The organism is Amycolatopsis sp. (assembly GCF_035546795.1).
Lineage (GTDB): Bacteria > Actinomycetota > Actinomycetes > Mycobacteriales > Pseudonocardiaceae > Amycolatopsis_E.
On the sequence record NZ_DASZWC010000068.1, the window covers coordinates 283,141 to 340,811 of the forward strand.

General features: G+C 68.3%; 43 protein-coding genes and 1 tRNA gene (1 of these 44 running past the window's edge). 20 read left to right on the plus strand and 24 right to left on the minus strand.

Annotated elements, in window-relative coordinates:
- Positions 1-11,001, plus strand: partial view of an MFS transporter gene (locus VHD82_RS34520; RefSeq protein ID WP_325713373.1) — the end only. It extends 12,066 nt beyond the left edge of the window; the window shows 11,001 of its 23,067 coding nt (coding positions 12,067-23,067); its start codon lies off the left edge, out of view; it ends in the stop codon at positions 10,999-11,001.
- A gap of 224 nt (positions 11,002-11,225) precedes the next feature.
- Here the strand turns inward: VHD82_RS34520 and VHD82_RS34525 are convergent, their stop codons facing one another.
- The 3 genes from VHD82_RS34525 to VHD82_RS34535 form a co-directional block, all read right to left on the minus strand.
- Entirely contained in the window at positions 11,226-12,455 is a 1,230-nt protein-coding gene (locus tag VHD82_RS34525; RefSeq protein WP_325713375.1) for a fibronectin type III domain-containing protein, read from the minus strand.
- A complete protein-coding gene (locus tag VHD82_RS34530) occupies positions 12,403-12,870 on the minus strand; it encodes a hypothetical protein (RefSeq protein ID WP_325713377.1) in 468 nt (155 codons plus the stop codon). The genes VHD82_RS34525 and VHD82_RS34530 overlap by 53 nt, the downstream gene beginning before the upstream one ends.
- A gap of 493 nt (positions 12,871-13,363) precedes the next feature.
- A tRNA-Tyr gene (locus VHD82_RS34535) sits at positions 13,364-13,445 on the minus strand.
- A gap of 124 nt (positions 13,446-13,569) precedes the next feature.
- Here VHD82_RS34535 and VHD82_RS34540 point away from each other — a divergent pair.
- Both VHD82_RS34540 and VHD82_RS34545 read left to right on the plus strand, forming a co-directional pair.
- Positions 13,570-14,061 (plus strand): YajQ family cyclic di-GMP-binding protein, encoded by a 492-nt coding sequence (locus VHD82_RS34540; protein ID WP_325713379.1) that lies wholly within the window; start codon positions 13,570-13,572, stop codon positions 14,059-14,061.
- Between the two features lie 87 nt (positions 14,062-14,148).
- The gene (locus tag VHD82_RS34545) at positions 14,149-15,279 is read left to right on the plus strand and encodes a sialidase family protein (RefSeq protein ID WP_325713382.1); all 1,131 of its coding nucleotides are present in this window, start codon (positions 14,149-14,151) and stop codon (positions 15,277-15,279) included.
- On the opposite strand, the gene VHD82_RS34550 is transcribed toward VHD82_RS34545, so the two are convergent.
- From VHD82_RS34550 to VHD82_RS34560, 3 genes are read right to left on the minus strand one after another with little or no spacing between them, the layout of a single operon-like run.
- A complete protein-coding gene (locus tag VHD82_RS34550; protein WP_325713384.1) occupies positions 15,252-15,902 on the minus strand; it encodes a DsbA family oxidoreductase in 651 nt (216 codons plus the stop codon). The genes VHD82_RS34545 and VHD82_RS34550 overlap by 28 nt on opposite strands.
- Positions 15,903-15,920: 18 nt before the next feature.
- Positions 15,921-16,520 carry a TetR/AcrR family transcriptional regulator gene (locus VHD82_RS34555; protein WP_325713387.1) on the minus strand — a complete coding sequence of 200 codons (600 nt, stop codon included), beginning with the start codon at positions 16,518-16,520 and terminating at the stop codon, positions 15,921-15,923.
- Between the two features lie 4 nt (positions 16,521-16,524).
- Entirely contained in the window at positions 16,525-17,391 is an 867-nt protein-coding gene (locus tag VHD82_RS34560; RefSeq protein ID WP_325713389.1) for an alpha/beta hydrolase, read from the minus strand.
- An 87-nt stretch (positions 17,392-17,478) separates the two neighbouring features.
- On the opposite strand from VHD82_RS34560, the gene rfbA reads away from it, so the two are divergent.
- Complete coding sequence (gene rfbA, locus VHD82_RS34565) at positions 17,479-18,354, plus strand: glucose-1-phosphate thymidylyltransferase RfbA (RefSeq protein WP_325713391.1); 876 nt, start codon at positions 17,479-17,481, stop codon at positions 18,352-18,354.
- 126 nt (positions 18,355-18,480) lie between these two features.
- On the opposite strand, the gene htpX is transcribed toward rfbA, so the two are convergent.
- Positions 18,481-19,344, minus strand: a complete 864-nt coding sequence (gene htpX / locus VHD82_RS34575) for a zinc metalloprotease HtpX (protein ID WP_325713393.1) — start codon at positions 19,342-19,344, stop codon at positions 18,481-18,483.
- 175 nt (positions 19,345-19,519) lie between these two features.
- Here htpX and VHD82_RS34580 point away from each other — a divergent pair, with 175 nt between their 5' ends.
- The 12 genes from VHD82_RS34580 (at position 19,520) to VHD82_RS34635 (ending at position 36,822) form a co-directional block, all read left to right on the plus strand.
- Positions 19,520-20,449, plus strand: a complete 930-nt coding sequence (locus VHD82_RS34580; RefSeq protein WP_325713395.1) for a YncE family protein — start codon at positions 19,520-19,522, stop codon at positions 20,447-20,449.
- 64 nt (positions 20,450-20,513) lie between these two features.
- Positions 20,514-21,386, plus strand: coding sequence for an LLM class F420-dependent oxidoreductase (locus tag VHD82_RS34585; RefSeq protein ID WP_325713397.1), 873 nt, complete (start codon positions 20,514-20,516; stop codon positions 21,384-21,386).
- Between the two features lie 90 nt (positions 21,387-21,476).
- Positions 21,477-22,793, plus strand: a complete 1,317-nt coding sequence (locus VHD82_RS34590; protein WP_325713399.1) for a nucleotide sugar dehydrogenase — start codon at positions 21,477-21,479, stop codon at positions 22,791-22,793.
- Positions 22,783-23,964 (plus strand): glycosyltransferase family 4 protein, encoded by a 1,182-nt coding sequence (locus tag VHD82_RS34595; RefSeq protein ID WP_325713401.1) that lies wholly within the window; start codon positions 22,783-22,785, stop codon positions 23,962-23,964. The genes VHD82_RS34590 and VHD82_RS34595 overlap by 11 nt, the downstream gene beginning before the upstream one ends.
- A gap of 160 nt (positions 23,965-24,124) precedes the next feature.
- Positions 24,125-25,456, plus strand: coding sequence for an exopolysaccharide biosynthesis protein (locus tag VHD82_RS34600; RefSeq protein WP_325713403.1), 1,332 nt, complete (start codon positions 24,125-24,127; stop codon positions 25,454-25,456).
- Entirely contained in the window at positions 25,453-26,970 is a 1,518-nt protein-coding gene (locus VHD82_RS34605; protein ID WP_325713405.1) for a Wzz/FepE/Etk N-terminal domain-containing protein, read from the plus strand. The genes VHD82_RS34600 and VHD82_RS34605 overlap by 4 nt, the downstream gene beginning before the upstream one ends.
- A 4-nt stretch (positions 26,971-26,974) precedes the next feature.
- Positions 26,975-28,867 carry an asparagine synthase (glutamine-hydrolyzing) gene (gene asnB / locus VHD82_RS34610; RefSeq protein ID WP_325713407.1) on the plus strand — a complete coding sequence of 631 codons (1,893 nt, stop codon included), beginning with the start codon at positions 26,975-26,977 and terminating at the stop codon, positions 28,865-28,867.
- Complete coding sequence (locus tag VHD82_RS34615) at positions 28,864-31,032, plus strand: bi-domain-containing oxidoreductase (protein WP_325713409.1); 2,169 nt, start codon at positions 28,864-28,866, stop codon at positions 31,030-31,032. The genes asnB and VHD82_RS34615 overlap by 4 nt, the downstream gene beginning before the upstream one ends.
- Positions 31,032-32,939, plus strand: coding sequence for an alginate lyase family protein (locus VHD82_RS34620; RefSeq protein WP_325713485.1), 1,908 nt, complete (start codon positions 31,032-31,034; stop codon positions 32,937-32,939). The genes VHD82_RS34615 and VHD82_RS34620 overlap by 1 nt, the downstream gene beginning before the upstream one ends.
- A 48-nt stretch (positions 32,940-32,987) precedes the next feature.
- Positions 32,988-34,469 carry a right-handed parallel beta-helix repeat-containing protein gene (locus VHD82_RS34625; protein WP_414637621.1) on the plus strand — a complete coding sequence of 494 codons (1,482 nt, stop codon included), beginning with the start codon at positions 32,988-32,990 and terminating at the stop codon, positions 34,467-34,469.
- Positions 34,469-35,662: an O-antigen ligase family protein gene (locus tag VHD82_RS34630; protein ID WP_325713413.1), complete on the plus strand. Its 1,194-nt coding sequence runs from the start codon at positions 34,469-34,471 to the stop codon at positions 35,660-35,662. The genes VHD82_RS34625 and VHD82_RS34630 overlap by 1 nt, the downstream gene beginning before the upstream one ends.
- Entirely contained in the window at positions 35,659-36,822 is a 1,164-nt protein-coding gene (locus VHD82_RS34635) for a glycosyltransferase (RefSeq protein WP_325713415.1), read from the plus strand. Before VHD82_RS34630 ends, VHD82_RS34635 begins: the two co-directional genes overlap by 4 nt.
- A 241-nt stretch (positions 36,823-37,063) precedes the next feature.
- Here VHD82_RS34635 and VHD82_RS34640 read toward each other — a convergent pair whose 3' ends face one another.
- The 5 genes from VHD82_RS34640 to VHD82_RS34660 all read right to left on the minus strand — a co-directional run bounded on the left by VHD82_RS34640 (position 37,064) and on the right by VHD82_RS34660 (position 42,152).
- Positions 37,064-37,813 (minus strand): SDR family NAD(P)-dependent oxidoreductase, encoded by a 750-nt coding sequence (locus tag VHD82_RS34640; protein WP_325713417.1) that lies wholly within the window; start codon positions 37,811-37,813, stop codon positions 37,064-37,066.
- Positions 37,814-37,815: 2 nt separating this feature from the next.
- Positions 37,816-39,462, minus strand: coding sequence for an AMP-binding protein (locus VHD82_RS34645; RefSeq protein ID WP_325713419.1), 1,647 nt, complete (start codon positions 39,460-39,462; stop codon positions 37,816-37,818).
- Between the two features lie 151 nt (positions 39,463-39,613).
- Entirely contained in the window at positions 39,614-40,357 is a 744-nt protein-coding gene (locus tag VHD82_RS34650) for an SDR family NAD(P)-dependent oxidoreductase (RefSeq protein ID WP_325713421.1), read from the minus strand.
- Positions 40,358-40,359: 2 nt separating this feature from the next.
- Entirely contained in the window at positions 40,360-41,361 is a 1,002-nt protein-coding gene (locus VHD82_RS34655) for a beta-ketoacyl-ACP synthase III (protein ID WP_325713423.1), read from the minus strand.
- A 134-nt stretch (positions 41,362-41,495) separates the two neighbouring features.
- On the minus strand, positions 41,496-42,152 hold the full coding sequence (locus VHD82_RS34660; protein WP_325713425.1) for a NeuD/PglB/VioB family sugar acetyltransferase: 657 nt from the start codon (positions 42,150-42,152) through the stop codon (positions 41,496-41,498).
- Between the two features lie 98 nt (positions 42,153-42,250).
- Here VHD82_RS34660 and VHD82_RS34665 point away from each other — a divergent pair, with 98 nt between their 5' ends.
- Together VHD82_RS34665 and VHD82_RS34670 are read left to right on the plus strand one after the other, a co-directional pair.
- Positions 42,251-42,877: a phosphatase PAP2 family protein gene (locus VHD82_RS34665; RefSeq protein ID WP_325713427.1), complete on the plus strand. Its 627-nt coding sequence runs from the start codon at positions 42,251-42,253 to the stop codon at positions 42,875-42,877.
- A 362-nt stretch (positions 42,878-43,239) separates the two neighbouring features.
- Positions 43,240-43,416 (plus strand): hypothetical protein, encoded by a 177-nt coding sequence (locus VHD82_RS34670; RefSeq protein ID WP_325713429.1) that lies wholly within the window; start codon positions 43,240-43,242, stop codon positions 43,414-43,416.
- A 48-nt stretch (positions 43,417-43,464) separates the two neighbouring features.
- Here the strand turns inward: VHD82_RS34670 and VHD82_RS34675 are convergent, their stop codons facing one another.
- The 12 genes from VHD82_RS34675 to ddaH form a co-directional block, all read right to left on the minus strand.
- The gene (locus VHD82_RS34675; protein ID WP_414637618.1) at positions 43,465-44,919 is read right to left on the minus strand and encodes a right-handed parallel beta-helix repeat-containing protein; all 1,455 of its coding nucleotides are present in this window, start codon (positions 44,917-44,919) and stop codon (positions 43,465-43,467) included.
- A gap of 108 nt (positions 44,920-45,027) precedes the next feature.
- The gene (locus VHD82_RS34680) at positions 45,028-46,335 is read right to left on the minus strand and encodes a glutamate-1-semialdehyde 2,1-aminomutase (RefSeq protein ID WP_325713431.1); all 1,308 of its coding nucleotides are present in this window, start codon (positions 46,333-46,335) and stop codon (positions 45,028-45,030) included.
- A 4-nt stretch (positions 46,336-46,339) separates the two neighbouring features.
- Positions 46,340-46,888: a dTDP-4-dehydrorhamnose 3,5-epimerase gene (gene rfbC / locus VHD82_RS34685; protein WP_325713433.1), complete on the minus strand. Its 549-nt coding sequence runs from the start codon at positions 46,886-46,888 to the stop codon at positions 46,340-46,342.
- A 2-nt stretch (positions 46,889-46,890) separates the two neighbouring features.
- On the minus strand, positions 46,891-48,072 hold the full coding sequence (locus tag VHD82_RS34690; protein ID WP_325713435.1) for a polysaccharide pyruvyl transferase family protein: 1,182 nt from the start codon (positions 48,070-48,072) through the stop codon (positions 46,891-46,893).
- Entirely contained in the window at positions 48,069-49,013 is a 945-nt protein-coding gene (locus VHD82_RS34695; RefSeq protein WP_325713437.1) for a glycosyltransferase family 2 protein, read from the minus strand. Before VHD82_RS34695 ends, VHD82_RS34690 begins: the two co-directional genes overlap by 4 nt.
- Positions 49,010-50,299, minus strand: coding sequence for a hypothetical protein (locus tag VHD82_RS34700; protein ID WP_325713439.1), 1,290 nt, complete (start codon positions 50,297-50,299; stop codon positions 49,010-49,012). Before VHD82_RS34700 ends, VHD82_RS34695 begins: the two co-directional genes overlap by 4 nt.
- Positions 50,300-50,302: 3 nt before the next feature.
- Complete coding sequence (locus VHD82_RS34705) at positions 50,303-51,541, minus strand: DUF4910 domain-containing protein (protein ID WP_325713489.1); 1,239 nt, start codon at positions 51,539-51,541, stop codon at positions 50,303-50,305.
- Positions 51,542-51,543: 2 nt separating this feature from the next.
- Entirely contained in the window at positions 51,544-52,566 is a 1,023-nt protein-coding gene (locus VHD82_RS34710) for an SDR family oxidoreductase (protein ID WP_325713441.1), read from the minus strand.
- Positions 52,567-52,569: 3 nt separating this feature from the next.
- The gene (locus VHD82_RS34715) at positions 52,570-53,295 is read right to left on the minus strand and encodes a PIG-L deacetylase family protein (protein ID WP_325713443.1); all 726 of its coding nucleotides are present in this window, start codon (positions 53,293-53,295) and stop codon (positions 52,570-52,572) included.
- Positions 53,292-54,089 (minus strand): sugar phosphate nucleotidyltransferase, encoded by a 798-nt coding sequence (locus VHD82_RS34720; RefSeq protein WP_325713445.1) that lies wholly within the window; start codon positions 54,087-54,089, stop codon positions 53,292-53,294. Before VHD82_RS34720 ends, VHD82_RS34715 begins: the two co-directional genes overlap by 4 nt.
- The gene (locus VHD82_RS34725) at positions 54,086-55,321 is read right to left on the minus strand and encodes a class I SAM-dependent methyltransferase (protein WP_325713447.1); all 1,236 of its coding nucleotides are present in this window, start codon (positions 55,319-55,321) and stop codon (positions 54,086-54,088) included. The genes VHD82_RS34720 and VHD82_RS34725 overlap by 4 nt, the downstream gene beginning before the upstream one ends.
- A 182-nt stretch (positions 55,322-55,503) precedes the next feature.
- Positions 55,504-56,334 (minus strand): dimethylargininase, encoded by an 831-nt coding sequence (gene ddaH / locus VHD82_RS34730; protein ID WP_325713449.1) that lies wholly within the window; start codon positions 56,332-56,334, stop codon positions 55,504-55,506.
- A gap of 73 nt (positions 56,335-56,407) precedes the next feature.
- Here ddaH and VHD82_RS34735 point away from each other — a divergent pair, with 73 nt between their 5' ends.
- Positions 56,408-56,848 (plus strand): Lrp/AsnC family transcriptional regulator, encoded by a 441-nt coding sequence (locus VHD82_RS34735; RefSeq protein ID WP_325713451.1) that lies wholly within the window; start codon positions 56,408-56,410, stop codon positions 56,846-56,848.
- A gap of 8 nt (positions 56,849-56,856) precedes the next feature.
- Positions 56,857-57,621 (plus strand): enoyl-CoA hydratase, encoded by a 765-nt coding sequence (locus VHD82_RS34740; protein ID WP_325713453.1) that lies wholly within the window; start codon positions 56,857-56,859, stop codon positions 57,619-57,621.
- Positions 57,622-57,671: the final 50 nt, after the last annotated feature.

Below are 57,671 nucleotides of genomic sequence, written 5' to 3' on the forward strand. Positions count from 1 at the left end.
GCAGGCGCCGGCCTCGTGGGCGCCTTGACCGAGGGAGCCGGCCCCGACCACCTGCCCGTCACAGAAGCGGAAAACGCCGTCGGCGTCGCGGGCACGGACAGCGCACCGGACGTGGTCCGTTCTCGGGGGCCACCAGAGCTTTCCGGCGAACCCGCCACCGGCGGCGCCCACGTCGCGTCTTCGCGACACACCACAGTGGCGAAGCGGATCGCCCTCACGATCGCGACCGTGGCGGTCCTGGCCTTGCCGTTCATGGCGGCCGTCGCCAGCGCGGCCCCGGCTGCCGCGCTCGTGCCGGATCGTCCGGCCGGCACCTTGGTCGTCGACACCCAACACCCGACCACAACCGCACCACGGCACCACAACCCGACAACCCCGAGCACGCCCACATCCCCACACGCACACGCACACGACCGGGGGCCCTGGATCACCGGGCTCGCCGAATTCGGCGGAGTCGTCGTCGCCGTCGGTGGCGCGGTGCTGCTGTGGCACCGAAAGATCAGCCGGGCCGCCCGGACGATGCGAAAAGCCACGCGCGGTCCGGTGAAGGACGCGTACGAGCGACTAATAGAAGCTCGCGAGAAGTACGAGCTCGCGCAGGCGGAACTGAAGGACGACACCCTGTCGATCCGCGCGATGGTCGATCATCTCCGGAAGGAAAACCCCGGGGTCAAAGAAACCGAACTGCACGCCCGGATCGCCAAGCGCATGAGCGCCAAGCGCAGCAACGGTCGGCACATGAAGGTTTCCGTGGCCTATGTGCGTTCCGTGGTGGCTGATCGTGCGGGCACCCCGAACACCATGCCCCCGGCTCTGATGCCCTCGATCACGCACGACCAGGAAACCGACTCGGTGATCGACCGTGTGGCCCAGCGACGGTGGGACGTGCTGAGCCGGCTCATCGCGGCGGCGCACGAACTCGACCAGGCCGAGCACGCGTGGGAAACGGCCGCGGACAAGGCGGCGCGGGATGCGGCCACGGTCGCGAAGCTGGACCTGAACGACCAGGAAGTGGTCGACGAGATCGGCAAGATCGTGGCCAACGCGAAGGCGGCGATGGCACCGGCCGCCGATAGCGCCCCCGCGTCCTCGGGTCAGGTCGTGGATCCGCCCAAGGGACCGCTCGCGAAATGGCTCGCCAAGGTCATCCCCCAGCCCCGGGGACCGCCGGCTGCCCTCGTGGAGGCGGTCCGGGCGCCGCGGGAGATCCGCGACCGGGCGATGGCCGTGGTGCGCGAGCGACTGACCGCTCAGCGCACGGCTCGCACCGCGTGGGAGGGCGAACGGCCCGCGCTGGTGTCGGCAATCCATGCCGCACGCCCGTCGCTGCCGCTCACCGAGCTCGCAAGGGCGACCCGGTTGAGCGACGGCGAAGTCCAGGTGGCGCTGGCCGATCCGCACGCGCCGAGGGCGACCCCTGCCTGGCTGACCTCCACCGCCACCGACACCCAGCTTCTGCAAGGGCTCGCCAGGACGACACAGACGCTCCTGTCCACAATGGACAAGACCACGGAGGCCTTGCTGGCCACGCAGGCCGCCGCGGATGGCGCCAACACGGCGTACCTGCACGCCATCGAAGGCGACGTGAAGACAGCCTCCGCCGCGGGCCTGTCCAACGAGACCATCGCCCGGCTGACCGGCACGACCCGGAACGAGATCGCGGCGATCACGCGTGTCTACGAGGCGGAGCCGGGAGACCGGGAACCGTTCGTGGACGTGGTGATGGTCCCGGTGCTGACCCGGGTGTCCTTGCTGGTGGCCTGGTTGCGCGGGCGCAGCCTGAATCCGCAGTGGGAAGCCGAACTCGCCAAGATCGACCTGGACACCATCAGCACCCAGGACCTGCAAGCGAAACTGCGCGGGCTCAATGTTCCGGTCGAGTTGAGCTTCACGCTCGGGCGCCCGCGCCGGGACCTTGGCAAGACCTTCGATGTCCACCTGCACCACATCGGCTACAGCGACGACCGCTTCGCCATGATCGAAGTGCTCCTACGGTGGCTCGCCGGCGCCAACCACCTTGGCCAGGTCTGGCTGTCCCCCATTCCCCAGCGCGGCAAGGCACCCGCCGCGGCCGGTGGCATGTTCTACTACCTGGTCATCGGCCTTCTGCAGCAGGGAGTGTTGTTCGGCAAACGGCTCCTGTGGATGCGCGGCACCGGCACCGACGTGCGCCTGTTCCGGGCGGTGGCCAACCTGCCCCCGGACCTCCGCTGGCGGGTGCAGCCGGGCGTCTCCGGGCAGCGCATGGACATCCCCGGCGCGCTCGACTACCTCCGGACGATCCTGGTCTTCTATCCGGGAGCCGCCGCGCTGCTCGCCGAGACCACCATCGCCAAGGAAGCGGTGCAAATCCTGCTGGGCAGCCAAGGAGCCTATGCGATCAACCCCGAGTACGAACGCTACGTCGGCCTCCTGGTCGCGGCGGTCAACCAGATCAAAAATGCCCAGCGGGTCAACAGGCTCATCGCGAACGACCTGCAAAACCTCCCGCCGGGCCTCGCGCGGCTGCTGCTCCGGCCGAATCAGGTGGACAAGTGGACGATCGCCGAGACGTTGCAGGGCAACATCGACGAACTGCGCACGCTCCTGGCGAAGATCGGTGAGCGCCGCTTGGCCGCGTCACTGCCCCACCGGGCACCGACGGTCTACAACAAGAACCTGGAAGAGCTCTTCGAAGCCCTTGCCAAGACCGGGCAGGCGATCGTCCTCCACAACGACGCGGGCAAGGCGCGGCTCGACGCCAACGGCCGGTATGTCGAGGCCGAGCCGGACGGCCGCAACCTGTTGCCTGTACTGGCATTGCTGTCCGAACCACGCTTCGCCGACGTCAAGGTCGTCTACGCACATGCCATGGGGCTGGGCAAGTTCAGCACCGCCTCGAAGGAACACTTCGAATGGCTGGACTGGGTCCTGGCGAACTATCCCCAGATCAACGTCGACATCTCCTGGAACGAGATCGCCCGCCACATCCTGGCCACCGAGGCGATCAAGAAGGAGTTCCTGACGGTGGCGCGCAAGTACCCCGACCGCTTCATGTTCGGCAGCGACGCCGTCAAGCCGGCCGGCCTCGCCCATTACCTCCGCCACTACAACGACCTCGAGCCCCTGTTCAGGGAGCTGGGCGACGAGATCGTGGCGAAGGTGACCTATCGCAACGCCGCGAAACTGATGCAGCGGGCCAGGCAGGACACCGCCCAGTGGGCCTTCGACGAGATCAAGTCCGGGCTGTGGGACCAGGTGCTGGCCCGGGTGCCCGAACGCCAGGCCATCGTCGCGCAGTGGGTCGCGGCCCAGGAGCTGGCGGGTCGGCAGGTCACCGCCCCGGGCAGCGGACCGGACATCGCCGTCGACCACACCGGGAAGCAGGCGTGGGAACGCAACTCCCAGGTTCGTGAGCTGATCTCGTGGGTGAACCTGGTCAACGACAACGTGGTCGGCAACAAGGGCGACCCGTTGCGGCTCTACACCTACCGCGTCAAGGTCGCCCTGGGTGACACCTGGGCCGACTTCCGGCACTACCTGGCGGAACTGCGCGCACGCTGGCGAGACCGCGATGCGCTGCGGCCGGCCGCGAGACTCGAGCTCGGCAGCACGATCGCGTGGACAACGGCGGCGCTGATCGCCGCCGAGCAGACGGCCACGCTGCACGCGCGGAACGAGGTGCCGCAACACCTTCGCGAAGGCGTCTGGGACAGGGTCGACGAGAACGAACTGAGCCAGCTCGCCGCCGCGACCGGCATGCGCAGACTCGTCAGGCACCTGCACGCACGAGACATCCGGGGCTGGGCCGTGGTGCTCGCCGTGAACGGGGCGGCCATCGCTTACCCGATCGTCTTCCACCCGCAGGTGCCCGCGGTCGCGTTCGGGTTCGCGGCGTCGCTGTCGTTCGTCGTGCGCGGCGCACTCGGGCAGATCCGCAGCGCGCACGTCAGCCAGGCCCGGATCTTCCAGGAGACCATGCTCGAGCGCGGCAGGCTCGATGTCCGCCTCATCGCCTGGCAACGAGAGCTGCTGCTCAAACAGCTTCGCCGCGAATTCGGCAAACACGAGATCGGCAAGCTGAACCGGATCAGGGCAATCCTCGACGAGCTGGTCAATACCGCCGAGGTGCTTCAGTACATCCCGCTGTCCGCACAGGAAACGCCGTTCGACCGCGTGCAGCTCTTCGTCGCCGAGTACTCCAAGGCGTTCGACCGGATCAACTCGGTCGCGGGGGCCGCGGTCGCCGGGGCGGCCAAACTCGGCCCGCACTCCGGCCTGCTCGGCAAGGCCATGCACACCGCCGTCGCACTCACCTGGGAGATCAACCTCGTCGTGCACGCCCACACCACGCTCGGCGCGGCCGTCGGCAGCCTGGCCTGGTTCACCAACGGCGCCTATGTGCTCGGCGACATCGCCTTCCTCGTCGCGACCCTGCCCACGGCGATCAACGGCTGGTCCGGCTACGACAGCAGCGGCAACGCGATCTACCGGCGACTGCAGCACCTGCTCGGCTTCCCCGTACTCACCTTCGCCAACGCGCTGCTCGCCGTGCACCTCGTCCTGGCCGCGGTCGGTGCCCCGTCGGCGCACGGCATCGTCGGCATCGGCGCCGCCTTGATCCTGACCCGGGCCACCTACCTGTTGTCGAAACTGGGGCTGGCCATCGAACTCAGCCTCGGCAGGCAAGCCACCCGCCGCGGCGTCATGGCCAACGCCATGGTCGGCTCCTCCCTCGCCTCGCTCGGCCTGATGGGGCTTTCGCAGGCGACATGGGCGATCGCCGTCGCGGCGGCGATGCCCGCGCTCGCGCTCCTGTTCAACGACACCAACCGACGAATCCCGGTCGCCAAACAACGACTCGCCAAGACATTCGGCACGCTCGGCAATACCAACTTCCGCTGGTTCTCCGGCGGGCAACTGGTTTCCAACCTCGGCACGCAGATGGCGATGACCACCCAGGACCTGCTGATCCTTGGCATGTCCCACGGCAACCCCGCCGCACTGGGCACCGTCGTGTTCTTCCAGTACCTGCCCCAAGCCGTGATGAGCCTGTGGGCAGGCGGACTGGCGGACCGGCAGAACAAGCGCAGGCTGTTCATCATCAGCCAGATCGGCCTCGCGGCCGCGATGGCGGCGCAGTACGCGCTGGTGTCCACCGCCGCACTGGTGCCGTGGCATCTGTGGGCGCTCGCCGCGGCCACCGGCGCCTTCAGCTCGCTGATCAGCCCGGTACAGAGCACGTTCCTGCACCAGCTCGTCGGCAGGCAGCGGCTGGCCAACGCCACGTCGATCACCTCCGTCGGCGCGAACGTGGCGCGCATCGGCGGCCCTCTGCTCGGCGCGTACCTGTTCGGCGTGTGGGGGGCCGCGACCGTGTTCCTGATCAACGCGGCCAGCTATCTCGTCGGCGCCACCACACTGTTCGGGATCAACAAGCGCACCCTGTATCCCTTGGCGCAGCAGACAATCACAGCCCCCGCCACCACCGGCGCCTTCAGCAGATTCCGCGAAGGCCTCCGCTATGTCCGGTACCGGCCCGCCCTGATCACCACGCTCGGGACCATGTTCGCCGTGCTGGGCTTCGGTGCCACGTTCATCGTGTCGCTGCCGATCGTGGCCACAGCCGCGTTCCACCGTGGCGCCCCCAACTACGGGCTGCTCAACACACTGCTCGCCACCGGTGCCGTGCTGGGCTCGGCCCTCACCGCGCGGTTGTCGAAGTCCTTGAACGCCAAGCGATTGGCTGTCGCCGCGATCGCGCTGGGCGGGCTGAACGTGGCGCTCGCAGTGGCACCCGGCTACTGGGTGTTCGCCCTGCTGCTCATCCCGACCGGCATCGCGCTGATGAGCTTCGCCCCCGCCAGCAACAGCAAGGCCTCGCTGATGTCCGCCGACCGCGTCCGCGGCCGGGTGATGAGCCTGTTCGCGCTGCTGCTGCTGTCCAGCAACATGCTCAAAGGCGCCTTGGTCCCCTGGCTGACCAGTGCCTACGGGCCGCAGTCCCCGTTCCTCATCGGCGGCGTCATCACCGTGATCATCGGCGCGCTCACCGCACCTGCCCTGATCCGCGCGGATCGGGTGCCGCACATCGTGTCCGAGTGGGGCTCCGACACGATCACCCAGCTTCATCCGTTGGTGCGTAAGCAAGGAAAGGCGGTGTCGCCGAGCAGTGCGCCCGGATCAGTGACCACTCCGGCACTGAGTGGAGCCGGGTTGCTGGCCCTGCTGGGCGGCGCACACCTGAGTAGCCCGGCGGGGGCAGTCGTCGTCGCGATTGCCCTCGGCAGCACCGTGCTCGTCCTCCGACAGCGAATGATCAGCCGGGCCGCCCGAACGCTGCGCGCGGCCGCCGGCGGCCCGTTGACAAATGCGTACGAGAAACGGGAAAAGGCCCTGGCGAACCTCAAGGCCGCGCAGGCGGCATTGGACGACGTGGCAGCCTGGATCGGCGAGGCCGTCGATCATGTGCGAGCAACGGAAAATGTCTCCCAGGATCAAGCGGTCCAGTTGGTCACCCGGAGCCTCGCGCTACTCGGAGCTCCGTTGCCCGAGGAGGAGGTGCGTGCCCTGGCGGCGATCGTCGAGCACACCACGGACGAGGCGCCGCGCACCGACCACGAAAGTGCCAAAGCCGCGATCGCGCTGATTGCCTTGATCCGGAAAGCGGCGCTGCGTAACCTGCACAAGGCCGCAACCGAGCTACCCGCAGCCGACAACGCGTGGCACTCGGCCGTCGAAGACGCGATAGGCGCGGCGCTGCGGGAAGCAGGCCTGCACGACCACCCCGCAGCCGCCAACGCGCTGCCCCGGCCTCGCGGCCCGCCTCGCACCGCGGTGGAGGAGCGCTCGCACGCGGAAGTCTCGGCGTTGGCCGTGCTGAAGACACGGCGGCTGGAACTGGTGTCGGCCATCGGTACCCGCCTACCGGTCGCCGAAGTCGCCGACGCCGCCCGGCTTACCGTCGCAGAGGTCGAAGCGCACCTTGCGGCAGCGCCGAAAACGGAACCCACCTGGCTACCGACCGCCGACCCCGGCACCCTGCGCGATGCACTCGCCGCGGAAACCGCGCGACTCCTGTCCACTCTGGACAGTGCAACGATCCGGGAGCAGACGAACAACGGCCCACTCGAAGGTCTGCGGGTACTGCCCGGCACCGTCAGCGGGAAACCGCGGGGCAGGACCTTCGAAGCACTGAGCGTGCCCAACTTCCGCCGCTTCTTCCTCGGCCAGGTCATCTCCAACCTGGGCACCAACATGGCCATCTTCGCCCAGGACTGGCTGGTGCTGGACCTTGCCAACGGCAGGACCGGCGCACTGGGCATCGTCACCCTCGCCCAGTTCGCCCCGCAGGTCGCGATCACACTGGTGGCCGGCCCGCTCGCGGACCGGGCCGACAAACGTCGGTTGCTCATCCTCAGCCAGGCCGGCGTCGCCGTCGCCATGGTGGCGCAAGGGCTGCTCACCGCCACCGGACTCGTGGTGCCCTGGCACATCTACCTCATCGCCGCCGCCGCGGGGCTGTTCAACGCGCTCGGCGGCCCAGTCCAAAGCACGTTGATTCGTGAACTCGTCGGCAAGGAGCGCCTCGCCAACGCCACCTCACTCAACTCGTTGAACACCAACCTCGGCCGTGTCGCCGGGCCCATGCTCGGCGCCGTACTGCTCACCCTGCTCGGCGCCGCCGGGGTCTTCCTCTTCAACGCGGCCAGCTACGTCGTAGTGATCGGGGCGCTCCTCACGATCAACGAAACGGCCCTGTACCCGGTGGCGAAAAAGCTCAACACGGCCGCCCGCGGCCAGTGGGGTGAATTCCGGGAGGGCCTGCGCTACGTGCGGTACCGGCCGGCCCTGATCACCATGCTCGGGACGATGTTCGCCGTGCTGGCCTTCGGCGCCACCTTCCTGGTGACGATGCCCATCGTGGTGAAAAACGCCTTCCACCGCGGACCCGGCAGCTACGGCCTGCTCAACACCATGCTCTCCGCCGGGTCCGTCGTCGGCTCCACGCTCGCCGCCCGGCAAGCGCACAACCTGCGAGCCAGGCGGCTGGCCGTCGCCGCCATCTCGCTCGGCGTGCTCAACGTCGCGCTAGGGCTGGCGCCCGGCTACTGGTCCTTCGCCATGATGCTGGTCCCCGCCGGCATCGCGTTGATGAGCTTCGCCCCGGCCAGCAACAGCAAAGTGTCGCTCTCCGTCGCCGACGAATTCCGCGGGCGCGTGATGAGCCTGTTCCTGCTCCTGCTGCTCGCGGGGAACATGTTCGACGGACCGTGGGTCACCACCCTCGCCGACACCGTCGGCCCGCAATCCCCCCTCCTCATCGGCGGCATCATCACGGCGGCCGCCGCGACCCTCACCGCCCCCTACCTCATCCGCCACGAAAAAACGCCCCGCGACGTGTCTGAATGGACGGCGGACGCCATCGCCACCATGCACACCCTGCTGCGCAACGAAAAGAAGCGGCTCCCCCGAGGTCCCACCGGGTCTCGTTCGGGCGGCCTGACCGCGATGCCGACAACCACCGAGACGGCCGACAATGTCGCCAAGGCACTGCTCCGGGTCGCGAAGAAACTGAAGACCCCCGAATGGGGCAGGTTGCCACGAGAAGCACGCGACCACCGGGTCCGCGTCCTGCCCACCGAGGACCGCCAAGTCCAACGGGCCTTCCGCAAACACCACGTCGGCCACCTGCTCGGGTCGGACACCGACCCCTCGCCGCTCCTCGCGTTCGCCTTGGCGGAACTGGGCTACATCGTCATCCCCGACACCATGCTGACCGAGTTCCGCCGGCTGCACGCCCAAGGCCTACTTGACAAGGCGTTCTTCCAAGAGCTGATTCACCACGAAGACCACTACCACCTCAACACGAACAACCCCGGCCAACGCGTTCGGGAGCACGAAAACCACCGCAAGCGCGTCGTAACGCAGCTCGAAAATGCCCGCGACGCGGGCCACACCACCATGGAACGCAACAACTTCGCCGCCGACGTGGCCTCCAAACCCGAACCCGACGCAGCCGGATGGCTCCCCCGGTCCAACGGCCCGGCCGCACCGCTTTACGTCGGCTACCGCCGTCGCGGCTGGAAAGCCCAGTCACTGCCTGCCGCTGAGCCGGTGGAGCGCACTCCGGCAGACGAGATCATGACGATCCTTCTCGAGCACGGTGCGCCGATGCGGCGAGCCCGGCTCGTGGCGGCGGTCGGCGAGGAGCGGCTGGCGGAGGCATTGCGCGGCTCGGCACTGATCAGCGACGGGGACTACGTTGCCCTGAGCCCGGATCCGAGTGAGGAAGCCAACTTGCTGCTCTACGCGCTGACCTCATGGGCGACGTCCGTCGTCGCAAGCACGCTGTCCGACCGCGAAGCAGCCGCGTTGCTCGACCTGTTGCGGCGCCCGAAGGAACTGTCGGCGAGGCTGCGTCAGCTGAGCACCGACGACGGCGTGGACAGCGTGCTCGCCGGACATGCGTGGCGGGCGGCCGGGTTGCTCGGCCGCCAGGCAGGCCACGAGCCGATGGTGATCCAGTTCTACCTCGCCAATGCCCTCACCCGCGGCTCCAGCGACTACCTGCTGCACGCTCTCCAACGGCGGCCCACCGTCATGTCCCGCGCGATGTGGCTCGGGCTGGAAGCCATGCGGGCACCGACCATCCGGTTCTCCGACAGCACCGGCCTCCAGTTCATGCACCAGCAGTTCGCGGCGACCCTGCGCGAACTGATCGAGCGGGGCGGCCTCCGCCACCTCGACGCAGACGCCCTCACCGGCGAGTGGCTCTCCAACGCGCTGCCTGAAGGCGTGACCTCCAACTGGCTCACCCGCTGGAACGAACTCGCCGCAGGCGAGCGGTTCACGCTGGGCCTGCTCGCCGGCGGTCTCGCCGACAAGGACCTGGCCTGGTTCGCCGCGCTGCCGGAGCAGCGCCAGACCCAGCCAGAGCTGGCCAGGTTCCTGAAACTGCTCGACGGCCGCCTCGCGGACTACCGCGACGTGCTCACGCGGCTGTTCGTCACCCCGGACCCATACACCCAGGACAATTTCGTGGGCTCCTGGCTGAGGCTTGCCGATCTCCTGATCGATCTCGACCCGAACACGCTGAAACCCGCCGGTCGCCGGCACCTCCTCGACGTCCTCGATGCGCTGGCCGAACGGCTGCCGGAGACCAGCCCGGCGAACCGGCACCGGCTGCTGGACGCGAGGACCGCGACCATCCGGCAGGAGTGGCGCAACCTCGCGGAACGGGCGCCGCCCGGCATGGACCCCCAGATGTGGCACAACGCCTTCGTCCACTACCGGCAACGGCTCGCTTTCCCGGAGTTCGCCGACATGCTGGACGCCTACGCAGCCACATTCCGCGACACCGGGTCACACGCGCGGGCCAACGGGGCCGCCTGGCGTGTCTGGCACCAGATGTTCCCCCGCGGCTTCCGCGGCCCGAACGCACTGGCCGAAGCTCCCAGTGTCCACAATGGAGCCAGGACGATCGTCGGTGTCAGCCGGAACATCGTGGAAACACTGCATGTGGGCTTCGTTTTGTTGGGTCTTTACGAGGAAGGTTCGTGGGAGGGCTCGGTAAACCATGCGTTGTACCAGGAAGCCGCCCAGAGCTACGTGCTACACCCTCAGCTAGCGGTCGTCTACGCATGGGAGCGAGGTCCCGCCGGGAACCTCGCCCGGGTGGGACATGTCAATGTCCTCGTCACCGAACACGGCATCCTGCCGGTCTCCTCGATATACGGCTGGCGGGCCCGGCCCGAACTGCGAGCGATGTTCGGCGACTACCTCAGGCAGTGGGCCGAAAACACCGGCCGCCCCCTCCTGCTGCCCCGGCACCCGCCGGACACCATGAGCCGCGCGGTGTGGCCGGACCTTCCCGGCGAAGCCCATCCACTCACCGTTTCGCTCGCCATCCCCGCGGCGGGAGGTGTCGAGGAGATCGCCGCCGACCTGATCGGACACGTCCGCCTGCCACATACGCGCATGATCGACGTGCTGCGCTGGGTGCCACCGGGCGCACGGTGAGGCCGCGCCGCTGGTTGACCGCGAGTTGCAGGTCCAACGGCGCGACCGGTACGTCGTGACCGTGCCGGCGGACGTGTTCGAGTCGACCGGCGGCGGGAGGTCCGCCGCCGGGCGCTCTGCAACCGCATCTCCTGGAGATGGCGGGCGAAGTTGGCATACGTGCGCAGGACATCCCCGGTGGCCGGGTCGTCGTCACCGGATGCGGGGCCGGGGACGAGCATTCGTCATCTCGGTGTGGCTTGTACGGTCGCGGAGTAGTCGCTGGAGCCGTTGTTGTTACTGGCCTTCACCCGGAACTGGTAGGTGTGGTTGTTCCACAGCTGGTCGGCGTTCCAACAGGTCGCGTTCTGGATCGGGTAAGGCATGGTCACCCAATCCTGACCGATCGTGGTGTCCCGGTAGTAGGCGACATAGGCGTTCGCGTGCGGCGCCGGCTGCCAGCACAACAAGACCCGGCCACTAGCCGGGGTCGCACTCACACCCGTCGGCACCGCGGGCAGGACCGCGACCGGGGTGCCTTGCACAACGGCCGAGTAAGCGCTCTCCCCATTACTGTTGGCCGAGGTGATCCGGAACTGATACAGGTGACCGTTGGTCAGCAGACCGGCGTCCCAACACGTCCCCTTCGTGATCGGATACTGGTCCCTGACCCAGCCCTCACTGACCGTCGCATCCCGGTGGTACGTCACATACATGTCCGCGTTCGCTGCGGGCTTCCAGCACAAGCGGACCTGCCCGTCCCCCGGCGCAATACTCAACCCACCAGGAACGCCCGGCTTCGGCCCGCTCGGCGTGGCCTGCACAACCTCGGAAAACCCGCTCTCCCCGCCATTGTTACTGGACACGAGCCGGAACTGATAGACATGGGAATTCCACAGCTGCCCCGCCACCCAACACCGGTCCGGGAGCGGATACGGCATACGCTGCCACGCCTCAGCCTTGGTCACATCGCGGTAATAGGCAACGTACGCGGTAGCACCCACCACAGGCTGCCAACACAACGTGACCTTGCCATCTCCCGCCGTCGCGGTCAGGCCGGCCGGCGCAACCGGCTGACTGACCAACTGAACCGGCTGCTCCACCGGCGCGGCGTCCGGACTCGCGGGCGTTGATGCCGTGGGGGACAGCGCGGCGGAAGGCCCGGCAGCCGGCGAATCCCGATGAGCACTCGCCGGCCCCACAAGGCCGCAAACCGCCAACACCACAACCGTCAGCCCCGCCCGGACGAACCGCCTCCGCCGCTTCACGCTCCACCACGACGGAGACGCGGGCTGCCGGGGCAGTTCAGCACTTTCGCTCTTCACGGCAGCGTCGGCGCGCGCCCGCTGACGGAGGCGACGCGCTTCGATACTGTGCTCCTTGGAGCAGTACTTGGGCTGCGGGCCGCCGCCCTGGCGCAACTCAACGGGCCGATCGCAGCCAGGAAGGGCACAACGAGCGCTGGTCTCCACCATCTCGATCCTCGCCGTTCGGTCCGGACGATCTCCCAGACTGGACACCCTCACCTTCGCAGATGATCTCCGGCCCGGAAAGCTTCATTACGCCCGTGGCCGTCGTCGGAATGCCGCGACGAATATTACCGCGATCACGGTCGACGATCTCGTGGTGTTCCGCCGAGGACTCGCCGCCGGCGGCTTTGGTACGCCTCGAAAAGCGCCGGTCTGCGATGGTGGTCAGGATGTCGCTCGCCAGGCGGTGGAAACCGTCCAGTGGCACCACCGCGGTCGCGCACTTTGGCGGCCGCCAACAGGATCCGGGCGCCGTCACGTTGCCACCCATTTGCCACAGACACCCGCCACGCACCGCATACGACTGCCCACGACTGAAGGCAGTGCCGTCTGATTTCCCGCGCGGCGTCGAGACCGTCATTGAGCGCTCGTCACGCGGGTTTGTGTCAGGTGTTCGCACTACGGCGTCGGCCGCCGACATGCCCGGCAGACCGCGGCTGAGCACGGCTGGGCGCATCCGCGCAAAGGCTGGCCGTCCGCGGTACGCGATGCTGGCGAAGTCGGCGCGAAGGGCACGTTCACACCCCTGCCGACACTTCCTCCGGGCATCCGATCAAATGGTGCCCGGAGGAAGCTCGACACGGCGTTCCCGCTGCAGAATCCCCGGGTCATGGGAAGCGCTGGACGCGAGGTGGTTCGGCGGGCTCGACAGTCGCCGTTGGTCTCGTCGTATCTCGTGTTTTGTCTGAAGTCTCCCGGACTCTTCTTCGCCGTGGCCCGCGCGATTGGTGAAACTCTGGGGCGTATATGGGGCGGAGTGCCGGTCCAGCACAGTCCACGCCGGACTCAGCTGGACAAGACAAGAACACCCCCGCGCCCTGTCTGCGCAGGTCGCGGAGGTGTTTTGGCTGGTGTGGCGGGTAGAGGATTCGAACCTCTGAAGGCAGTGCCGTCTGATTTACAGTCAGATCCCTTTGGCCGCTCGGGCAACCCGCCGTGGCTGGGCGAACCAGCCGTGAAGAGAGTACCCAACGCCCCACCGGCGGGGGCAACCGGGTTAGCGCAACGCTATAGGGTGTGTGACCTGTTCGAGTAAACCGCGACCAAGAGGTGGGGACACGTGGCCGATCCGTCTTTCGACGTGGTGAGCAAGGTCGATCGCCAGGAAGTGGACAACGCGCTGAACCAGGCGGCGAAGGAGTTGTCGACGCGGTTCGACTTCCGGGGCGTCAACGCGAAGGTCGAGTGGGCCGGCGAAGAGGCCATCGCGATCGAAGCGGAGACCGAGGAGCGGGCGCTGGCGGCGGTCGAGGTGTTCAAGGAGAAGCTGATCAAGCGCAGCATCTCGTTGAAGGCGTTCGAGGCCGGTGAGCCCGCGGTGTCCGGCAAGATCTACAAGATCAACGGCAAGATCCTCCAGGGCATCGCCTCCGACAAGGCCAAGCAGATCGCGAAGTACATCCGCGACGAGGGGCCCAAGGGCGTCCAGGCGCAGATCCAGGGCGACCAGCTGCGCATTTCGGGCAAGAAGAAGGATCACCTGCAGGACGTGATCGCGCTGCTGAAGAACAAGGACTTCGACATCGCGTTGCAGTTCACGAACTATCGCTGACCATCGGACCCCCCACCGGCAGAACCGGTGAGATCGACTACACCGTGGTGTAATGCGAACACTCATCGTGAACGAAGGGTGTGGTCGATGCGCCGGGGTTTCGTGCTGCTGCTGGCAATGTTGCTGCCCACAGGGCTCATCACGCCCGCCGAGGCCGCGACGGGGCAGCGGCTCGCGGTCGGCTCCTACCCCCGCCTCGTCCGGCTCGAAAACGGCGCCTACAAGGGCCGGATCATCGCCGCCGTCAGCAGTTGGGACGCGGGCGGGCCGTTCGTGCCGATCTACGAGAGCCTCAACGAGGGCTCGACGTTCCGCAAGGTCGGCGAGATCCGCGACCCCGAGGACGCCCAGGGCGAATGCTGCGGCACGCTCTACGAACTCCCCCGACGCCTCGGCGACCTGCGCGCGGGCACGCTGCTCTGGGCGGCGAGCTACGGCCAGGGTGCCGGCGCCGACCGCCGGATGGCGATCAAGATCTGGGCCAGCCGCGACGCCGGCCGCCACTGGACGTTCCTGTCCGAGGCCGCCCGCTCCCACAACCACGACGGCATCTGGGAGCCAGAGCTGATCATGGACGCGGGCGGGACGCTCTGGCTGCACTTCGGCGACGAGACCGAGGCGCCCCGCTTCGCCCAGGTGCTCAACCGCGTCGGCTCGACCGACGGGGTCAACTGGGGCACCAAACAAGCCACACTGGAGATCCCCCCGGACCGCGTCCGCCCCGGCATGCCGATCGTCCGCAGGCTCCCGGACGGGCGCTACTACTTCGGCTACGAGATCTGCAACTACGGCGACCGGTACTGCGACCCGTACTTCAAGATCTCGCCCGACGGCGCGAACTACGGCGCGCCCGGCGACCCAGGGACCCGCGTGACCACGGCGAGTGGGGCGTACTTCCAGCACGCCCAGACGGTCAGTCTCTTCCCCGGCGGCCCGAACGGGACACGGCTGCTGATGGTCGGCCAGATTTACACCACGCGCCAAGGGACGCCACTGCCGAACAACGGGCAGGTGCTGCTGGCCAACGACAACCTCGGCACCGGCAACTGGTACGAGGTGCCCGCGCCGGTGCACGTGCCGAGCGCCTACAACAACTTCTGCCCCAACTACAGCTCCACCCTGCTCCCGGTGGACAACGGGAGGAACGTGCTGGAGATCGCCGCGGACTATGACAACGGTGTGTGCACGACCTACTTCGGCAAGGGCCCGGCGTCCTGAAAAGCCTGGCTCAGCGCCGCGGTGAAAGTCTCCACGGACTGCGCCCCGGAAACGCCGAAACGGTTGTCCAGCACGAAAAACGGCACCCCGTTCGCGCCGAGCGCACGGGCTTCCTCGATGTCCGCGCGCACGTCGGCGGCATAGGCATCAGAGCGCAGCACGTCGCGGGCCTCGGCGCCGTCGAGGCCCGCCTCCACAGCCAGGTCGACCAGCGACTCCTCGTCGAACACCGACCGCCGCTCGGTGAAGCAAGCGCGGAAGAACCGGTCAGTCACCTCGGCCTGTAGACCGCGCGCCTTGGCCAGGTGCAGCAGCCGGTGTGCGTCGAAGGTGTTGCCCAGGTCCGTGCCTTCGAGGTTGTATTCCAGACCGTCCTCGGCCGCGAGGCGCTCGAGGCGGCTCTCCATCGAGCGCACCTCGGCCTCGCCGGTGCCGAACTTCCGCGCCAGCTCCGCGACCTTCGGCACCGCCTTACCACGCGGCATCCGCGGGTCCAGTTCGAACGAGCGGTACACGACCTCCACCTCGCCGCGCCGCTCGAACCCGGCCAGTGCGAGCTCGAACCGCCGCTTGCCGAGATAGCACCACGGGCAGACCACATCCGACCAGACGTCAACGCGCATTAACGCAAGAACCCCGGCTCAGGCCGGGCTATTCCGCAGCAGGCTCGCGAACCAGCCGCCGAGCACCTGCTGCACCTCGGCCCCGACCCGCTCCGGGTCCTCGGCGTCGGCGATCATCCTGGCCGCCTCCATCACCGCGCTCAGCGACAACTGTGCCAGCGTGCGTACCGGCTGGGGTTCGATCACCCCGTCCTCCACGGCCTTCTCCAGCATCCCGACCAGCAGGCCGAGCCCGTATTCCGCCTCGATCTCGCGCCAGACGGCCCAGCCAAGCACCGCGGGCGCGTCGGTGAGGGAGATCTGCCGGACCTCGTCCCGCATGCACGCGGTCAGGAACACCTGGGTCGCGTTCAACATGCCGCTCATCAGGTCCGGCGACTCCCCGAACGCCTGCTGCACCTCGACGGTGAGCTCGCGTTCGATCTCCTCCACCACCGCGCGGAACAACCCCTGCTTGTCGGAGTAGTGGTGGTAGAGCGCACCTCTGGTGACGCCGGCCGCGCGGACGATCTCGTCCGCCGGAACCGCCTGGTACCCGCGCTCGGCGAAGAGCTCGCGGGCGGCCGTCATCAGTGCGGCCTTCGTGCTGCTGGAACGGTCCTGCTGGGTGCGTGGCACGCCCCTAATCTGCCATGACGCCCGCGAACTCGACGACGTGCCGGGCCACCACCTCCGGCCGGTCCTCGGTGATGAAGGTGTAGCAGTCCGGCACCTCGACGAGCTTCGCGTTCGGCAGCAGCTCCGCGAGCCGCCGGGCGAACCTGATCGGGAACAGCTTTTCCTCGCTCCCCCACAGCAACAGCACCGGCTTGTCGAAGTCACGCAGCTTCTCGGCGGCGGCCAGCGTGTGGCGCGGATGCACCTCGCGCAGCAGTTTGCGCAGGTCACGGCGGACTCCGGCGGACCTGCCGGGCGGCCACAGGTACGACTCGACGATCTCCGGGGGCACCGGGCGTTTCGTGACCCAGCCGAACAGGATCGGCAGCCGGTGCAGCGCCCGGATCCGCATGACCGCGGCCAGCAGCAGCATGGAGCCCGGGATGCGCGCCAGCTTCGGCAGCGGCCGGAAGATCGGCGGGAAGAAGTATTCGAAGCTGTCCGACGGCAGCAGCACGACGCCACCGACGCGCTCGGGACGGCGGGACAACATGATCTGCGTGACGGCGCCGCCCGTGTCGTTGCCGACGAGGAGCACGTTCTGCAGGTCGAGCGCGTCGAGGAAGTCGGCGAGCAGGTCCGCCTGGCCGACCGGGCTGAGATCGGCGTCCGGGCGCATCGGCAGCTCGTGCGAGCCCATCGGCAGGTCAGGGGTAATGCAGCGGAAGCCCGCGGCCGCGATCTCGCCGACGACGTTCCGCCAGAGGTCGGGGTTCGTGAGCACACCGTGGACGAAGACGATCGGACGCCCGGCGCCCTGCTCGAAGTAACGGAGTTGGCCCTGGGGCACTGCCACCTGTCGCGGCTGCCCCAGCAGTTCGCTTGTGGTCATGCCAAGAGGTTACATACAGACTGTATGTATGTAAATGCCGCCGCTAGGGTGTGCACGGATGGATGACGCGACGAGGGGAGCCCGGGGATGAAGGGCATCGTGCTGGCCGGCGGGAGCGGCACCCGGCTGCACCCGATCACGCAGGCGGTGTCCAAGCAGCTGCTGCCGGTCTACGACAAGCCGATGATCTACTACCCGATCTCGGTGCTGATGCTGGCCGGGATCCGCGAGATCCTCGTCATCACCACACCTTCGGACCTGCCGAACTTCCAGCGGCTGCTCGGCGGCGGCGAACAGTTCGGCCTGGCGATCAGCTACGCCGAGCAGCCCAGCCCCAACGGGCTCGCCGAGGCGTTCCTGATCGGCGCGGACTTCATCGGTGACGACGACGTGGCGCTCGTGCTCGGCGACAACATCTTCTACGGCCAGGGTTTCTCCGACCGGATGCAGCGGGAAGTGTCCTCTTTGGACGGATGTGTGCTGTTCGGTTACCCGGTGAAGGACGCGCAGCGTTACGGCGTCGGCGAGACCGACGCCGCGGGCAGGCTGGTGTCGATCGAGGAAAAGCCCGCCACGCCCAAGTCCAACAAGGCGATCACCGGGCTGTACTTCTACGACCGCGACGTGGTGGAGATCGCCCGCTCGCTGACGCCGTCCACGCGCGGCGAGCTGGAGATCACCGACGTCAACCTCACCTACCTGCGCCAGGGCCGGGCGAAGCTCGTCGACCTCGGCCGCGGCTTCGCCTGGCTGGACACCGGCACGCACGACTCACTGCTGGAGGCCGGGCAGTTCGTGCAGGTGCTGGAGCACCGGACCGGCGTGCGGATCGCCTGCCTGGAGGAGGTCGCGCTGCGGATGGGTTTCATCACCCCGGACGAATGCCTGGCGCTGGGGCAGAAGATCTCGAAATCCGGCTACGGGGACTACGTTGTCGCGGTGGCGAAGGCGGCCGGGGCCTAGAAACCCCGCCGCGCCATCTCCTCCAACCGCACCACCCGATCCACGATCGGCAGATGCGTCGAAAACACCCTCAAGAAGCTCTCGCCCGGGCGACATCGGACACAGCGCGATCATCACCCCAACCCCTCAAAAACCCCGCCGCGCCATCTCCTCCAACCGCGCGACCCGATCCGCGATCGGCGGATGCGTCGAAAACATCCTCGAGAAGCTCTCGCCCGGGCGAAATGGGTTCGCGATCATCAGGTGCGACTGGGAGACCAGCTGCGGCTCCGGCACCAGCGGGGCCCGCCGGGTGCCGTCCTCCAGTTTCCGCAGCGCCGAGGCCAGGGCCAGCGGGTCGCCGGTCAGCGCGGCGCCGGACGCGTCGGCCTGGTACTCACGCGAACGGCTGACCGCCATTCGGATCATGGCGGCCGCGATCGGGCCGACCAGGATCAGCAGCAGCGAGACCAGCGGGTTGCCCTCCTCGCGGTCACCGCCGCCGAACACGCCCGCGAACATCGCCAGGTTGGCCAGCACGCTGATCACGCTCGCGAGCGCCCCGGCGACGCACGAGATCAGGATGTCGCGGTTGTACACATGGGACAGTTCGTGCCCGAGCACCGCCCGCAGTTCGCGTTCGGTGAGCAGCTCCAGGATGCCGGTGGTGCAGCACACCGCCGCGTGCCGCGGGTTGCGGCCGGTGGCGAACGCGTTCGGCGCCGCCGTCGGGCTCACGTACAGCGACGGCATCGGCTGCCGCGCGGACGTGGCCAGCTCTCGCACGATCCGGTACATCGCGGGCTGCTCGGCCTCCGACACCGGCCGCGCCCGCATCGCGCGCAGGGCCAGCTTGTCGGCGTTGAAGTAGGCATAGGCGTTGACGCCCAGCGCGAGCGCGAGCCCGATGAACAGGGCCGTACGCCCGAAGATCGAGCTGATCCCGATGATGATGGCACTCAGCAGGCCGAGCAGCAGCGCGGTCTTCAGCCCGTTCTGATGCTTGTGCACAGCTCTCGCGCCTCCCTTTCCGTACCTACTGAACAAACGCGCAGTCAGGACGTGAAAGTTCCACCACCGATTGTGCGGCACCGCCCGTTTCGACGCGTCATCACGTCCGCATCGGAGTTAGGGTTTCACAAATTGGTTCGCGTTCGGGTGGGGAACCGGCGGAAGGGGGTGCGGAGTGCTCGCGCGTCGTTCACTGTTCGCCCTGGTGGCGGGGCTCGGGGCGCTCACGGTGGCGCCCGCGGCGGCCGCGCCGAAGGCACGCACGATGGCAACCGGGCGGGGCCCGGGCGCGGTGGCCGTGAATTCCGTCACCGGCGTCGGATACGTCGCGAACAGCGACGGTTCGGTCACGATCCTGGGCCGGAAAACGGTGCAGACGGGCGGCACACCCGACGATCTGGTGATCGACGAAAGCAGCGGCCGGGTGTATGTCGCGAGCCGGCGGTCCGGCACGGTCACGGTGCTCGACGCCGACGGCGCGCTGCAGAGCGTAGTGCCGGCCGGCCCCGGCGCGGCGGTGCTCGACGTGGACCCGGACGAGAACCGGTTGTACGCCGGCAGCGGCAGCACCGGCATGGTCGGCGTGCTCGACACGATCGGCAATGTGCTGGACGACCTGCTTTCCGGGCCTGGCCAGGGGTTCGGCGGGCTGCGGATCGATACCGCCGGGCAGCTCGCATACCTGGCCGACACCGGTGGCAACAGCGTCGAGGTGCTCGATCTGACCGAAGGCAAGTTCGTGGCGAGCATTCCGGTCGGCCAGGCGCCGACAGGTTTGGCGTTGCACGCGCAGAGCAACACCCTTTACGTGGCCAACTCGGGAATTCATCACCTGTCGGTAGTCGACTGCGCCACCAGGACCCAGCGGACGACGATCCTGTTGCGCAGCGAGGCTTCGGCTGTCGCCGTGCGCCAGTCCGACCACGCCGTGTACGCCAACGGCGGGCCGGACGGAATCGTGCGGATCGACGGTACGAGTGGGAAAATAGCCGGTGAACTTTCGCTCGGGATCAACCCCGGCGGGGTCGCGGTCGATCAGCGCGGCGGCACCGTTTACGTCGCCGATCCGGTGCACGATCAGGTTCACGTGATCGACGGATTCTGATGCTGGAGCCACTCCGGGTATAGGTTCGGAAAAAAACGCACACGAGCAGACGCAGAGGGTATCCATGCAACTCGGACTGCAGATCCCCGACTTCACCTGGCCCAACGGCCCGGCGAAGCTGGGCAAGGAACTCGCCGAGGTCGCGCACGCGGCCGACGAGGCGGGGTTCGAATACCTCGCGGTGATGGACCATTTCTTCCAGATTCCCAATGTGGGCCCGGTCGAGAACGACATGCTGGAGGCCTACACCACGCTCGGCTACCTCGCCGCGCACACCGAGCGCGCCAAGCTGCTGACCGTGATCACCGGCGTGATCTACCGCCAGCCGGGCGTGCTCGCCAAGGCGATCACCACGCTCGACGTGCTTTCCGGCGGCCGCGCGATACTCGGCATCGGCGCGGGCTGGAACGAGCAGGAGTCGCGCGGGCTCGGTTTTCCCTTCCCCAGCACCAAAGAACGGTTCGAAATGCTCGAGGAGGCGCTGCGCTACGTGCGGCAGATGTTCTCCGACGACGACGGCCCGTTCGAAGGTGACTACATCGTCGCCGAGCGGTTGATGAACGTGCCGCGCGCGCTGACGAAACCGCATCCGCCGATCATGGTCGGCGGTTCCGGCGAGAAGAAGACGCTGCGTTTCGTGGCGAAATACGGCGACGCCTGCAATATTTTCAACGGCCCGGAACTGGAGCACAAACTCGACGTGCTGCGCGGGCACTGCGAGGCCGAAGGCCGCGATTACAACGAGATAAACAAGACCGTCTACCACATTCTCGACATCGGCAAGAACGGTGAGAAGGCCGACGAGCTCAAGGCGGAGCTGCGCAGGCTGGCGGGGCTCGGGGTGGACGCCGCGATCGGCGCGGTGCCGGGGATCCCGGACCAGAAACTGATCGACATCTTCGCGAACGACATCATTCCGGAGGCAGCGAATTACTGATCTGAGCCATTTGTAGGTACCTCTCAACTTGTAACGCGGCTCCCGCCGTGTCCGACCCACCTGTCAGTCGGATGCGGCGGGAGTTCTTTCATGAAGATCAGTATCTTCGGGCTCGGTTACGTGGGTTGCGTGTCCGCCGCCTGCCTCGCCGGAAACGGGCATGAGGTCATCGGTGTCGACGTCAATCCCATCAAGGTCGGCCTGGTGCGGGCGGGCAAGGCGCCGGTCGTCGAGGAGCGGATCGGCGAGCTGACCGAGGAGGTCGTGCGCAGCGGGGCGCTGCGCGCCACCGACGACGTGGCGGAGGCGATCGCGCACAGCGAGATCTCGCTGATCTGCGTCGGCACGCCTTCGGAACCCAATGGCAGCCTGTCCACCACCTACCTGGAACGGGTGACCGAGGAGATCGGCGCGGCGCTGGCCGGCGCGGACCACCGGCACACCGTCGTTTTCCGCAGCACCATGCTGCCCGGCACCTGCCTGGAACTGCTGGTGCCGATTCTGGAGAAAGCCTCGGGCAAGACCGCCGGCGTGGACTTCGGGGTCGCGGTGAACCCCGAGTTCCTCCGCGAAGGCACCAGCGTGCGGGACTTCTACGCGCCGCCGAAAACGGTCATCGGCCAGATCGACGAGGCCAGCGGAGACCGGGTCGCGGCGCTGTACGAGGGCCTGCCCGGTGACGTGTTCCGGGTGCCGATCCCGGTCGCCGAGATGGCCAAGTACGCCGACAACGCCTTCCACGGCTTGAAAATCGGCTTCGCCAACGAACTCGGCGCGATCTGCCGGGCGCTCGGGCTGGACTCGCACAAGGTGATGGACGTGTTCCTCGCCGACCGCAAACTCAACATCAGCCCGGCCTACCTGCGCCCCGGCTTCGCTTTCGGCGGTTCCTGCCTGCCGAAGGACCTGCGCGGGCTGGTGCACGCCGCGCACCGCGCCGACGTGACCGTGCCGATCCTGGCGCACGTGCTGCCCAGCAACGAGGAGCACCTGCGCCGCGCCTTCGATCTGGTGGCGCGCACCGGTAAGCGCAAGGTCGGGCTGTTCGGGCTGTCGTTCAAGCCCGGCACCGACGACCTGCGCGAGAGCCCGCTGGTGGAACTCGCGGAACGCTTGCTGGGCAAGGGATACGACCTCAAGATCTACGACGCGAACGTGAGCCTCTCGCGGCTGATAGGCGCGAACCGCGAGTACATCGAGGGCAGGCTGCCGCACCTGGGGCAGCTGCTCGCCGGTTCGGTGCGGGAGGTGCTCGACCACGCCGACGTGTGCCTGGTGGGCTGCACCGATCCCACGGTGCTCGCGGAGCTGCCGCACGGTGGCGAACACGTGCTGATCGACCTCGTCCGCCTTCCCGACGCCGAGGCGCGCCGGACCGAACAGGGATACGTTGGCCTTGCCTGGTAAAAGAGCGCTCATCCTGGTCGAGAACCTGTCCGTGCCGTTCGACCGGCGGGTCTGGCAGGAGTGCACCACGCTGCGGGACGCGGGCTGGGAGGTGCACGTCATCTGTCCACAAGGGACGAAGCGGGACACCGAATCCGAGGTCGTGCAGGACGAGGTGCACATCCACCGCTACCCGCTGCGCGCCGCCACCGGCGGGCCGGCGGGCTACCTGCAGGAGTACGGCTCGGCGGTGTGGCACACCTACCGGCTCGCGCGCCGGCTCGGGCGCTTCGACGTCGTGCACGCGTGCAACCCGCCGGACCTGCTGTTCCTCGTCGCGCGGATGCTGAAACGACGTGGCGCGAAGTTCGTCTTCGACCAGCATGACCTGGTGCCGGAGCTGTACCTTTCCCGGTTCGACCGCGGCAAGGACGTGCTCTACCGGGCGGTGTGCGCGGCGGAGCGGGCCACCTACCGGGCCGCCGACGTGGTGATCTCCACCAACGAGAGCTACCGCGACGTCGCGCTGACGCGGGGCGGGAAGCGGCCGGAGGACGTTTTCGTGGTGCGCAGTGCGCCCGCGGTGGAACGCTTCCGCCAGGTGCCGCCGGAGCCGGAACTCAAGCGGGACAAGGAACATCTGCTCTGCTACCTCGGCGTGATGGGCCCGCAGGATGGCGTGGACTACGCCCTGCGCGCGCTCGCGGCGTTGCGCGACGAACAAGGCCGCACGGACTGGCACGCGGTCTTCGTCGGTTCGGGTGATACGTACGACGAAATGGTCGAGCTTTCCCGGAAACTGGAACTGGACAAGCTGGTCGAATTCACCGGCCGTATTCCGGACGAGGATCTGGTGCGCTACCTCTCGAGCGCCGACGTGTGCCTGTCGCCGGATCCGCTGAATCCGCTCAACGACGTCTCGACCATGAACAAGATCATGGAATACATGGCGATGGCGAAACCGATCGTCTCGTTCGAGCTGCGCGAAGCGCGGGTCTCCGCGGGCGCGGCCGCCGTTTACGCGCCGGCCAACGACGTTTCGGAGTTCGCGAAGCTGATCGCCGAGCTGCTGGACGATCCCGTGCGGCGCAAGAAAATGGGCGAGCTGGGTCAGTCAAGAGTCGAAGGTCCTCTTGCCTGGCGCAATTCCGCGGCCGCGCTGGTTGCCGCCTACACCACCGCACTGGGATGAACGTTCGGACTTTTCTTCCCATCGCCCGGCATTGGTCAATCGATAACGGTCGCGTTTTGAACAAGACGAGCGCGGTGTTGTAACCAACGCGGCAACCGACGCGACGGGTTAGTGAAAGCCCATCCGCCTGATGCGGCATTTTTGAGGGGAGCATCCAGCGGTGAGTGACGAAACGGTTCGGCTGTCGACGATCGGACGGGTCCTGCGCAGACGCTGGCGGCTACTGGTCGCGCTCGCCGTGCTCGGCGCGCTCGTGGGCGCCGGCGCGTCGCTGCTGTTCTCCCCCGGTTTCCAGACCACTTCCAGCGTGCTGCTGCAGGGCCCGCGCCAGGCCGACGAGCTGCTCACCGAGGCGCAGGTCTCGACCAGCTCGGTGGTGCTGGACCGGGCGGCGAGCCAGCTGTCCTGGCAGACCACCGGCGCGGACATCAAGGGCGACGTGACCTCCTCCGTCGCGAACGGCAACGTCGTCACCATCACCGCGTCCGCCGATACCGCGCAGCACGCCCAGCAGCTCGCGGACAAGGTCGCGGCCGAGTTCGTCCGCTACTCCAGCCAGCTGATCAGCAGCACCACCGACGCGGCCGCGCAGGTGCAGCAGGAACAGCGCGAAGCGTTACGGCAGCAGGTCACGCTGACCAACCAGCGGCTCGCGGACATGGTCAAGAACAGCAACGGCGGGCTGACCGTGGACAGCGTGCAGGCCCGCACCGAGATCGAGGGCCTGCGCACGTCGCTGGAGCAGGCGATGAACAACCTGAACCAGGCGGACGCGGCGACCAGCCAGGCGAACATGGTGGTGATGGGCTCGGCCGAGCTGCCGGCCAGCGCGGCGGCGCCGACGATGACTCAGTTCATCGGCGGTGGCGCACTGCTGTTCTTCCTGGTCGGGGTGTTCGGCCACCTGTTCCGGTCGCGCGCGGACAAGCGGCTGCGGGACGAGACCGAGATCGGCGCCGCGCTCGGTTCGCAGGTGGTGGCCAGCGTGGACATCCCCGATGCGCCCCCGGTGGCGGGCCACGGTCTGCGAAACCGGCTGCGCCGCCTGCTGCAGGCGGACCGGCCGTGGGATCTGCCGGAGCTGGCCGTGTCGGCGGACGAGCTGAACCGGGAATCCCGTTATCGCCGGGCGCTGACCCGCGTCGGTGCCACCGGCCGCCGGATCCTCGTGCTGGTGCCCGACGACGACGCGCCCGCGCATCGCGCGGCCACGCAGCTCAGCGCCGCCGCGGAGGGCCGCACTTCCTTGCGCGTCAACGATGTCTCCCCGGTGCGGCCGACGGTCGCGGAGGATTCCAGCCTGACCGGCGTGCTGGTGGTGCTCACCGTGGGCAGCCGGACCGCGTGGGAGCTGGTCGCCATCGCCGAGGCCTGCGCGGACGCGGGCCATGACGTGCTCGGCGTCCTGCTGACCCAGCCCGTGCGCAGCGAAAACCCGACCCCTCAGCCCAAGGTCGACTCCGACCGCGACGCGATGGCAGGTTCAGCGTGACGACCCATACCGCTACGCCGCTGGTGGATCTGCAGCGACTTGTCGTGGCCATCCGGCGCAGGCGCCGGCTCTGGCTCGCCGCCGGACTGCTCGGCCTGATCGCGGGCGCCGCGCTGGCCGTGGTGATCCCCGCGCCGCCGACAGCAGTCGCCAAGCTGCTGGTGATCCACCAGGACGACTCCCCGACCGACAGCGGCACGCTGATGCGCACCGACGTGGCCGTGCTGCAGACGACGAAGATCGCCGACGCAGCGCTGAAGTCGATCAACAGCACGGACAAGCCCGAGGACTTCCTGAAGAACTACAGCGGGCTCGGGCTGACCAACAACGTCCTGCAGATCACCGTCAAGGGCACCAGCGATGCCGACGCGATCGCCCGCACGAAGGCGCTCGGGGACGCGTTCATCGCCGATCACGTGGCCCGCAACCAGGCGGCGGCGCAGGCGGAATCGCAGGCGCTGATCAACCAGCGGGACCAGGCGCAGGCCGAGCTGAACCAGGTGGACTCCGATATCGCGACCGAAACCGCACGTGGCAGCAAGGCGAACGCCACCACACTGGAGACCCTGTACGGCAGGCGCGCGGACCTGAGTTCGAAGGTCTCCGACCTTTCGGCACAGGCGCAGCAGGCCGGCATCGGCGCTCCGCAGATCGCGGCCGGCACACAGATCGTGGACGCGCCGCGGATCACGCCGCACTCGTTCCTCAAGACGGTGGCCACCGACGGCGGGATCGGGCTGGTGCTCGGGCTGGCGATCGGGCTCGCCGTGGCGGCGGTGACCAGCCTGGTGCGGGACCGGCCGGTGCTGCGCCGCGAGGTGGCCGCGAGCCTGGGCGCCTCGGTGATCGCTCAGCTGCCGTCGAAGCGGCGCGGGCTCGGCAGGCTCCTGCGCTCGCGCCTGCCCGGACAACAGAAACGTGTCGCCGCCACGCTGGCACGGGCGATCGGTACGGACGAGAAACCGGTATCACTGCTGGATCTCGGGGCGCCGAAGGTGACGGCGGGGCTGGCCGTGGACATCGCCGAAGGACTGTCCTACGGCGGCCCGGTCGTGGTCGTCGACGACCTGCCCAAGCAGCAGCTGGGAAAGCTCGCCGAGAACGCCGGGAAGCCGATTCAGATCATCGACTCCGGCAACGCCAACGTGCCGCTCCCGCAGGGGCAGCGGCGGCTCGGCGTCGGCTCGGTCGCTCCCGGCGCGGCCTGGACGGACCTGGCCTTCCTCGGCACCGAGACGGTGCTGGTGGTGCGCGCCGGGTACGCCAGCACGTCGTGGCTGCACACCGTGGCCCGGCAGCTGGCCGACTGCCAGATCCTGGTCATCGGCGTGGTGCTGGTCGACCCGGATCCGAAGGACCGCACCGACGGGACCCTGTGGGACGGGCTGCATCTGGCGCTCCGCGGCCGCGCATCCCGCGCGGAGGCCGTCGCGAAGCCGAACGGGAAGAACGCCCCGCTGGAGGACGAGTTCCCGACGAAGCGGTTCGCCCCGGTCGGATCGCGAGAGGACTGAGCACATGTGCGGAATAGCGGGCGCCTTCCGCTGGCCGGACGGCGGGCCACTGACCGACCGGCTGACCAAGACGCTGGCCCACCGCGGGCCGGACGGCGAGGGCCGGTACGACCACGGGAACGTCCATTTAGGACACCGAAGGCTGTCCATCATCGACCTGTCCGAGACCGGCGCGCAGCCGATGGTCATCGACGGGCTGGCGATCGTCTACAACGGCGAGCTGTACAACATGCCGGAGCTGCGGGCCGAGCTGCAGTCCGCCGGGGTGCGCTTCCGCGGCACGTCGGACACCGAGGTGGTGCTGGAGGCGTGGCGGCGCTGGGGCACCGACTGCCTGCCGCGGCTGCGCGGGATGTTCGCCTTCGCCGTGTACGACGAGCGCACAGGTGACCTCGTGCTGGTGCGGGACCAGCTGGGCATCAAGCCGCTCTTCTTCGTGCAGCGCGGCGAGGGCCTCGTCTTCGCGTCCGAGCTCAAGGCGCTGGCGAACGAGCTCGGCGGTTCGCTGCACGTCGACGAGGCCGCGATGATCGCTTCGCTGCTCTACTACTGGGTTCCCGATCAGCGGTGCGCGTTCCGCGAAGCCGAGAAGCTCGCGCCGGGCACGTGGCTGCGCTGCCGCCGCAACGGGCAGGTCGAACGCGGCCGCTTCTGGTCGCTGAAGGACGTCGCGGAGCAGGCGCAGCACGAGCCGATGCCCGATCTGCACGCCGTGATCGAGGATTCCACCCGCAAGCACCTGCTCTCCGACGTGCCGGTGGCGACGTTCCTCTCCGGCGGGCTCGATTCCAGTTACCTCACCGCGCTGGCGGCGAAGCACCATCCCGGGATTTCCGCTTACACCATCGGTTTCCGCGCCGAGGACGCGAAGTTCGAGGCGATGCCGGACGATCTGCGCTACGCCCGGCAGGTGGCCGCGCAGTTCGGCGTGGACCTGCACGAGATCGAGATCGCGCCGCAGGTGCTGGACCTGCTGCCGCGGATGACCTACCACCTGGACGAGCCGATCGGCGATCCGGCGGCGATCAACACGTTCCTGATCTGCACGGCGGCGCGCGACGCCGGGGTGAAGGTGATGCTGTCCGGGATGGGCGCGGACGAGCTGTTCGCCGGTTACCGCAAGCATCTGGCGAACCTGCTCGCGCTGCGCTACCAGAAGGTGCCCGGCGCCGTCCGCCGTCCGGTCGAGTCCATTGTGGACCGGGTGCCGGTGGCGACGGCCAAGCGCGGCTACCGTTCGGTGCGGTTCGCGAAGCGGTTCCTGTCCTTCGCCGAGCTGCCCGAGGAGACGGCTTTCCGGCGCAGCTACACGATGTACGACCGCGCCGAGCTGGCCGGGCTGCTCAACCCCGACCTCGCTCCGCTGGTCGACGACGTGCTCACCGAACACGCCGACACGTACAACGACAACCGGCTGACCGACTTCGTCAACCGGATGTGCCTCGCCGACGCGCGGCTGTTCCTGCCGGGGCTCAACCTCGCCTACACCGACCGCTCCAGCATGGCGGCCTCCACCGAGGTGCGCACGCCGTTCGTGGACGTGGAGGTCGTGAAGGCCGCGTTCGCGATCCCGGGCAACCGGAAGATCGTGAAACGGCAAGGCAAAGCGGCGCTCAAGGAAGCGGCGTCCGGAACACTCCCGCGCGAGATCGTGTACCGGCCCAAGGGCCTGTTCAGCGCCCCGCTACGGGCGTGGATGAGCCGCGACCTGGCGCCGCTGATGCGCGAAGTGGTGCACGACGGGGTGCTGGTGAAGTCCGGCTTCCTGCGGCAGGAGGCGTTGCAGCGCCTCGTCGACGAGGACGCCTCCGGTCAGCAGGACCGGTCCAAGCACCTCTGGCACGTGTTGACCCTCGAGTACTGGTACCGGAGCGCAACTTCCCAAGGAGCGTCGTGAAGCAGGTAGTGCAGAACTACAAGAGCGGGGAACTGGCGCTGCTCGACGTCCCGGCTCCGGCGTGCAAGCCGGGCGGGGTGCTCGTGCGGACGGCGTTCTCGCTGATCTCGACCGGCACCGAGCTGATGAAGGTGTCCGAGGCCGGGATGTCCATGGTCGGCAAGGCGCGTTCGCGGCCGGACCAGGTCGCGAAGGTCATGCAGAGCGTGGCCACGAACGGGCTCACGGCCACCTACCGCAAGGTGATCAACAAGCTGGATTCCTATACGCCGCTGGGTTATTCGCTGTGCGGCGTGGTCGAGGAGGTCGGCGCGGGGATCGAGGACGTGGCGGTCGGCGATCTCGTCGCGTGCGCGGGCAACGAGCACGCGCTGCACTCGGAACTGAACTGGGTGCCGAAGAACCTGTACGCGCGGGTGCCCGCCGGGCTCGCCCCGCGGCACGCGGCGTTCGGCACCGTCGGTTCGATCGCGATGCAGGGTGTCCGGCGCGGGGAACCGCAGCTGGGCGAGGTCGCGCTGGTGATCGGGCTGGGCCTGATCGGGCAGCTCGTGGTGCAACTGCTGACCGCGTCCGGCGCGCGCGTGATCGGCGTGGATCCGGATCCGGGCCGGTGCGAGCTCGCCGAGACGCTGGGCGCGCTGACCTGCGGCGCACCCGGATCCGACGTGGTGGACAACGCCGTCGCGGAACTGACCGGCGGGCACGGCGTGGACCAGGTGTACCTGGCGGCCGGCGGCAGCACGAACGAGCCGGTGGAGCTGGCGGCAAGACTGGCCCGCGACCGCGGCCGGATCGTCGACATCGGCAAATGCCGGCTCGACCTGCCGTGGAACGCTTACTACGAAAAGGAACTCGACGTCCGGTTCTCCCGGTCGTACGGGCCGGGCCGGTACGACCCGTCGTACGAGCTGGAAGGGCGCGACTACCCGATCGGCTACGTGCGGTGGACCGAACGGCGCAACCTCGAATGCTTCCTCGACCTCGCCGCGCGCGGCCGGATCAACGTGGAGCCGTTGATCTCGCACGTCGCGGACTTCTCGGCGGCGGTCGAGACGTACACGCAGCTCAACGAAGGCGCGCTCAAAGCCGTGGCCGTACTTTTCCGGTACGCGGCCGAAAAAGCCGCGCCCACCGAGCCGGTGCTGGTCTCGGCTCCAGTGCCCGCGCCCGCGCGAACCGCTCATCCGATGGGCCGGGTGCGGGTCGGGTTCATCGGCGCCGGGAACTACGCGTCGTCGATGCTGCTGCCGCACCTGAGCGAGCGGGACGACGTCGAACTGCGCAAGGTCGCCACCACGTCGGCGTTGTCCGGCGCCAACGCCAAACGCAAGTTCGGCTTCGCCGAGGCCTCCACCGATGTCGACGAACTGCTCGCGGACGACCAGCTCGACGCGGTTTTCGTGGTCACCCGGCACAGTTCGCACGCCGAGCTGACCCGGCGCGCACTGCTGGCCGGCAAGGCCGTGTTCGTGGAAAAGCCGCTCGCCTTGAGCGAGGAAGAGGTGGGCAAGATCCTCGCCGCGGTCGCGGAATCCGGCAACGACCGGCTGCAGGTGGGCTTCAACCGCCGCTTCGCGCCGCTGCTCAACGAGACGAAACAGCAGTTCGGCAGGCGGATCGGCCCGGCGTCGGTGCGGTACCTGGTCAACGCGGGCAAGCTGGACCAGGGCAGCTGGTACAACCAGGCCGGCTCCGAGGGCACGCGCTTCGCCGGTGAGGGCGGGCATTTCATCGACACGGTCAGCTGGCTGCTCGACGCGGACCCCACGTCGGTCTACGCCTGCGCCACCCCGAACCAGGCCGACCTGCAGGTGGTGCTGCGCTACCCGGACGGTTCGACCGCGACGATCAGCTACGCCACCAGCGGCTCGACCGGGTTCCAGAAGGAAACCCTGGACGCCCTGGCCGACGGCAAAGTGCTCAAGTTCGACGATTTCCTGCGCACGTCCGTGTTCTCGCGCAAGAAGTGGTCCAGCCCGCGGCTGCCGAAGGGCCGCGACAAGGGCCAGGCGGCCGAAGTCGGGGCGTTCATCGAGGCCGTCTGTTCCGGCGGGCCGATGCCGATCCCGCTCGAGTCGCTGGTCTCCACCACCCTGGCCACCCTCGCGGCAGGCACCAGCCTGTCCACCGGTGCGCCGGTGCGAATCGAGGTGCCCTCATGATGAGTCCTGCGTGGTATCTGCGGCGGCTCCGGCGGATGAGCCCGAAGGAGGTCAGCGGCCGCTTCGGTGACGCGGCCCGTAAACGCCGCTGGAGACGTCTTACCGAAGCGCCGAGCGAAGCGGCCTGGCTCGCGCAACGCCGCTTCGCGACGGTTTTCGACGCCGCGACGCTGGCCGCCGTGCCACAGGTCGCCACGGCGAGCGTCGTCGCGGCGGCCGACAAGCTGTTGAACGGGAAGGCCGAGTATTTCGGCGTCATCCGGGATGACCTGGTGAATCCGGACTGGTCGTTCGACCCGAAAACCGGCCGCCACGCGCCAACGGACACGTATTCCTTCGACATCGCCTACCGCAGCGAGGACACCGTCGGCGACATCAAACAGATCTGGGAGCCCTCGCGGCACCAGCACCTCACCGTGCTCGCCGCCGCATACGCGCTGACCCGCGAAGACCGCTACGCGGAACGGATCGCCGACCACCTCAAGTCGTGGTGGGCCGCCAACCCGCCGATGCGCGGGGTGCACTGGGTGAGCGGGATCGAGCTGGGCATCCGGCTGCTGTCGTGGGTGTGGGTGCGGCGGCTGCTGGACGGCTGGGCCGGCGCGCCCGGACTGTTCGAGGACAATCCCGAGGCACTGCACCAGATCTGGCACCACCAGCGCTGGCTCGCCGCGTTCCCCAGCCGGGGTTCCTCGGCGAACAACCACGTGATCGCCGAGAGCGCCGGGCAGCTGGCCGCGGCGTGCGCGTTCCCCTGGTTCCCCGAATCGCGGCTGTGGCGCACGCAAGCCCTGCGCTCACTGGACGAACACTTGCAGCGCAACACTTTCGACTCTGGGCTCAACCAGGAACTGGCCAGTGAATACCACGGTCTGGTACTGGAGCTGGGCTTGGCGGCAGCGCTGGAGGCGGAGGCCGCGGGCACCGCGGTGCCGGAGTCGACCTGGCTGGTGCTGCTCCGGATGACCGACGCGCTGGCGTCCATTGTGGACAACAAGCTGCGCCCGCCGCGGCAGGGGGACGGCGACGACGGGCACGGGCTCATCCTGGACGGCGCGGACGCCGACCGCTGGGCCTCGCTGCTGGCCACCGGCGCCAAGCTGTTCGGACCGCTGGAATGGTGGCCGGCGGTCCCGGCGAAGGACGTCCGCGCGCCGTTGCTCGCGGCGCTGTCACACGGCCCGTTGCCGAGCGCGAAACGCCCCGAGAAGCGGCCGAACCACTTCGCCGACGCCGGTTTGACGATCCTGCGCGACGGCGAAATCTGGTGCCGCTGCGACGGTGGCCCGCACGGGTTCCTGTCCATCGCGGCGCACGCACATGCCGACGCGCTCGCGGTGGAGGTGCGGCACAACGGGGTGGACATCCTCGCCGACCCCGGCACGTTCTGCTATCACGGCGAGCCGGAATGGCGCTCGTACTTCCGCTCCACCTTGGGGCACAACACGATCCAGCTCGACGACAAGGACCAATCGAGCACCGGCGGTCCGTTCATGTGGACTCGGCACGCGCGCAGCCGCGTGCTGACCCAAGGGCCGGAGAGCTGGTCGGCCGAGCACGACGGGTACGCGCCCGCCATCCACCGCCGCTGGGTGCAGCTGGCCGACAAGGAGCTGCAGATCTCCGACGAGATCATCTCGAACCGGCGGCACCGCGGCAGGCTCGCGTTCCACTTCGGTCCCGCGGTGGAGGTCGACCTCGACGGCACCGCGGCGAAGCTCACCTGGCACGGCGGTTCGGCCGTCGTGGAACTCCCGTCGGAGCTGACCTGGACGCTGCACCGCGGCGAGACCGAACCGCCGCTGGGCTGGTACTCCCCCGGCTTCGGCCGCAAGGAGCCGGCCGCCACGCTCGTCGGCACCGGGTTCGCCGGGGTGCTCACCACGATCTTGCGTTTCCACAGCTAGGAGTGCTTCGTGAACCGACCGGCCCGCTGGACACTGACGCTGCTCGCCGTGCTGTCCCCGGCACTGGCGCTGGCCTGCAGCTCACCGTCCACTTCGGACACACCGGCGGGCCCGGGTGCGCCGACGGCGGAAAGTTCGGCCGCGGCGGTGTGCGACAAGGAACCGGCCGGGCCGAACGCCGCGCCCGCCGGAGCGGTGACGGTCGACCCGGCGGTCGCCGGTGACCTGGTGACCAAGACCCGGAACAGCCCGGCTGGCACCACGTTCTGGCTCGCGCCCGGCGTGCACCGGATCGGCGACCAGAAATACGACCAGGTGGAGCCGAAGGACGGAGACGTCTACCTCGGTGCGCCGGGCGCGGTGCTCGACGGCAAGCAACTCAACCAGTACGCCTTCACCGGGCACGCGTCCGACGTCAAGATCCAGCACCTGACCGTGCAGGGCTTCGACGCCCCGCGCGACGAAGGCGTGGTCAACCACGACTCAGGCGACGGCTGGCTGATCGAGCACAACACGTTCCAGCGCAACGGCGGCGCGGCGCTGATGGCGGGCGCGCGGCAGCAGGTGCGCGGGAACTGCCTGCGGGACAACGGCCAGTACGGGATGAACGCCTACAAGGGCGACGGCACGATCACCGGGCTCGTCGTCGAGGGCAACGAGATCACCGGCAACAACACCGACGACTGGGAGACCAAGGAATCCGGCTGCGGCTGCACCGGCGGGATCAAGTTCTGGGCCGTCAACGGCGCCGACGTCCGCGGCAACTGGGTGCACGACAACCGCGGCAACGCGCTGTGGGCGGACACGAACAACAACGACTTCCTCATCGAGGGCAACGTGATCGAGAACAACGACGGTGCCGCGATCGAGTACGAGGCCAGCTACAACGCCACGATCCGCAACAACACCATCCGCCGCAACAACTGGGTCGACGGCCGCAAGTACGCCGACCGCGGCGACAGCTTCCCGGTCGCCACCATCTACATCTCCGAGTCCGGCGGCGAACCGCGGATCCCGGCGCGCACCAAGACGCTCGACATCGAGGGCAACGTGCTGGAGGACAACTGGTCCGGGATCACGTTGTGGGAGAACGCCGACCGGTTCTGCAACAGCCCGGCCAACACCTCCAGCGGCAGCTGCACGCTGCTGGTGCCGGGCGTGGATCAATGCACGCAGCCGGGGATCGAGACGGCGCCGCTGCTGTCGGACTGCCGGTGGAAGACGCAGAACGTCGAGATCCATGACAACCGGTTCACCCTCGATCCGACCGTGCTCGGCTGCTCGGTCAGCTGCGGGCGGATGGGCCTGCTGTCCAACTACGGCACCTATCCGGACTGGTCACCGTACAAGGGTGACGTGATCCAGACGGCCATCACCGAGGACCAGCACAACACGTGGCACGACAACACCTACGTCGGCCCGTGGACCTTCGTCTACGGCGACACCAGCCAGATCCTCGACACGTTCCAATGGCAGGGCTCGCCCTACCTGCAGGACGAGGGCAGCACCTTCGCGCGGGGGAACGGCTGATGGCGACCGTCCAGCTCGAACCGGAAATCCGTGTCACCGAACGGGTTCCGCGCGCGGTCGCGGTGGCGTGGTGCCTGCTGATCCTCAACACGCTGGGCTCCACCGGGGCGCAGACGATCATCCCGATCCCGCGCTCGGTGATCCAGATCGTCACGATGGGATCACTGATCACGGCGTTCTTGCTGGCACTCGTGGTGAATCTCAGGGTGCGCGTCCGGCCGAACGCATACCTGACGCTGTTGACCCTGCTGCTGGTGGTCAGCGTGCTTTCCAGCGCGGATCTGCAGTCCGGGCTGGGCGCGCTGTTCCGCTGCTTCCGGCTGTCGGTGTTCATCTCGACGTTGTGGCTGCTCACGCGGTGGTGGGACGGGCGGATGCACTTCGTCCGCTACCACATCAAGGGCTACGGCATCGTGCTGCTTTCGGTGGCGATCGGGCTGGTGGTGGCGCCCGGCAAGGCGATGCCGGCGATCTACGGCGGCCGGTTGTCCGGCGCGATCTGGCCGCTGACCCCGCCGCAGATCGCGCAGTACGCGGCGGTGGTGTCGGGGCTGGCGCTGCTGTTGTGGCTGGGCAAACGGGCCGATCGGCGCAGCGTGCTGCTCATCGTGATCCCGGCGGTCGCGCTGCTGTTGCTCACCCACACCAGGACGGCCACCCTCGGCCTGATCATCGGCCTGCTCGTGGCGCTGCTCTCGCTGGGCCTGACGAACGCGCGGGCGCGCAAGGTATTCGCCATCGTCGCGCTGGTCGCCGGTTTCTGCGTCATCGCGCTGGGTTCCCTGCTGCAGGCGTGGTTCCTGCGCGGCCAGACGGAGGACAACTTCTCCAGCCTGACCGGCCGGGCGAAGGTGTGGGACGCGCTGCTGAACGCACCGCGCACGGTCTTCGAGCAGCTGTTCGGCGTCGGTCTCGGCGACAAGTCCTATGCCGGGCTGCCGATCGACAACAGCTGGCTCGCGGTGTTCCACGAACAGGGCCTGGTGGGCTGCGCGTTGGTGGCCGCGTTCCTGTTGATACTGGTCAGCGTCGCGATCCTGCGACCGCCGTCGCTGGAACGGGCCTGCGCGATCTTCCTGATCGTCTACTGCATTTCGGCTTCCTACACCGAAGCCGGGCTGGGTGACGCCTCGCCGTACCTGCTGCACCTCGCCGTCGCCGGTTCGCTGCTGGCCCGAAGGGAGACCCGGTGAAGGTCCTCGTTGTGCACAACCGGTACCGGTCAGAGCAGCCCAGCGGCGAGAACAACGTGGTGGACCAGGAAGTCGAGCTGCTCGCCGGCGCCGGGCACGACGTGCGGCTGTTCGAGCGGCGCAGTGACGACATCGCGTCGATGTCCTTGCTGGAGAGGGCAACCGTGCCGCTGCGGGTGCCGTGGAACCCGGCGTCGCGGGTGGCGCTGGCCGAGGTGCTGCGCGCGGACCGGCCCGACGTCGTGCACATCCACAACACTTTCCCGCTGCTGTCGCCCTCGGTGCTCGCCGCCTGCACCGACGCGCGTGTGCCCGCCGTGGCGACGCTGCACAACTACGGCATGGTGTGCCCGCCCGGGACGCTGTACCGCGACGGGCATCTGTGCGGGGAATGCGTCGGCAAGAAACCGGTTCCGGCCGTGCAACACGGGTGTTACCGGGGTTCGCGGGTGGCGACCTTGCCGATGGCGGTGAACGTCGCGGTCAACCGGCGGCGCTGGTGGTCGGGCATCTCGCGGTTCCTGTGCATCTCCGACGCGCAGCGGCAGGTGCTGATCGGTGGCGGGATGCCGGCCGAGCGGATGCTGGTGAAGCACAACTTCGTGGCCGAGCCGGCCGTCCGGCGCACGCTGCCCGGCGAGTACGTCCTGTATCTGGGGCGGCTCACCGAGGAGAAGGGCGTGCGGCTGTTGATGAACGCGTGGGAGCGGCTCGATCTCGGAATGCCGTTGGTACTGGCCGGAACCGGTCCGATGCAGGACGAGGTTTCGCGCTGGGCCGCGGCCCGCTCCGACGTGCGCTACGTGGGGCTGGCGGACAAGGCGCGGTGCCAGGAGTTGATCGCGCGGGCCGCCACGGTGGTGGTGCCGTCCACCTGGCTGGAAGCTTTCGGGCTGGTGGTGGTGGAGGCGATGGCGGCCGAGGTCCCCGCTGTCGCGGCCGCGCACGGCGCGTTCCCGGAGCTGATCGAGGACGGCGTTTCCGGCGTGCTGCACCAACCGGGAGACGTGGCCTCGCTCGCGGAAGCCCTGCGCCAGGTGATCGCCCCAGCCCGGAACCGCGAGATGGGCGAAGCGGCACGATTGCGGTACGAGAAGGGCTTCACGCCGTCGGTCGGCCTGGACAGGCTCGTCGCCGCGTACGAATCGGCGATGGGCTGAAACAGCTCGCGGACACGATCACACCCGACTAGAGATCGTGCCCGCGAACCGTACTGTGCCGTTCGTTACCAACCCGACCACAGTCACGGCTGAAATGGCTTTCTACCAGCACGTCGGCTGTCGACCGTTTCCGCCTGCTTTTGGTCGGGTTGGTAACGCAACGCGTGCGCTGGCTGCGTACGCGTTCCCGTGACGCCGCGCCGGCCGCGTACCCCGCTCCACAACACGCGACCGCCGGACGTCAACGGAGACTGGTGCCGATGCTGATGCCGCCGTCCACGTCCAGCACCACGCCCGTCACATATCGGGCGCCTTCCGAGCACAGGAAAGCCGCAGCCTCCGCGATGTCCGTCGGCTGCCCGACCCGCCGCACCGGTATGCGGGACGCCAGCTTCTCCCGCGCGCCGGCGTCCATCGAGGCGAGCATCGGCGTCTCGATCAGCCCCGGCGCGATGACGTTCGAGGTGATCCCGTGCCGCGCGCCCTCCAGCGCGATCGTGCGGGCCATCCCCACGATGCCCGCCTTCGCCGCCACATAGTTGGCCTGGCCGAAGTTCCCGCGCCAGCACATCGAGGACATCGACAGGATCCGGCCGTATTCCTGGATCTTCATCTGCCGGAACGCCGAGCGGGCGCAGTGGAACGAGCCGCGCAGGCTCACGTCGAGCACCAGGTCCCAGTCGTTGTCGGTCATGGATTCGAGCCTGCTGTCCCGGATCACGCCCGCGTTGTTCACCAGCACGTCGACCCGGCCGAAGTTCGCCACCGTCTCGAACAGCCACTGGTCGACCTCGCTCCCGTCGCTGACGTCCACAGTGGACGCCACCGCGCGCTCGGGCCCGCAGAGCTGCGCGGTCTCCTTGACCGCCACCGAGTTCACGTCACACAGCGCCAGCTGCGCCCCCTCCTCGGCGAACCGCAGCGCCATCGCGCGCCCCAGCCCCTGCCCCGCCCCACTCACCATCACGACACGGCCAACGTAGCGCTGCATCTTCACTCCCCGGCCTCGGCCCGGCGGCGCTGCCGGAGTACGTAACGTTTGATCTTGCCGCTGGGCGTCTTCGGCAGCTCCGGCACGAAATGCACCCGCCGCGGATAGGCGTGCGCCGAGTACTTCGTCTTCACCAGCTGCTGCAGCTCGCGTTCCAGCCCGGCATCGCCGCCTTGCCCGTCGCGCAGCACGACATACGCCTCGAGCACCTCGCCCCGGATCTCGTCCGGCGCCGCGATCACCGCGGCCTCGGTGACCTCCGGGTGGACCACCAGCGCGGACTCCACGTCGAACGGCCCGATCCGGTAGCCCGCCATGATGATGATGTCGTCGTCCCGGGAGACGAACCGGAAGTAGCCCTCGTCGTCGAGGTACCCGGAGTCGCCCGTGAGGTACCAGCGGTCGTCCTCGCTGAACTTCTCCTTGCTCTTCTCCGGTTCACCGACGTAGCCCCGGAACCAGGCGAGCGGACTGGCCGACAGGTCGCAGGCGATCTGCCCGGCCACGCCCGGTTCGGCGGGCTCGTTCGCGCCGTCCCGCAGCACCACTGCTGTCCAGCCCGGCATCGGGCGGCCCATCGAGCCCGTCTTGAGCGGACGGCGCAGGCTGGGCTGGTGGTGGTTGTTGATCAGCATGCCCGTCTCGGTCTGGCCGTAGTGATCGTGCACCGGCACGCCCAGCGCTTCGCGCGCCCAGTCGTTGACCTCCGGCGTGAGCGGTTCACCGGCGGCGGACGCGGCGCGCAACCGCAGCTTCCGAGGCGCCGTGAGCCCGGCCGCGCGCAGCGACCGGTACACCGTCGGCGCGGCGGCGAAGTTCGTAACCTCCAGTTCGGACAGGACATCGAAGGTCAGCTCCGCCGAGAAACCGCCGCGCAGCAACACACTCGGCACACCGGTGCAGAGCGAGCCGAGGATCCCGTAGTACAGCCCGTAGCTCCAGCCCGGGTCGGCGGCGTTCCAGAACGTGTCCTCCGGGCGAACGTCCAGCCCGAACTCCATATAGCAGTGGAAACTCGCCAGCGCTCGCAGCGGGACTTCCAGCCCCTTCGGCTTACCTGTGGTGCCGGAGGTGAAGGTGTGCAGCAGCGGCGCGTCCCCGCCGAGGCGGGCCGCCGGGAAGCCGGTCGACTGCCTGGCCAGTAGTTCGGCGAAGCTTTCGTCGCCGAGTTCGCCGGCTCCGCCGACGACCACGATCCGCCATTCCGCCGGTTCGTCCCGGACGAGCTTGGACCGCTGCTCCGCGTCACACAGCACGACCTTCGCCCGGCTCGCGGCCAACCGCATCTCCACCGCGGGCGGGGCGAAGGCGGTGAACAGCGGCACCTGCACCGCGCCGATCCGCCAGATTCCCAGTAGCGCCACCAGTTGTTCCACGCTCTTGCCCAGCAGCGTGGCCACCCGGTCGCCGGGCCGAACCCCCAGTTCGGCCAGCCCGGCGGCGAACCGTTCCGAGGCCTCGCGCAGGTCCCCGTAGGTCAGGTGCTGGATCGACAGATCCCGGTCGACGACCTGGTAAGCGTGCGCGTCGGCCGGATGGGAGTCACACAGCAGCTCGGCGGCCGCGGCGTCGGGGCTGCCGTAGGTGTCCAGCAGCTCGCCGACACGGGTCAACGGATCTGTACGTGAGTGCTGGTCAACCAGGCTCATCGGCGCATCGCCCCACTCTTGGTCGCGCACGGAGAAAACGGGCACACAAGAAACCGCCACTGATGGCCACGCGGCCATCAGTGAGCGTGTTTCGCCTATAAAAACAGTTGGTTCAATTTAGGCACAGTGCCAGAGTGGTGTCAACGCCTCCTCAGGTCAGCCCATAACCCCCATTCACCGGAATGACCTGCCCGGTCACGTAGCTCGCCTCGTCCCCGGCGAGGAACGAGATGGCGGCGGCGAGCTCGGGCGCCGCACCGAACCTGCCGAACGAGGTGCGGGAGCGGATCTGTTCGCTCAGCCGGTCCGATTCGAGGAACGCCGTACCGAGCCCGGTGTCGAAGAAGCCCGGGGCGACCGCGTTGACGCAGATACCGTCCGCCGCCCAGTCCGCGGCCAGCGCCCTGGCGAGGCCTTCGATGCCCGCTTTCGAGGCCACGTATGCGCTCAGCCCGCGCCGGGGCTGGGCGGCCATGATCGACGAGGTGAGCACCAGCCTCCCGCGCCCCGAGGCAGCGAGATGGTCGTGCGCCGCGTGAGCAGTGAGGAACGCGCCGGTCAGGTTCACGTCGAGCACGCGCCGCCAGGTCTCCGCGTCGAGTTTGTGGGCCTTGTGCGACGGCGGCGCGATGCCCGCGTTCACGACCACGGAATCGACCCCGCCGAAGTGTTCCGCGATCTGCTTGAACCCGGCGTCCACCGCAGCCTCGTCCGAGACATCGCAAGGCACCGCGATCGCTTCGGCCGGCAGGCTCTCCGCCAGTTCGGTGAGCGCTTCGCCGTTGCGGGCCAGCAACCCGAGGCGGGCGTTCTGCTCCGCGAAAACCTGCGCCAGCACCGCGCCCACGCCGCGGCTCGCGCCCGTGACGACAACGACCCGTCCATCCAGCGCCATCGTCACACCCCGGCCTTCGGCAGCGCCCAGCGCATCGCGGCGCCACCCCAGGTCATCCCGCCACCGAAGGCGATCATGAACAGCAGGGCGTCCCGGTTCAGCAAACCCTTGCGAACCGCGTCGTCGAGGGTGATCGGCACCGACGCGGCGCCGGTGTTCCCGTACCGCTCGACCGTCAGGTGCATCACGCCGGGCGGGAGGCCGAGCGTGTCCGCGAGGTCTTCGAGCATGACCCCGTTGGCCTGGTGCGGGACGAGCAGATCCACCTCGGAGAGGTCGACCTCCGCGCACTTGAGCAGTTCGCGCACCAGCTCCGGGAGCACCTGACCGGCCAGCGTGCGCACCTCGCGACCCAGCATCTTGAAGTGGTGCTCGCCCGCATCGAGGGATTCCTTGGTCGCGGGAAGGCGGCTGCCGCCACCGGGGATCCGCACATAGTGCGAGGTTGTGCCGTCCGAACCGAGTGTGCTGCCCAGCAGGCCGTGCCCGTTGCCGGACTGCCCGAGCACGACCGCGCCCGCCCCGTCCCCGAACAGCACGCAGGTTTTCCGGTCGGTGTAGTCGAGGATTCGCGAGTACACGTCGGTGCCGATCACCAGCGCGTTGCGCGGGAACGGGCCGACCGAGAGCATCGCGTGCGTGGACACCAGGGCGTACAGGAATCCCGAGCAGACCGCGTCGATGTCGAAGGCCGCGGCCCGGCTCGCGCCCAGGTTCGCCTGCACCAGGCAGGCCGTCGAGGGCATCGGGTAGTCCGGGGTCGACGTGGCGACGACGATGAGGTCGAGGTCGCTCGCGCTGATCCCGGCCGCCTGGAGCGCCTGCTGCGCCGCCTGCGTCGCGAGATCGGAGGCAGCCTCGTCGGGGTGTGCCACCCGGCGCTCGCGGATGCGGGTCTTGTCCACGATCCACTGTTCGCCGATACCGAGCCGCTGACCGAGTTCCGCACTCGTGAGGACCGTCTCCGGAAGATAAGAACCAGTTCCGAGAATAGCGGTGTTCACAATGAATCTCTTCCTCCTGCCGGCACGAACTCGCCATTTCGAAATTCGCGCTTCCCGGGCCGTTGGCGACAGAATCAAGACTTTCAAAGCGCGCCGGGAGCGGACAGGGGACGTTTTCACCCCGCCACTTTCCGTTACCGCACCAGCGGCCTGGCCGGTACGCCGGCGACGGTGGCCCCGGCCGGCACGTCGCGGGTCACGACCGCACCGGCGCCGATCACCGCATCGTCCCCGACCGAGAGGTCCGGCAGCACGATCGCACCCATCCCGACCAGCACCCGGTGCCCGATCCTGGTGCGGCCGCCGACGATCGCGTGCGGTGAGACGATCACATAGTCACCGAGCACGGCGTCCTGCCCGATCAGGGAGTTGACGTTGAAGACGGGCTGCCTGCCCACGGTCGCTCCCTCCTCGATGTGGACACGCTGGGTGATGACCGCACCGGGCGCCAGTGTCACATCGCTCTCGAAGAAGGCGCTTGAGTGAATGACGGAGACGGTTTCCCGGCCTGCTTCCATGGCGAATTCGTCGAGCGCCTGCCTGCGCGCCGGGTTCGCGACCCCGATGGCGTAGCAGGCGTCCAGCTCCTTCAATGCCTCGTCGGAGCCGAGAACGGGGTAACCCTTGAGCGTGCCGGAACCATTTCCGAGCTGTTTGTCCAGGAATCCCTTGAGTACATAGCCGGACGAGCGTCGTGAATTCAGATCCTCGATCAGCCCGGAAATCTGCCGGGCGAGGTCACCGGCACCGATGATGACGACTTCGGGGCGGTTCTTCGATTCGGAACCCATTGCCCGAATACTAGTGAACGACCGGAAAAGGAATACACAACGCGAATTTCACCGCCGCCGGGAGAAACGAACCGGGGTCGCGGCCCGACTCATCGGGTGTGACCGTCGTATCCGCGCCTCCGGCTCTGCCGCGCGCCTTGCGTCTGCCGACCGGGGTGATCGCCGTGGTCGCGGCGTTGGTGGTGCTCGTGCAGGCCTTCGCGTACGCGGGCGAGAGCAGCGGCGAGTGGGTCGCGCCGGTCGACGGGTTGCAGGGGCCGTTGCGGGATGTCGCGCTGGCCATCGACTTCCTCGGGGAGCCGGTCGGCTCGGTGCTGGTGCTGGTGGTGCTCGTCGGCGGGTGCTGGTGGGCCGGGCGGCGGCGGTCCGCGGTGCTGGTGCTGGCGGCCGCCGGCGTGACGGTGGGCGTGACGACGTTGCTCAAACCGGTGGTGGACCGCACGATTCACGGGGATTACCTGTCGTTCCCCAGCGGGCACACGGCGTTCGCGACCGCGCTGGTGTTCGTGCTCGCCTTGGCCGCGGCCGACCGGTTGCAGCTGGGGCCGGCGGCCGGGACAGCGCTGGTGCTGGGGGTCGCGCTGCTCGCGGGCGCTGTCATGGGATGGACGGAGGTCGCACTGAGCGCGCACTACCCGACAGACACCATCGGCGGCTTCTGCACGGCGTTGGCCGTCGTGCCGCCGACGGCCTGGGCCGTGGACCGGGTGACCAGCAGGCTCTGACGTGCCGAGAAGCCGTGGCCCGCTCCGGCTACGTGACAAAGCGGCAGCCAACCCCTGACGATCCGTGTGAACGCCGAAATAGACCTCGACGGTTTCTCCTCTCAGGCGGACGGGCCGCCCGTGTCGCTGCGCGTGCCCGGTTTCGTCCCGGGTGAGTCGTATGGGCACGACCGGACTGTCTGCGAGTATGGGCCGGACCACGCTCGACCCCGAGCTGGACAACCCGGACTGGCCAGGCCGGAAGGTCTTCATGCGGACCTCGCGGCCGCTGACCGTCCCTGAGGGCAGGGACGTGCACATCTGCCGTACCCCGGCCGAGGTGGTGGACCAGCTCGAGGCGAGCGACCTCCCCGGCGACGCGCATGGTGCTCGGCGGGCCGAGCACCATCCGGGCGTTCTCCGAACTGGGCGTGGTCGGCACCCTGGAGATCCAGGTACTGCCGATCCTGGTCGGCAGCGGTCTGTCGCTCTTCCCCCTCGGCGACGGCCAGTCCCCCTCACTCTGGAGCGGCAGGAGCGCTACCCGGACGGCACAGTGAGCCTCCATCACCCGACCCGCGGCTGACCACGGCCTGGAAAGACCATCGTCAGCACCCCGTCGGGCCGCCGTTGAAAGACGTGCAGGTGTCTTGGGATGTGGCTTGCCAGGCGGCGGGGCTCAGGACGTGGCTGGGATCCCCGCGGACAAACGTCCACGAGCCGCCGTAGGTGTTGTCGTGCCAGTGGTTGTCCTGGGTGACGATGGCGTCCTGGACCCGCGTGCCCTGGTACGGCGACCAGTCGGGGTAGGTCCCGTAGTTGGACAGGATCGCCATCCGGGAGCACAACCCGTTGCCGCACAAGGAAGGGCTCACCTCGAACGTGTTCTCGCTGATCTGCACGTGCTGCGTCTTCCAACGACAGTCCCCGTACAGCGGCTCCGAGGCGATCCCCGGCTGGGCGCAGTCGGCCTTGTGTGGCACCAGCAGCGTGCAGTAGCCGGAGGAGGTGTTGGCCGGGCTGTTGCAGAACCGGTCCGCGTTCTCCCACAAGGTGATCGCCGACCAGTTGTCCTCGAAGTGGTTGCCGTGGATGTCGATCGAGCTCGTCCGCGCCGGTACACGCGGCTCCCCGCCGGACTCCGACACGTACACCGCCGCCACCGGAAAGTCGTCGCCGCGCGCCTTCCCGGCCACGATGTTGTTGCGCCGGATGGTGTTTCCGCTCAGCACCAGGTTGTAGCTGATCTCGTAGAACACCGCCTCGCCATCGTTGTCCTCGATCAGGTTGTTCTCGATCAGGAAGTCGTTGTTGTTCGTGTCCGCCCACAGCCCGGGCCCGTGGTTGCCGTGCACCCAGTTCCCGCGCACGTCCGCCCCGTTCACCGCCCAGAACTTCACGCCACCACTGCAGCCGCAACCGGGTGACTTGTGCTCCCAGTCGTCGGTGTTGTTCCCGGCGATCTCGTTGCCCTCCACCACCAACCCGGCGATGTCGTCCCCGTCGGCGTAGGCGTTCATGCCGTACTGACCGTTGTCCCGCAAGCAGTCGTGCCGCACCTGCTGCCGCGCGCCCGCCATCAGCCCGGCGCCGCCGTTGTGTTCGATCGTGCTGTTCTCGATGACCCAGCCGTCACCCGAGTCGTGGTTGACGACTCCCTGATCCTGCGGCGGCACGAAACCACGGACCGTGAGGTTCCGGATCGACACGTCCCGGGCCTGTCCGGTGAACGCGAACAGGTTCACCCCTCGCCCGTCGAGCAACGCCCCGGGCGCGCCGAGGAACGAATCCCCCTCCTTGGGCGAGATCTGGCTGTACTGATCGGCTCTCAGCACGTGCCTTCCCGGCGACAGCCAGAACGCGGTACCCGGCGGATTCTCCCGTGTCACAGCGGAAAGATCAGTACCGGGCGCGATCGTCACCGCGCCGGAAGGCGCGCTCGGGTAGGTGGCCGGCTGGTGATCGCAAACCGGACCGGGCGCCGCGTAGACAGCCGGAGCGGCCAACACGAGACCGGTCAGCAGGAGCAGCGAACTGAGGAGAACAAAGGATCTTCGGAACACACGATCGAAACTACCGAATCGGATCACGCACCGCAGTCACCCGGAAGCGGGGCGAATTGTTCCACCGCGTGATCTCCATCGACACATGGTCAGTAACTATCGAACCCCTCAGGCGAACTGACGGAACACCGGCTTGACCGCGCGGCCGCCCATCCACGCCGTCGGATCGCCGGCGTCCAAAGCCTTGCGGTACACCACACAAGCCTGACCCACCACGTCGATCGTCCGGTCGATGTCCTCGTCACTCAGCGCGGAACTGACCACAAAGGACGGTCCGATGATCCCGCCGGCGATCAGCTGACGCAGGAAAAGCGTGCGGTACTGCGGCGAAGGATTCCCGTGCTCGTCCAACGTCATGAACACCAGGTTGCTCGCGCGGCCCCGCACCTGCACGTGCTCCTCGACACCCATCCCGGCCGCCGCCGCGCGAACCCCGGCCGCGAGCCGCGAGCCGAGCTCGTGCAGCCGCGCGATGGTGCCCTCCTCGACGTAGGTCTCCATCACCGCCATCGCCGCGGCCAGCGAATGGGATTCCGCGCCGTGCGTGGTGGACAATAGGAAAACCCGCTCACGCGAATCCCGCAGGCCGCCCTGTTCCATGATCTCCCGGCGTCCGGCGAGCGCCGAGACCGCGAAGCCGTTGCCCAGCGCCTTTCCGAACGTCGACAGGTCCGGCTGAACGTCGTACAGACCCTGCGCACCGGCGTCGGCCCAGCGGAAACCCGTGATCATCTCGTCGAACACCAGCAACGCCCCGTACGAGTGCACGAGGTCGCGCAGCTTCGCCAGATAGCCCGGCGCCGGTTCGAACTGCGTCGCCGCCTCCAGGATCACGCACGCGATATCCCCGCCCTGCAACAGTTTCTCGGTCGCTTCGAGGTCGCCGTACGGGAACTTCACAGTCAGCGGCGCCGGTATCCCGGCGGACATCGGCGTGGTGCCGATGAACCAGTCGTCGGTGGAGAAGAACGGGTGGTCACCGCACACCGCCACCTTCGTGCGGCCGGTCGCCGCCCGCGCGAGGCGCACCGCGGCGGTGGTCACATCGGAACCGTTCTTCGCGAACTTCACCATCTCCGCGGTCGGAATCGTGGCCAGGAACCGTTCCGCCGCCTCGATCTCCAGGATCGACGGGCGCACGAAGTTCGAGCCGCGGACCAGCTCACGGCGGACTGCTTCCACCACCCGGGGATGCGCGTGGCCGAGGCTGACCGCGCGCAGCCCCGAGCCGTACTCGATGTACTCGTTGCCGTCCACGTCCCAGACGTGCGCGCCGTTCCCGTGCGAGATGACCGGCGCCATGCCCTCCGGGAACTGGTCGTCCCCCTTGGCGTAGGTGTGCGCGCCGCCCGGGATCAGCGAGTGCAGTCTCTGGTTGGCCCGGCGGGACCGCAACAGCAGTTTGGCGGTGTCCATGACATTACCTCGAAACTCTCTGTGTTTCGGCGAGTGTCGGCGCCTGTTTGTCACGCTCGGAGATCAACGTGACCGGCAGCGGCCACGGGATGGCGAGTTCCGGGTCGTCGTAGGCGATCGTGACGTCCTCGGACGGGTCGTGCGCGCGGTCGATCCGGTACGAGACATCGGCCGGATCGGTCAGTGCCTGGAAGCCGTGCGCGCAGCCGGCCGGAATGTAGAGCGAAACCTGCGTTTGCCCGGAGAGCTCGAAGTACTCCTGGTTACGGTAGGTCGGCGAATCCGGCCGGAGATCGACGACCACGTCGAACACCTCGCCGTAGGAACAGCGGACGAGTTTCGATTCACCCGCACCGGCACGCAGGTGCATCCCGCGCACGACGCCTTTGACGGAACGGGAAATGCTGTCCTGCAGGAAGGAATCCGGGTCCACCCCGGCACCTCGTGCGATGTCGGCGTCGAAGGTGCGGCTGAAGAAGCCGCGCTCGTCGGCGTGCGGTGTGGGCTGGAACAGCAACGCGCCCGCGATCCGTGGCACCGGTGTCACCCGCATGGTCACCGCCTCCCGCCGGGGAAGATCGCGGACAGCGCCGCGAACTGGTCCTTGAGCCGTTGCGTGTTCGCCGCGTTGCGCTCGGCCAGCACCTGCCCCAGCGCCGCGGACCGCTCCTCCAGCTCGGTGAACTGGGCGAACAGTCGGCCCGCGTCGACGTGGCGGGCGGGATGACGGAACTGCGCCAGCCCCATCTCCGCCATCAGCATGTCGTTCTTCTCGGCGTACCCGACCGAAAGGGTCGGGCGGCACATCTTCAAGGCGCACAACACGTTGTGGAACCTGGTCGCCACCACGGTGTCGACCGCGGCCATCTCCTGCATGAGATTGTCCAAAGAGGACAGCGGGGCGGCGGAGACGTGCTCCGCGCCGTACTCGGCGATGATCTCGTCGAGCACCGGGGTGTCCACCTGGTCGCCGTGGAACAGCCGCACCGGGCGGCCACGCTCGACCAGCTTGCCGACGAAGGATTTCATACCGTCCACATAGGACCGATAGATCTCCTCCGCGCGGTCGCGTTCGTCGTTGTCACCGCGGAAGGCCATCACGCCGACCCCGACCACGCCGCCGGACGGCGAACCCACCGGCGTCGGCAGGGCGAACACCAGATCGGGATAGACCTCGTCCGCGCTGGTGTCCACGCCCATCGCCGTCATCGCGTCCCGGGAGATCGTGTCCCGGTAGGAGCGGTAGGAGGCCAGCCGCGCGGCCCACTTCACCAGCGTGCGGGTGGCGCGGTCGCCGATCACGTTCGCGCCGACGCTCACCAGCGCCACCTTGGTGCCCGCCAGCCGGGCCGACGCGCACAGCAGGAACATCGAGTACGGGAAACCCCACGGCCGCAAGGGAAGCGTCGCCTCCAGCACACCCATGCCGGGCACGATCACCACGTCCTGGCGCCGGACCCACGCATACGTGCGGAAGACGTCGATGAGCTTTCCCAGCCCCTTCAACGCGATCGCCCGGACCCCGGAAGCCGTCCGGTACTCGCCGCCGTACCAGTGCAGGGCTTTCGTCGCGATCCCGTACCGGGCGGCCACCAGATCCGGCCCGCCGCACAGCGCGCTCAGCTCGGCGTCCGGGTGCTCGGTGCGCAGGAAGCGAAGCACCGCCTCCAGCGACCCGTCATTGCCGAGGTTGCCCGAGCCCAGCAGCCCGAACAGCCCGATCCGCAGCGTGCTCATCGGACTCTCCCCTCGCGCCCGGGCACCAGGTCGTCGACCGAGAACGGCTCGAACCCGGCCTGCACCTGGTCCTCGAACCGCTCGTCGGAACCCGATCGCGCCCTGCTCGTGGCCCATTCGCCCAGGTAGCGGTAGCACTCCAAGCGGTCGGCAGAGGACAGGGGTACGCGGCGGATCGCACTCACGAACCCCCACACGTACTCGGCGAGCAGCCGCGCCGTGGGGTGCAGATATTTGTTGGCGCGCTTGGGATCCAGGTTCGCGCACCGGGTCCGCTTGGTCGGGTTGGCCCGCTCGGCGCGCCCTGGGTGATCGCGGCGGAAGAACAGCAGCTCGGGCACCTGGTAAAACGCGCCGCGCAAGGCGACCTCGGCGACGAACGTGCGGTCCGCGTGGTGGTAGCTGTCGTGCGGCTTGACCTTGCGCAGCACGTCGGTGCGGATCACGCCGTAGAAGTCGTCCCCGCCCGGCTCGAACAGCAGGCTGCGGAACCGCTCCGGCGCGCGCGGGGAGTCCGTGGCGAGCCGGTAGTCGAAGGGATGGGTCACCATGCCCTCGCCGTCGATGATCGCGTTGTGGGAGTGCGCCAGGACGATGTCCGGCCGCTCGTCCAACGCTTCGACGCAACGCAACAGCAGGTCACGGCCGTACAGGTCGTCGTGCGAGGCCCATTTGAACAGCTCGCCGCGCGCTTCGGCGAACACGTAGTTGTGGTTGCCGGCGGCGCCGATGTTCTTCGCCAGCCGGATGTAGCGGACGCGCGAGTCCTTCGCGACGTAGGTCCGGCAGATCTCCTCCGTGCCGTCCGTGGACGCGTTGTCGGAGATGACCAGCTCGTAGTCCTCGAAGCTCTGGCCGAGCAGTGCGTCCAGCGATTCGGCGAGATACTCCTCCCCGTTGTAGACGGGCAGGCCGAGGCTCAGCCGCGGAACACCGGTCATGACGTCCTCATCTCTTCCTTGCGGGCGTGTTCACGCAGACCTGCGCGCAGCTGGACCCACCAGATGGCGGAGCCGATGATGGTCGCGCCGGCGACCCCCCATGCGGACCCGACCGCACCACCGACCAGTGCGCCGATCAGCCCGCCGGTGACATAGAAAATGGAGGCGATCACCTGCGAACGCAGGCTTCGCCTGGCGAGCCCGAGCGCACGCAGGCCGGACGCGGCGCCGGTGGAGAAGCTGGCGCCCATCACCGAAAGCGTCGCGGGCAGGATCAGCGCGGACGCGCTCGGCCACACCGAGCCGAGCATGTGCACGCCGACCGTCTCGGGCAGCAGGAACAACAGGAACACGCCCCACAGCGCCGCCGCCGCGGCCTGCCCGCCACCCAGCAGCAGGCAGAAGAGTGGCATCCGGTGAGGCGCCCGGCGCAGCACCCGCGCCGCCTCGGCGACGGTCACCAGCGAAAGCCCCATGAGGACCGCTTGGAACGGCCCCATCAGCAGCTCCGCGCCGCGCACCGTACCGACTGCCGCGAGCCCCGCGAGCCCGCCCAGGCCGTACGCACGCAGCTGCGAAGCGCCGCTGTTGCTGACGTTCTCGACGAGGTAACGGAAGCTGAGATCCCGCTGCTCGCGCAGCCAGCCGACGATCGCCGACGGACGGGGCAGCAGGCCGATCTGGAAGCAGCCGTAGATCGCGGCGACCGCGGCGGACAGCCCCCATCCCAGCACGAAACCCAGCACGCTGCCGTTCTTGGCGGCGAAGATCATGGCCGGTGCGAGCGCGACGCCCCACACGATGTCGTTCACGAAGGCCTTGTGTCCTTGCCCCGCCGCGAAGAACCCGAACCGCCAGGCGTCCTGCAGGAGGAGCGCGGGCAGCACGATGCCGAGCCCGATGAACGCGAGCCCCACCTGTCCGCCGATCGCGAACCCGACCAGTACGCACAGCACACCGGTGGCGACGCCGACGGCCAGCGCCGTCCCCGCCGCGCGCGCGGTCGCGATCCGCCACACGTCCGTCGCGACACCGCTGAAGCGCACCATCAGCGGATCGGTGGCGACCCCGCGCGAGATGTTGATGATCACCCCGTAGGTCACCCACGCGAGGCTGAACACCCCGAACGCCGTCGCGCCGAGCGAACGCGCCACGTACAGCCCGACCGCGAAGTTCGTGAGACTGGAGACGGCCTGGTCACCAAGGCCCCAGCTGATCCGGCCCGCCATCGCGCGCAGGGTGTTCGGCCGCACCGCGCGATGCTTGCCTTGGGTGACCTGGGACATTCCCTACTCCTTCAAGAGCGCCGCGTCGTGCAGGGCACGAGCGGCGTCGGCAATGGTGTCGAAGGGAAGTCCGGATCTTTCCGCTATGTCGAGGAGGCTGTGCTCACCGTCGGACAGGTTGAGCACCCACAACATCGCCAGTTGCGCCTGTTTGGCGTCGCTGCGGCCGCCGAGCGCGTCGTACAGCCCGCGCTTGCCCAGTTGCGGCTCGCCGTAAGGGCTGAGATTGACGTACCGGCGGTCGCGGTCGAGCACCGAAAAAGCTTGCTGGCACGCCGAAAGCGTGTCCGCCAGCTTCTCCGGCAGTACGAAGTCCGGGTTGTCGCCGGAGGTGTGGTACTCCGGGTACCGCGCGTACGGCGTGCGCGAGAGCGAGCCGACGCCAAGATTGAACCCGGGCGAGCAGAACTGCCGCTCGTCGTAGCCGTATGGCGAGAACTCGACGATCTCGTGCTCACGCTCGCGCAGCACGTATGCCAGTACCCGGTCGATCTCCGCGTCCCCGCGCCGGCTCTTCTTGTACGTCAGGTGCCCGGCGTCCCCGGCGCAGGCCAGCACCAGCCCGTGCTTGACCTTTTCGATGCGGTCGGCGTTGCGCGCCAGCCAGGTGATCGCGCCGATCGTGCCGGGCATGAACAAGAAGCGGTAGGTGTAGAACGGGTTTTCGAGCGACCGGGCGAGCGCCACCGCCACCGCGATCCCGGCCAGGTTGTCGTTCGCCAGCGAAGGGTGACAGGTGTGGCAGGACACGATCACCTCGTCGGTGACCTGCCCGGGCACCACGTGCTCGGCATAGGTGAGGTGTCCATCGTCCAAAGTGGAATCGATGCGCACCTCGTACTCGCCGTCCGGCATCCCGTCGAGTGTCTCCTGCGTGAGGCAGAAACCCCAGTTCTCGGCGTAGTAGCTGGTGCGGTACGGGATCAGCGACGGCTGTTCGGGCAGCGTGTGCAGGTGCCCGCGCAGCTCCGCCAGGCTCATCGTGGCCGCCACCGGCGTGCTGTAGCCGACCACGTGCAGGTTCGACGCCTGGAAGTCCACCACGCGGCGGCCCTCCGAGGCGATGTACGCGTCGCTGATGTTCCACTCCCGCGGCACGGTCCAGTCGAAGACCTCGGTACCGGTGGGAACCTCGTAGGTGTCCAGTGGCAGGTACTCGGAGACGATCTCCAGCGTGCGCCGCACTCCGTCACCGGTGATGCTGCGGCACAACGGGTACAGCCGGCGCACCAGCTCGTGCATGTTCACCGGAACCGCAACGTCTCGTCGACGGCCGCGCCCGCCATCCGGTCCTGTAGCCACGCGAGCCTGGTGAACCGGCGCTCGAAGTCCTGCGTCGTCAGGCGGTGCCGCTGATACGCTTCGACCAGTTCCACCGCGCCGTCCTTGACCGACCAGTCGCAGTGGAAACCCGGGATCGCCGCGCGGAAGCGGGAGAAGTCCACCCGGTACGAGCGCGGGTCCGCCCCGGCCTCGCCGGTGATCGTCAACCGCGAACCGGGAACGGCCTCGGCGACCTGCTCCGCGATCTCGGCGACGGTCACGTTGTTGGCTTCCGTACCGATGTTGAAAGCCTTGTCGTGCACCGCTTCCCTGGGCGCGACGAGCGCGGCGGCGAACGCGCGGGCGATGTCCTTCGCGTGTACCAGCGGACGCCACGGCGTACCGTCGGAGAGCACCCGCACCTCGCCGGAGAGCACCGCGTGCCCGACCAGGTTGTTCAGCACGATGTCCGCCCGCAGCCGAGGCGAGAACCCGAAGGCCGTGGCGTTGCGCAGGAACACCGGGGTGAAGCCGTTGTCCGCCAGCTCGTGCACGTCGTCCTCCACGCGCACCTTCGACTCGGCGTACGGCGTGACCGGGCGCAGCGGCGCGTCCTCGCCGACCAGTCCGTCGCCGCCCGAGGCGCCGTAGACCGAACAGGTGGATGCGTACAGAAAGCGCTTCACCCCGGCGTCACGGGCCAGGCGCGCGAGCCGGACCGCCGCGCGGTGGTTGATGTCGTAGGTCAGCTCGGGGGCCAGCGCGCCGAGCGGGTCGTTGGAGAGCGCGGCCAGGTGGATCACCGCGTCCACATCGGACACGTGCTGGTGGGTGGCGTCCCGCAGGTCTACGGTGTACCCCGGCGGGTCGGCCGGCATCGGGCCGAGCACGCAGCTCTCGAACAGCCCCGAGTCGAGCCCGACCACCTCGTGGCCCGCCTCCGCCAGCACCGGCGCCATCACGGTACCCAGGTAACCCTGGTGCCCGGTCAGCAGTACGCGCATGATTCACCCCTCTGTTTCCTGCGGGACACCCGCACCCGATCGGTCCTCCCCGCCGCGCTCCTGCGTCGCACTTGCTGCGTGCGGGGCCTCCAACGCGAGAGTCAGCTTGTTGACGTAGAACGCTTCCGCGTAGCGGGACGCGCATTCGATTCCGCGAATCCTTGCCAGCCCCAGGAAAGCCTCGCGGTCGTACCATGGACGATGTCGCTGCGAGGCATAGTGTTGTTGCAGCAGAACGACCTTTTTCTCGGCAATTTCGCCCGACAGTGGCTGGTAAGTGTTCGGGCGGCCCAGATCGCCGTCCCATTTCACGATCTCGTAACCCAGCACGAGGTGGTCACGGAACGCCGTCGGCACCATTTTCGCCAGCCCGCGGTGGTCCTGGTGCGCGTCGTCCACGCGCGGCGCCAGCACCAGCTGCGGGTCGGTGCGCGCCCGCAGCTCCTCCAACGCCGACTTCGCCTCGTCCCAATGCGCCGGCAACCGGCCATCCGGCAGCTTCAACACCGTCACGTCCACGTTCGCACCGGGACAGAACGCGGCCAGCGCGGCGCGTTCCTCTTCCTCGCGCGCACCACCGCCCCCCGAAAGCACCAGTGCGTCGACGCGCAGGCCTGGCCGGCCGGAGCAAAGCGCCAGCAGCGTGCCACCGGCGCCGATCGCGATGTCGTCGCAATGCGCGCCGAGCACCACCACGCGGGCGAGCGGGCCGGCCGGCAGCCGGATCACGCGATTCTCGCGGCGGCGCGCGCGTGCTCCCACAGCGCCCAGGGCCGGGCGCCCCGGGTGTAGCCCTCATCCAGCGCCGCGCGTTCCTTCACCGTGTCAGTCGGCTTCCAGAACCCGCGGTACGGGTACGCGAGCAGCCTGCCGCGCTTCGCGAGCTCGGCACAGCCGTCGGCCACCAGGTCGCCGTTCTCCGGGATATGGTCGAAAACCTCCTGGCGCAGCACGAAATATCCGCCGTTCTCCCACAGCGGCATCTCGCTGACCGCGGTGATCGAGCCGACCATCCCGCCCTCGTCCATCTCCACGCAGTGGAACGAGGACTGCGGCGGTACCACCATCATCGACGCGCCCGCGCCGGAGGCGGTGAACTTCTCGATCATCTGCGACAGCGGGGCGTCGGTGAGCACGTCGGCGTAGTTCGCCAGGAACATCTCGTCCCCGTCGAGGTGGTCACGCACCCGGCGCAGCCGCTCTCCGATCGGCGACTCGATACCGGTCTGGATGAACGAGATCGACCAGTCGGAGATGTCGGTGGACAGCAGTTCCGGTTTGCCGTCCCGGAGCACGAAATCGTTGGACGCGGTTTCCTCGTAGTTGAGGAAGAAATTCTTGATATGGTGGGCGCCGTAGCCAAGGCACAGGATGAACTCGGTGTGCCCGAAGTGCGCGTAGTAGCGCATCACGTGCCAGATCAACGGCCTCGGCCCGACCATCGCCATGGGCTTGGGCACATCGGAGGCGCTACCGCTGCGCATCCGCATTCCGTATCCCCCGCAGAACAGGACGACCTTCACGACTTCACCTCGACGATTTCCAGACGTGGAATGGGAAAGACCAGCCTGCCGCCCCATTCCTCCACATAGGACAGCTGCTCGGTCAGTTCTGCCCGGAGGTTCCAGGGCAGGATCAGGACGTAGTCCGGCCGGTCCGCGGCGATGCGCTCGGGCGCCACGATCGGGATCCGGGTGCCGGGAGTGAACCGGCCGTGCTTGTAAGGGTTGCGGTCCACCGTGTAGGCCAGCAGGTCCGGCCGGATACCACAGTGGTTGAGCAGGGTGTTCCCCTTGCCCGGCGCGCCGTAGCCGACCACGGTCTTGCCCGCTTCGGCGGTGTCGGTGAGGAACCGCAGCAGGTCGAGACGCACCCTGGCGACCTGCGCGGCGAACTCGGTGTAACCGGACAGCTCGTGCAGTCCGGCGGCCTTTTCCTGGGCGAGCACGTCCACCACACGCCGGCTCGGCTCGCCGGCGACGTCGGCGGGACGCGCCCACAACCGGATCGAACCGCCGTGCGTCGGCAGCAGCTCGACGTCCACAAGGGACAGTCCGCCACCCGCCAGCGCCTGGCGCGCCGATTCCACCGTGTAGTACTGGAAATGCTCGTGGTAAATGGTGTCGTACTGGATTTTCTGGATGAGCGTGAGCAGATGCTGCACCTCGATCGAAACCCAGCCGTCGTCGGCGACCAGCGCGCGCAGACCTTCGGTGAATCCGACGATGTCGGGAATGTGCGCGTAGACATTGTTGGCGACGACCAGGTTCGCCGGCCCGTGCTCGGAACGCACGGCGGCGCCCGTTTCCGGGCCGAGGAACGCGGTGAGCGTGGGCACTCCGGCGTCGCGGGCGGCCTGCCCGACGTTCACCGAAGGTTCGATGCCGAGGCACCGGATTTCCCGGTCCACCACATGCTTGAGCAGGTAACCGTCGTTGCTGGCCACCTCGACGACGAAGGAGTCGGCGCCGAGCCCGGCCCGGTCGACGGCGCCGGAGACGAACTCACCGGCGTGCGCGACCCAGGAAGCCGAATACGAAGAGAAATAGGCGTATTCGGTGAACGTTTCTTCCGGGGTGATCAATGGCGGGATCTGGGCGAGCCAGCAGGACGTGCAGACCTTCAGGTGCAACGGGTACGTCATCTCGGGTTCGTCGAGCTGATCCGCGGTGAGGAACCGCTCACAGGGTGGAGTCGCGCCGAGATCGACGACACTTTCCATACTCGTCGAACCACAGAGTCTGCACTTGGTCATCTGAGTCGGCTCCCCTGGCTCGCGAACGCGGCGTACACCCCTGATTCGGGGCCCACGGGAGTCTTGTTACAAAGCCGGGTGAGCGCGACCGGCACCGATCTCGAAATGAGACCTGGCTTGCCGGCTGTCCGGAAACCCTTGTGCCAGGAGGAAAATTTTCACCCGGACAGTACCGCTTCCCGTTACTTCCGGATTTCCAGCGTGCAGCACTTCGGCCCGCCGCCCGCCTTGCGCAGTTCGGCGATGTCGGTCAGCACGGGCTCGTAACCACAAGCGGCCAGCCGCCGCGCGAGCGCGGTCGCCTCCAGGGGCAGCACCACGTTGCGGCCGTCGGAAACGCCGTTCAAGCCGAAGCAGCCGGCGTCGGCGGCGGTGGCGCGCACGGCGTCGGGGAACATCCGAGCCAGAACTCGTTGCGAGCCTTGGGAAAACGCCTCGGGGTAATACGCGATGTGCGCAGGCGATACGTCGGTGGCCTCGCTGAGGACGAACAGCGCGGTGTCGAGGTGGTAGTACCGAGGGTCGACCAAACGCAGTGACAACACAGGCACACCCAGCAATTCCTGTGCCTCGCCGTGCGCCTCGGGGTCGGTGCGGAACCCGGTGCCGGCGAGCAGAATCCGGCCGGTCCACGCGAAGTCGCCCTCGGCCTCGTTGATCCGCGAAGGCATCAGCACGTCGCGGTAGCCGTGCTCGACGAACCAGCGGCGGTAGTGCTCGGCCTCGGGCACCCGCTGCGTCGCGCGAAACCGCGCGCCGAGCACCCGCCCGTCGATCACCGTGCCGGAGTTCGCCGCGAACACCATGTCCGGCAGCCCAGGCTGCGGCTCGATCTCTTCGACCGTGTGCCCCAGTTCGCGATAGATGTCGCGCAGCGCCGTCCACTGTCCCAGCGCGCGCCGCACGTCGACCGGTTTGCTCGGGTCCATCCACGGATTGATCGCGTAGTCGACCGCGAAGTACTTGGGCGGGCACATCAGGTATCTGCGGGTCAGCGGCACCCGAGTGGTCATGATTCCAATGTATGACTCGATTCAGGCACAATCAATCGCTGATTCATGCGCGGACACCTGCTAAACATTGCGTGTGAACACGATAGATCAGCGAATCGTTTCGTGCCTGGTGACGAACGCGCGGGCCAGCTACGCCGAGGTGGGCAAGGTCGTGGGTCTGTCCGCGCCCGCGGTGAAGCGCCGGGTGGACCGCCTCCTGGAAACGGGTGTGCTGCGCGGGTTCACCGCGGTGGTCGATCCCGAGGCGCTGGGCTGGGGCACCGAGGCCTTCGTCGAGGTGCACTGCCGGGGCAACATCTCTCCGGCCCGGATCCGCAGCAGGCTGGAGCCGCTGCCCGAGGTGGTCGCCGCGTACACTGTGACCGGCGCGGCGGACGCCATCGTGCACCTGCGCGCGGGCGACATCCACCAGCTGGAGACGGCGCTGGAACGACTGCGCGGGCTGGAGATCATCGACCGCACGGTCTCCACGGTCGTACTCTCCCGGCTACTGGAGCGCCCGCCCACGCCATGATGGTCGGCATGACCGAACGAATTCTGGCCGAACGTGTCGGCAAAGTCGCCGTCATCACCGTCGACGCTCCCGGCAGGCGCAACTCGCTGACCATCCCGCTGTCCACCGACCTCGCCGCGGCGATCACCGACGCCGAGCACGACACCGGCGTGCACGCGGTGATCGTCACCGGCACCCCGCCCGCGTTCTGCGCCGGCGCGGACCTCAGCGCGCTCGGCGAAGCGCAGGAGGAAGGCCTGCGAAAGGTCTACGGCGGGTTCCTCGCGCTGGCCCGCTGCACGCTCCCGACCATCGCCGCGGTGGGCGGCGCGGCGGTCGGCGCCGGCCTGAACCTGGCGCTGGCGGCCGACGTCCGGCTGGCCGGTCCGCGCGCGAAGTTCATCCCGCGCTTCCTCGAACTCGGCTTGCACCCCGGTGGCGGCATGACGTGGATGTTGCAGCGCGCGGTCGGTGTACAGCGCGCACGCGCGATGACGTTGTTCGGCCAGTCACTGGACGCCGCGGCGGCTGAAGACGCCGGTCTCACCATACGGACGGTCGATGGGAACCACGAAGAGTTACTGCAGGCCGCGCTGGAACTCGCGGCCCCGGCGGCGGACGCACCCCGCGACGTGGTTGTCTCGACCAAGCGCTCCATGCGGCTGACCTTGGCTCTTCCGGAACACGATGCCGCCGTGGAGACCGAGATCGCCCCGCAGCTGGAATCGCTGAACTCGCCGGAGTTCGACGCCCGGCTGCAAGCGATGCAGGCCAGGATCGGGAGCAGAAAGTAACTGTTACGCTGGGTAGCAGGTAAGCCGGATCACAACCCGGGACGGCGGCC

Bases quoted from the DNA above. Each gene is read 5' to 3' on its own strand.
- VHD82_RS34550 (WP_325713384.1), bottom strand. From the start codon at position 15,902: ATGCGCGTTGACGTCTGGTCGGATGTGGTCTGCCCGTGGTGCTATCTC.
- rfbC (WP_325713433.1), bottom strand. From the start codon at position 46,888: ATGCGGGTGACACCGGTGCCACGGATCGCGGGCGCGTTGCTGTTCCAG.
- VHD82_RS34740 (WP_325713453.1), top strand. From the start codon at position 56,857: ATGACCGAACGAATTCTGGCCGAACGTGTCGGCAAAGTCGCCGTCATC.
- VHD82_RS34645 (WP_325713419.1), bottom strand. From the start codon at position 39,462: ATGAGCCTGGTTGACCAGCACTCACGTACAGATCCGTTGACCCGTGTC.
- VHD82_RS34560 (WP_325713389.1), bottom strand. From the start codon at position 17,391: ATGACCACAAGCGAACTGCTGGGGCAGCCGCGACAGGTGGCAGTGCCC.
- VHD82_RS34695 (WP_325713437.1), bottom strand. From the start codon at position 49,013: ATGACCGGTGTTCCGCGGCTGAGCCTCGGCCTGCCCGTCTACAACGGG.
- VHD82_RS34585 (WP_325713397.1), top strand. From the start codon at position 20,514: ATGCAACTCGGACTGCAGATCCCCGACTTCACCTGGCCCAACGGCCCG.
- VHD82_RS34545 (WP_325713382.1), top strand. From the start codon at position 14,149: ATGCGCCGGGGTTTCGTGCTGCTGCTGGCAATGTTGCTGCCCACAGGG.
- rfbA (WP_325713391.1), top strand. From the start codon at position 17,479: ATGAAGGGCATCGTGCTGGCCGGCGGGAGCGGCACCCGGCTGCACCCG.
- VHD82_RS34705 (WP_325713489.1), bottom strand. From the start codon at position 51,541: ATGCACGAGCTGGTGCGCCGGCTGTACCCGTTGTGCCGCAGCATCACC.
- VHD82_RS34640 (WP_325713417.1), bottom strand. From the start codon at position 37,813: ATGCAGCGCTACGTTGGCCGTGTCGTGATGGTGAGTGGGGCGGGGCAG.
- VHD82_RS34590 (WP_325713399.1), top strand. From the start codon at position 21,477: ATGAAGATCAGTATCTTCGGGCTCGGTTACGTGGGTTGCGTGTCCGCC.
- VHD82_RS34530 (WP_325713377.1), bottom strand. From the start codon at position 12,870: ATGACGGTCTCGACGCCGCGCGGGAAATCAGACGGCACTGCCTTCAGT.
- VHD82_RS34680 (WP_325713431.1), bottom strand. From the start codon at position 46,335: ATGGACACCGCCAAACTGCTGTTGCGGTCCCGCCGGGCCAACCAGAGA.
- ddaH (WP_325713449.1), bottom strand. From the start codon at position 56,334: ATGACCACTCGGGTGCCGCTGACCCGCAGATACCTGATGTGCCCGCCC.
- asnB (WP_325713407.1), top strand. From the start codon at position 26,975: ATGTGCGGAATAGCGGGCGCCTTCCGCTGGCCGGACGGCGGGCCACTG.
- VHD82_RS34670 (WP_325713429.1), top strand. From the start codon at position 43,240: ATGGTGCTCGGCGGGCCGAGCACCATCCGGGCGTTCTCCGAACTGGGC.
- VHD82_RS34620 (WP_325713485.1), top strand. From the start codon at position 31,032: ATGAGTCCTGCGTGGTATCTGCGGCGGCTCCGGCGGATGAGCCCGAAG.
- VHD82_RS34660 (WP_325713425.1), bottom strand. From the start codon at position 42,152: ATGGGTTCCGAATCGAAGAACCGCCCCGAAGTCGTCATCATCGGTGCC.
- VHD82_RS34725 (WP_325713447.1), bottom strand. From the start codon at position 55,321: ATGACCAAGTGCAGACTCTGTGGTTCGACGAGTATGGAAAGTGTCGTC.
- VHD82_RS34630 (WP_325713413.1), top strand. From the start codon at position 34,469: ATGGCGACCGTCCAGCTCGAACCGGAAATCCGTGTCACCGAACGGGTT.
- VHD82_RS34650 (WP_325713421.1), bottom strand. From the start codon at position 40,357: ATGGCGCTGGATGGACGGGTCGTTGTCGTCACGGGCGCGAGCCGCGGC.
- VHD82_RS34710 (WP_325713441.1), bottom strand. From the start codon at position 52,566: ATGCGCGTACTGCTGACCGGGCACCAGGGTTACCTGGGTACCGTGATG.
- VHD82_RS34690 (WP_325713435.1), bottom strand. From the start codon at position 48,072: ATGAGCACGCTGCGGATCGGGCTGTTCGGGCTGCTGGGCTCGGGCAAC.
- VHD82_RS34525 (WP_325713375.1), bottom strand. From the start codon at position 12,455: ATGGTGGAGACCAGCGCTCGTTGTGCCCTTCCTGGCTGCGATCGGCCC.
- VHD82_RS34700 (WP_325713439.1), bottom strand. From the start codon at position 50,299: ATGTCCCAGGTCACCCAAGGCAAGCATCGCGCGGTGCGGCCGAACACC.